Source organism: Cyanobium sp. PCC 7001, assembly GCF_000155635.1.
Taxonomy (GTDB): Bacteria; Cyanobacteriota; Cyanobacteriia; order PCC-6307; family Cyanobiaceae; genus NIES-981.
Genome location: NZ_DS990556.1, coordinates 1,346,503 through 1,397,946, shown reverse-complemented (window position 1 = coordinate 1,397,946; position 51,444 = coordinate 1,346,503). Strand labels below are relative to the sequence as shown.

The following is a 51,444-nucleotide window of genomic DNA, read 5'->3' as shown; positions in this document are numbered from 1 at the left end:
GGGCGCCCGCCACGCCACGGGCGATCTGCTCTGTTTCCTGCATGCCGACACCCTGATTCCCGACGATCTGGTGAGCGTGGCCGGGCGCACCTTCGCGGAGGCCTCGATTGCCGGCGCCGGCTTCATCTCCCTGATGGGGAACGGCGTCACCACCCGCTGGACGATCTCGATCCTGAATCTGCTCAAGACCCATCTGGCACCCCTGCTGTTCCGCCCCCATCTCTTTATTCGGGGATTGCGGCTGCTGTTCGGCGATCAGGTGATGCTCTGCCGCCGCAGCGATTTCCGGCGCTGCGGTGGGTTCGATCCGAGCCTGCCGATCATGGAGGATGGCGATCTGTGCCTGCGGCTGGTGCGGCTTGGACGCCTCGTGCTGATCAACCGCGTGGTGGAGAGTTCGGATCGGCGGGTGCAGCGCTGGGGCGCCGCCAAGGCCATCCTGATCTATGTCTGGATCGGCATTCTCTGGGGCCTCGGGGTGTCGCCGAGCCGCCTGAAGCGCTTCTACGGCGACATCCGCTGATTGAGGCGCCAGTCATCGGGAAGCAAGGCCAGCCGCAGTGGCTCCCGGGTGGGGCTGGCGCCCTGGAGATGGGGAAGGATGCCGGCCTCCGCATCGAGACGCACCGTGGCGGGGTTGTTCACGAAGCGGATCAGGTCGTGCTGGAGCTGCTGCTCCACCATCTGTTGCAGCCCGCCGGCACTCCGGCCTCAGCCTGGCAGCTGCGCTGCACGACGCCACCACCACGGCGGTTCAGGCTGTGGGCATCGGCAACCTGAGCGTTGCTGCCAGGATCCCACCATTCCCTCTTCGCTCCGCACCCTGTGATCCCTCTGCGCCGTTGTGTCCTGTGCCTGGGCACCCTGATCTGGGCCGGGGTTCTGCCTGGTGTTCCTGGCGGTGTCGCCGCCAGGGCCGATGTGGTGTTCGATGACTGCCATCCCACGGCCGGTGGAGGCGTCAGCTGCGACACCCGCCCCACCGGCGACACGCTGATGGACGATGAGGCTGCCCGCTTCGGACTGTTCGATGCCGCCAGCCCGGGCTGGAGTGAGTTCGAACCCTTCGAGGCCGATGACGACATGTTCGGGGGCAACGGCACCTGAGCCACGGCACGGTCGCCGCCTGTGGATGGTGCTCTGGCTTTTCCAGTGGACGAGGGATTTCCCGTTTCGAGGGTCACCAGGGGCCGATCGCATGGGCTGGGGGCGTGCCGAAGCTGTCAGGCATCTGCTCTGAGCAGAAAAAAGCTGGCCTCGGGATGGGTCGAGAAGGCTTCAATTGCCTCGCGATTGTTCACAGGCAGACCTGCGGTTGTGGCATTGCCGGCATTCCCGATGCCGAGGCAGAACATCTCCAACGCACCGCCGGATTGATGGTGATCTGGCCAAGGTGATCCATCGAAACCGCGGTGGAGCGGCCTACATGCGGCCGGAATCGATACCCTTTTTCACTTCTTCGATCGCCTCGTTGATCAACTGGATGGCCTTGACACGGTGGCCGCCTTTGTCATGGGTGGCCTGCTCCAGACTCTGCTTGGCCTGCTTGAGGTTCACCAATGCCGCCTTCATGTTGGGCTGATTGGCCTGGGCGGGTCGTGCCACCATCACACCCGCCGTGGAGGTGATGGTTGCGGCCATGAGGGTGACGATCGCGATCGGTTTCATGCTGTCTGTGCCTCGTTGACAACCAGGACTTTGAAGTTTGTCTCCGCAACGCTAGCAGGATTCAGCGATGGCACTCTTGCCCCTCGGCGGACCGTTTCATCCCGGAGAACGCAGGTAGAACACGAACTCAGGCCTCACCACCAGCCCACCGGCTGCTCTACACGGCTCTCCTCTGCCCAGATCTCCGGCAGTTGCGGCGATCAGCTTCCTGTCGTGATGAATGTCGGAGTCACCAGGCGACTCGATCACTGGCCAGCCAGTGGGCCAACGGTGCTCCCGCTCAGGCAGCGGCAACCCCGAACCCCGCGCCGTTTGGGGATGGCTCGTTGACCGTGGGGGATGGGACCGTGACCTGCCCCAACTGGCCGACACCACCATCCCCCTGCCGCTCAGTGGTCGCCTGACAGAGAGTCAGGCCGCCGCGAGGGTGGGGTAATCGGTGTACCCCACAGGGCCCGGGCTGTAGAACGTGGCCGGATCGGCGGCATTCAGCACGGCGCCGCGGCGGATGCGCTCCCGGGCCGTCGTGAGCACATCGCCGTGCATCAGGTGCAGGTAGGCCAGCGGCAGGTCATTGAGCTGCTGAACCAGCCAGGTGATCACACCGATCGGATCGCTGTCGGCGCTGTCGTTGAAGCTGTTGAGGGGGGAGAGGCGCAGCCCCACGAGCAGCAGCCGTGCGCGGTGGTGGAGCGGCCCGCCGTAGGGGTCGCTGCGGTGGTTCGTGCTGTCGCGCAGGACCTGATCCACCTGGTAGCCGTTGGCGCCGTGCACCTCCACACCGTCGAAGCCGGCGGCCATGGCGTTGCGGGCCTGCCGGCCGCCGTTCTGTTGGTGGTCTTCCTGCCCTCACAAATGCGTACCACCGGGGAAACGATCGGGGCCTCCGGATCTCAGGCCGGCGTGGCCACCTCGGCGCCGGCTCGTTGGTGCGCACCACTGCCGAACTGGTGGTGGGGCTGCTGCCGGAGTGGCGGTTCAGTCGGGAGCTCGATCCTTCCACCGGCCACCGCGAACTCAAGATCAGTCCTCAGCATCCGCAGGAACGGGCGGCAGCCGCCGCTCCACCAGCAGAAACACCAACCAGGCCAGCCCGGCACTGATGCCGCCGGTCCAGTGGTTGCGCAGCAGCTCCACGACCGACACCGTGCTGGCGCCAATGCGCAGGCCGCGCAGCAGAAAGCGGCCGAACGTCTCCAGCCGGGATGTGGGGGGCCTGGTCATCAGCGGCTCTTCAGGCAGAGGGCGCCGGAGCGGAACGTGGGCGGCATTGTGAGCCATCAACCCACCAGCCTGCACGGAAGGGAGCTGCTGGCTGTCATGAGATCGGTCTGGCCGCGGCGGTCTGGCTGGGTTCGTGCCAGAGCACGCCTTCGCGGTGGATCCAGGGGCACTGGCAGGGCACGGGTCAGGGGGCCGCGGCGCAGAAGCCTGTCGGTGTTCCGGAGATGACAGCGAATCCGATCACCTCGATGAAGGCAGGTCACAATGGGGCCATGACCATCGCACTGACTCCACAGCAACGTGAGGCCATCACAGAGGCATGCCGTCGCCATCATGTGGCGCGGCTGCATGCCTTCGGTTCTGTTGTGGGCTCCCAGTACCAACCAGGCGTGAGTGATATCGACCTGCTGGTGGAATTCCCGCCCTGTGATGCGGGAGCTCTCTACAAAGCCTACTTCAGTTTGCTGAATGAGCTTCGCCAGCAACTCCCAGCCCCGGTTGACCTTGTGATGGAAGACGCGGTTCGCAATCCCTACATCAAGGCTTCGATCGAAGCTGGCAAGTAGAGGCTCTATGCAGCGTGATCCAACTATGGTCAAAGCCGCCTGATCCGCTCGGCAGTGGAGCGGGAATTCATCATCATTGGAAAGGCGCTTAAGGTGATCTCCCGCAGGTTGCCAGATCTGTTCGCCTCCATACCGGAAGGGAGACAGATCATCGACTTTCGCAATCTGTTGACCCATGAATATCTGAACGTGAGTGATCGCCTTGTGTGGGGTTCGATTCAGGTTGATCTGCCTACTCTCAAGGCCCATTGCCGTGTGCTGCTGCAGGACCTGAACCCTTGCTGACGCCCCTCCTTCAAACCGCCATGGCCATGGGGGGCATCCGCGCCGCTGGGATTGGCCATTCCAGCCGCCAACGGATCGCCATCGGCCTCTCCCCCTCGTGGCTTTCGTCGGTGGCAAAGCCCAGGCACCGAAACAGCTCGGTGACACCGCCCTGCTTACGGTGTTCCCGCACGTAGCCGCAAGGTTTCTGCGCAGCAGTAGGCCGCTTCGATCTCGGCGCGGCTGTAGCGGCCCTGGACGCTCAGGGGCACCGGCAGGGCCCAGGGCACCGTGGCCTGTTCTTGGAAGCCTCGCGATGATGAGGCCCATGACCACCACGCCGACACCTCTGGCTCGTGGCGACGCGCTGGGATTCCGATGCCGACGTCCTGGTGGTGATGCCCTTCCAGGGTCGCCACCTGGCCACGATCCGTGAGATCTGCTGACTCTGCCAGGTGCGATTCCCCCTGGATCTCCTGGTCCGGCGGCCAGAGGAGATAGAAGTCCGCTATCGGGGTGGCGATCCGAGCGTGCGCGAGGCGAGTGACCATGGTGAGGTGCTCCATGGATGAACCCTGGTCGGCCGTTCCGGAGTGAGTGCCTAGGCGGAAGGTGATCTTTTTGCAGAATCACCTCATTCCAAGCTCTTGATCATTTGCCGAACCCAGTTGCTGAAGGCCTGGCGCCCAAGCGCTCCGGAGGCCACAGCCAGAATGGTGGCTTCCGCTGCTTCCGTCGAAGCGGTCAGTTCATACCCGTTCAGCATCAGCATGACTTCCATGGCGGCATGACCGATGCGTTTGTTGCCATCCAAAAAGGGATGGTTCCTGATCAGAGAAAACCCAAGGGCTGCTGCCTTATCGACGAGAGTGGGATAGAGATCAGTACCCGAGAATGTCTGGCGGGGCTGCGAGAGTGACGCCTCCAATAGGCCAAGGTCCCGCAATCCGGGCAATCCACCAGAGGTGGCGATCAGACGGCGATGCAGCTCCAGAACCTCGCTGAGGCTGAGAAAGCGGATCAAGCCAGGCGCCGGTAGAGCTCCTCATTCTTTGCCAGCACTTGGGAGGCGGCGACTTCAAAGTCGGCGGAGGGCCTGCTCAACAGATCGCGAACGGCGGCTGCCGCCAGGTCCTGCTGGGCCACATTGAGCCGTACAGCCACCTCGGCGAGGGCACGGGATTGCTCTTCATTGAGATTGATGGCGAGGGCCATGTCACTCCTCCAAGACTCTCACTTTAGGAGGGGTTGATGGGGGTTGCCCCCTCAAACCGCCAACGCCATGGCCGGCATCCACGCCGCCGGTATCGCCCGCTCCAACCGCCACCGAATCGCCATCGGCCTCTCCCCTTCGTGGCTCTCATACCGGGCAAACCCCAGACACCGAAACGGCTCGGTGACACCGCCCTGCCTGCGGTGTTCGCGCACAAACAGCAGCACCCTCGAGCCCCGCTCCTCGTGGTGGACATAGCGCTGACCGGTGGGGGAGGCGGCGGTGGTGGTGCTCTGGCTCTCCCAGTGGAACAGGGACGGGCCCAGGGCCAGGTCGCGGTAGCGGGTCGAGGGGGAGAAGAGGGCTTCGCTCTTGTTGAGGGTCACGAACAGCAGGTCGGTCTGGCTGGGTTCGTGCCAGAGCACGCCTTCGCGGTGGATCCAGGGGGCGTCGTCGTGGAGGATGCCGAACGCCGCTTCGATTTCGGCGCGGGTATAGCGGCCATGCACGCGCAACGGCGCCGGCAACGCCCAGGGCAACGGGTAGAGCCGGTGATCCGCCTGCTCGGCCAGCAGCTCCAGCAGCTGGACCAGCTCCACTCGCCAGGCACCCATCTGCCAGAGCACCGCCAGGGCTTCGGCCAGGGGCGTCCAGCGCTTGCCGGTGCCGAACAGTTGGGCGGTGAGCATCAGCCACTGGCGCTGCTCGCGATCGCCCAGACCGGTGACATCAGGAGGTGCGTCGGCCTGCAGCTGGGCAGCCAGCCAATGCAGGCGATCGGGGTCGTCCAGATGGAGCAGGCCGGCGCCGATGGCACGCGTGAGCCGCTCCTCCTCCGCGTGAGGCCCGACGCTGAGCCATCCCAGCTCGCGCCGCAGCGCGGTGAAGCTCACAGGAAACCGGGCGGTGGATATCCCGTAAAACTCCGCCGGCTCCATGCCCAGCGCGTCGAGCCAGTCGGCCAGGCCGGAGGCGGGGCCGATCACTCCCTCGGCCGCCAGGGCGCGCAGCTCCTCGATCAGTTGTGGTCGGCGGCTGGGCAGGCTCTGGCGCAGGTTGTCGAGCACCCGCTGAGACGCCACCCGGTCGAGCACCAGCCGGCAGCCGGGCGGCAGGAAGGGAAAGCCCTGTTCCAGCTGGGTTTCCAGCTGACGGCGGCTGCCTCCCAGCAGGGCGCGGTAGCGCAGATCGAAGCGGAAACGGCGGTGCTGCTGGCCAATGAAATCGAGCACGGTGAGGCAGCTCTTGCCGGTTTCGGGGGAGAGGCGCAGGCCCCGGCCCAGCTGCTGCAGAAACACCACGGCGCTCTCGGTGGGTCGCAGCAGCAGCACGGTGTCGATCGCGGGAATGTCGAGCCCCTCGTTGAAGAGGTCGACGGCGAAGAGGATCTGCAGCTCTCCGTTCTGGAGGCGGCGCAGGGCATCACGACGCACATCGGCGGGGCTGCTGGCATCGAGGGCTTCGGCATTGAGGCCGCGGGCGCGGAAGCGCTCGGCCATGAAGTGGGCGTGCTCCACGCTCACGCAGAAGCCCAGGGCCCGCATGCGGGATGGATCGGCAAGCTTCTTGTCGAGCTCGCTGAGGATCAGATCCACGCGGCGGTGGTCGCCGGTGTAGAGGGTGCTGAGCTCGGCCGGTACGTAGCCGCCGCGGCGCCATTCCAGGGCGGAGAGGTCGGTGGCGTCGGCTACGGCGAAGTAGTGGAAGGGGCTGAGCAGGCCCTGATCGAGGGCACTCCAGAGGCGCAGCTCGGCGGCGATGCGGCCGCCAAACCAGTGGAGGATGTCGAGCCCGTCGGCGCGCTCGGGGGTGGCGGTGAGGCCGAGCAGGAGTTTGGGGGTGATGTGGTCGAGCCAGCGCAGGTAGCTGGCTGCAGCGGCGTGGTGGAACTCATCCACGATCACCACGTCGAAGCGATCGGCGGGAATCTCAGCCGTGTCCTGCTGGCTGAGCGACTGCACGGAGGCGAACACATGGCGCCACTGGCTGGGCCGCTCGCCATCCACCCAGAGTTCGCCGAAAGAGGGATCGCGCAGCACCTGGCGAAAGGTGGCCAGGGCCTGCTGCAGGATTTCCTTGCGGTGGGCGATCAGCAGCAATGGCGGCGGATCGGGCGAGGGGAACCGCTCGGGAAAGTCGGCATGGAGCCGGGCCACATCGAAGGCGGCGAGGACGGTTTTGCCGGTGCCGGTGGCCGCCACCACGAGGTTGTGCCAGCGGTGGTGAAGCGAGCGTTCTGCCGCCAGCTGATCGAGCATCTCGCGCTGGTAGGCGTAGGGCCGCAGGTCGAACCACACCGGTGCGGCGGATCCAATAGCGGAGTCGTCGCCACGGGCCAGGGCCAGCTGATGGTCGATGCGGGCCTGCTGCTCGGCAGTGGCGCCGTAGGGCTCGAACTCACCCTCCTCCCAGTAGGCCTCGAACGTGTCTTGAAACTTGCGCAGCATCGCCGGCGTTTCCAGGGCTGCCAGGCGCACGTTCCATTCCACGCCATCCACCAGGGCGGCATGGGAGAGATTGGAGGAGCCGATGTAGGCGGTGCTGGTGCCGCTGGCGCGGTGAAACAGCCAGGCCTTTGCGTGCAGACGGGTGCGGCGCGTGTCGGTGCTGACGCGCACCTGGGCCCCGCGGGCCACCAGCCAGTCGAGCGCCTTGCGATCGGTGGCGCCCATGTACACGGTGGTGAGTACGCGCAGGGGGCGGCCGGCGTTGAGGTGGGCGCTCAGCTGCTCCTGCAGCAGCCGCAGGCCGCTCCACTTGATGAAGGCGCAGAGCAGGTCGATCCGATCAGCTGAAGGACACTCCGCTTGCAAAGCCAGGCCCACGCTGGGCTCGCTGGGAGCGTTAATCAGCAGGGTGCCATCGGCCAGGGGGATCAGGGGCCGGGTGATGGGGGCCTGGCCTGGGAGCAAGGGAGCATCGCGCAGCTCTCGCAGCAGCCGAGCGCTGGGGTGCAGCTGGTCGCCGGGGTGGACGGCGGCGGGTACCTTCTGGTGCAGCAGGGCCACGATCTGGTTCACCAGCGCCAGCTGCTGTTGCTGCCGCTGGGCTTCTGGTAACGAGGCCAGGGCTGCTTCGCTCAGCTCGCGCAGGTAGCGGGCCAGGCGTTGGGGGGCTTCGGCGGGGTCGAGTGGATCAAGGTGGTGCAGGCCCGCCGGTCCGCAAGCGAGGGCCTGGTGGATGGCTTCGCTGAAGGGGTGGTCGAAGAGGCCTGCAGGTAGCGCCTGGTCGGACATGAGTGGGTAGGCCTGTTACCGAAGGCCCTGCAGCCCAGTGGCGGGCAAAAGCCAGAACTGGGAATTTTATGCGGGTCCGCATAAACTGACCCAAGCCTGAAAGGACAGGGCCAGATGGGGTAGCTGGAAAGGGGGTCTGCTGTTGCCAGGCTGATGAGATTCGCCGCTTGCGCGGACGGGTCGAGGGCGTTTAGAGATTTAGGCGGATCCGCCCAATAACAATTTGGGCGTGCGACAATTATCCACACAATGCAGCGCTAAGCTGCACCTGTGACCAATTCAAATGGCAGTTCAGACTCCTCACCTTCTGAAGGCTGCGTCAAATGTACGACGCATGGAGCAAAATCTTGCGGGAATCCTTGACGATAACGGGCGCTCTGCTATTGCCCAAGAGGTTGGTAGAAATGCACTTGGCCTGCTCCGGCTATCGAATGAACACTATGCCTTCGCTAATGACTTAAGTCGTAGCCACTGGAGGCAGAAAATGTCAAGTCTATATTATGCTGCTTTTCACGCTCGACGAGCAATCCACTTGTTCGTTGAAGGCTCATACTCCACAGATGTAAGTGATCATAAGAATGTCGGAAGCTTTCCTGATGATTTTCCAAATCGAGATACTTACAAAACTCGGCTTGTCGATCTTCGATCAGATCGCAATCTTGCGGACTATGACCATGAAGCGACAGAGCTAGATCTCTTGATACCTGTTGTAGATGCGGTGCGTCTCGTGCATCAGCTTTTGGACGAAGCCAAGCACTACTTGTCCGCCAGAGGTCTTGCCTAAGCCATGAATTACCCTATTGAGTCAACCAATGAGTTTCTAAAAGAGTTTGAAAAACAATCCGGTCTAGCGAATGCTCCATATGAGATCCTAGAGCGAGCTGACGGGCCTTACCTGGTAATCTATGTTGTGCATCCTACAGAGCGAGTATTTAGTGCACTACAAGCAACCTACAAAAAATTGCCTCAAGGTGAGATATTTGAGAATAGAGCAACGATTAAGCGATTGAAGCCCACGCCTGGGGATCGCCTCGTGCTCCCTGAGTCACGACTTCTTCGGTCTAAGCTGGCTGAAAGTCTAACTGTTGACAGATATAGCTTTGAGGCTGGAGACTTCATCGACAGATACATACGCTCGGTCTTTGGCTTGGAAGAGCAAGTCACTGCGAATGGTAATCATGCACTATTTGGCCGAAGGGGTTCAGGCAAGAGCAGCTTGCTCGCCTATGCAATGTATCAGCGGACATTAGAAAAACGACCTTATGCTTGGCTTGCGATGCAAGCTTACGCAGGCAGAAATGACATACCTGTTATAATTGATACGTTCGTCGAAATACTACGTCAACTCAAGGGTTTTCACCGTCAGGTGTAGAACTGGATATTCTTCTTGAACGGCTTGATAACTTAGGGAATTCAAAGAAGATATCAGAACACGCCCTCGACGTACTTCTGCCTAAGATTCGGCGGGCTATTGAACCGATTAGTGATAAATATGGAAGCGTTACGGTTTTCCTTGATGATCTTCATGTCATCCACAGGACTCTCCAGCCGTTGCTTCTGTCAAAAATCTATTCCATAGCACGTGGAAATCGAATTTACATTAAACTTTCTGGAATTGAACAGTTTACGCATTTATGGGACCCTGATTCACGGCAAGGACTTGAGCCACCGCATGACATTCAAGTGCTCAGACTTGACTATAATCTAACTATGCCTGAGAAGTCACTGGAGCACATTCAAAGCATTTTGGATGCCTATGCGTTGTACTCAGCATTACCCGACATCAGTTTTCTTTGCGGCCCTGGCGTGCTTGGTCGTCTAGTATGGGTTGCTGCAGGAGTACCTAGAGATGCACTAAATCTTTTCTCCCAAGCCATGACACGTGCAACTGTCAAGGGTCAAAAGAAGGTGTCAATCACTAGCGTCAATGCAGCGGCATCTGAAATGGCAGAGGATAAGTTGCGTCACCTTGAGACAGATGCCTCTATAGACGTCAGTGGCATAAAGACTGTGTTGGCCAAGGTGCGCAACTTTTGTGTCAGAGAACATAAGACTAACGCGTTCCTAGTTGAAATAAGAAATGATAACGCTGAGTACTTGATGATTGAAAAGCTAGTTGCCCTACGCCTTCTTCATGTTCTCCACGAAGGTATTACACCACGCGAGGCCGGGAGGCGCTACAAGGGCTTGATGCTTGACTACGGCTTTTATGTGGGAATCCGAGCGGCTAAAAGTGTTGAACTCTTCAAGAAAATTCCTGAACCATTGACTGCTCAAGAACTCCGTGGGTTACCTGCTTTCCCTCTTGCGTGATAACTGCTAGCCAGGGACGCCCAACAAGCCCCTCGAGTGTACAGGCCTCCATCTACTCTCTGCTTCGCGAGCCAGGTTTCCTGCCTGCTACTCAGGGGCAGCGTTAGTACAGCAGTTGATTCCCCTCGAATCGGGCCTGCAGCAACTCCAGGCGATTCATAAGCTTCTCAAGCTTCTTCTCTTTCTGCTTACGCGTGCTGGGAGGCCCGTCAAAGTAACTCATCTCATTCCGCAGGAGATAGTCGATAAAGTCTTTCGGCTCACAGGGCTTGGCACCGATCCACTTGTGGAAGTTTTGATGGATACTTTGGCTAATCACAATGAGGTTGTCTTCGTAGGCAGCCAGATCTGGCCTAGAGCTCGCATCAAAGAGGTGATGGGCTTCCAACTCGATTGGCTGTTTATCTGATGGTGATGGCCTGCAGCCCGATACTGCACAACCAGAGCCACCCTTGCGCAATGCCCTCTGGCGAACACGATCTTTGGTTGCCTTCACCCTTGATTCATGGCTCTCGAGCAGCTTTCGCTGGGATTCAAAGCAGTCTTCAGCAACATCCGCGACTGCTTTTACCCAGGCTTTCCGTGCCTTCGTGATTCGCCCCTTTTCATTCATCGTCTTCGCTAGCCGCACGATACCGCGTTGGCTCCAATGGCGCTGGTCTTTCCCTTCAAAGTCATCAAAGTGAATGCCAATCTCAAGGCCCTCTGCACCCTCTAGGCCAGCACTCTCCTCTTGGATCCTGCGGATGGTTCCTGCCATTCCTTTACCATTCGTCCCCAACACACTCACAACTGAGCGCTGTTGTAGAAAGATCAGATTTCCTCGAATCTCAATGGCACTTCGATCTTGCGTAACTTGTATGATTCGCCGCTTGACGAGTGTTCGCGTCACGCGGGCTCGATGGTGGGTGAAGAACTCTCGGATCTTGGCAAGAATACTTCCGCCCTCTGTCTCTTCAAGATATTTGGCAATCGCCATCACGCCCTCTTCGTAAAAGCGACGGCTCTGAGCCTGTCCTGGCTCGTACTCGAAGAACTCGCCTTCGACCAATTCCCACTCATCGTCTGTATCGCCATCGAAAAACTGGCAAATGCTCTCCAGCTTTTTGGCGCTAATGCCAAGAATCTTGGCAGTCTCCTGAAACGAGAAAGCATCTCGGAGTTGCTTCGATGTTGCCATCATCCCTCGTTTTAGATAAAGGCAAGCAGTGAATCGCGCATCTTTTGAAGGCGCTCCATGACGCGAGGATCTCCACCGGCATCCGGATGGTGTTCCTTGGCGAGTTTTCGAAAGGCATCCTTGATGTCGTCAGCTGTGGCTGTCTTGGGGTCTAGGGAGAACACATGCCAGGGCCTGAAGTTCTCAAGCACATCAATGCCGTTGATGCAAGTGCTGCCTGATTTCCCGCGTTCGCTCTTCGGCACTCCGACCCACTCACGATAGAGCTTGAGCCAATCCGCTTTGGTCTTCAGGTTGAACTCTCGGCCTGCCATGGCGAGATTGAATTCATTGGACTTGCGCAGTTCGGTGGCATTCTTGCATCCGAATACCTTGCACACAGCTTCCTTCAGCTGTGTCACTGTTAAGACGGGCTCGGGAAACGGTTTCCCGTGGATAAATTCGGCAAATGCAAGAAGAACTTCTGCATTTGGTGTGCCGTTTTCAAGAATCTCTTCAATCCGTCTTTCAACGGTTGCGCGATCCAGTTTGATGCGTTTTGGCGACCGGGTTGCCACGGGTCAGTTCACGCTGGTCTCTTGATAGCTGCCAGAGCGAGCATGTGGGGAAACTTGTCACCAGTCTTTGCCTCCCTGCTCTGGGCCTGCGCACTGACTCCCCTCCATCATGTCGAAGCAGCACTTCATGGAGTTCTTGGGCTGCAGAAGCGCCCTATGACTTATGGACACGGATAAGTCAGAACTCTTCCACTCCGCCGGCTACCTGCTTCAGCCACCCGTTCAACTCCGGATCGCAGGCAAACACCCAGCACGCCTTCGTGCCCCGGCTCATCAGCGTCCGGTACGTATTGCGGATGATCGCGTCCGCCTTCAGCCGGATCGCCTGGGGGTCGCGCTTCAGGCCCACCTTGTACCCCTTCAGCGACTGATCCGTGCGCGCCCTTGCCGCCGGCACCGTCACCACCTGCCCATCCCGGAAGGCCAGATCCGGCCCGATGATCACGCCGATCGTTTCCAGCTCCAGGCCCTGGCAGGTGTGGATGCAGCCCACCTCCTCCACCGTGCCCGGCTTCATGATCCACACGCTGCCGTCCTTGCTGAGGTTCCAGCGGGCCCGGTAGCCCCAGGGCTCGATCGTGATGTCCCAGGCGTTGGGATGGTATTTGGACGCCCAGTTCCAGCAGTAGCCCGCCACCATCCGCGCCTGGTTGCTGTGGTTGGCCTGGCGGATCGCCTCGTGCAGCGCCACCGGATCGTCGAACACGCGGACGTCGTAGCTGCCCGGATCGAGCCGCTCATTCGACGTGGGGCGGATGCCCAGGGTCTGATCGAGCCAGGCCAGGTAGCCATCGGAGCCGCTGCAGCGGAACTGCGCCGGCAGCTCGGCCCGTTGCAGTTCCGCCTCGTGGAACTGGCTCCATGTCTCGATCTCGGCCGTGCTGCCGATGTCATCGAAGGTGACGCGCTGATCCTCATCCAGGAAGAACACCGCCAGCTTGCTGGCGTGGATGATCTCCTTGACCTGATTCTCCCCCTCCTTGTCGTAGATGGTCTTGGTCATCAGCCGGTGGCTCTCGTCCACGATCAGGGCGTCGTAGAAGCCTTCCGGGCAGCCCACGAAGCATGCCGAGCCGCAGAAGAGGTTGTCGTACTCGCCCTTCTGCAGGGAACCGGTGAGCTTGGCCCGGTACACCGCCCGTGGTGCTGCGTTCTTGCTCACGTAACGCGCGTTCAGGCCCAACCCCAGGAGCCTGGCCAGCAGGTTCACCGCCACCACCGACTTGCCGGTACCGGGCCCGCCCTGCACCAGCAGCACCGTGTGGCGCCCCTCACGGATCCGCCGCGCCAGGGCCAGGGCCTGCTCAAACACCACCTTCTGCTCGTCGATCAGCACGAACGCGGTGTTGCCCTTGAGCATCCGCTCCACCGCATCGGCCAGCTGCTGGCTGGGTTTGGCCTTGCCATCGCGGATCCGCTCGATCGTGCGGCCCCGGTCGCCCACCTCCAGGCAGCGGCGCAGGAAGGCCGCCATGGCGGCGTTGTCGTGGCGCAGGAACACCGGCGCCTGCGCCAGATAGGGCCCGTAGCGCGCGTCGCTGATACCGCTGCCATCGGTGCAGTTGTGCAGGTAGGCGCAGGGCTGCAGCGCGATCCCGTGCTCCATTACCGCCGTGTTGAAGTCCCGCAGCAGCGCCCCGTAGCTGATCGCCTGGTACGAGGGGTGCGTGGTCTCGCGCGGCCCCTTGCCCAGGAACGTGCGCACCACCCCATCCAGTTCGGTGGGCTCCACCGTTTCCCACTGCTTCAGTTCCACGATCACAGCCGCCGGTGCGCCGTTGGCGTTGCGGCCGGACAGCAGCAGATCGATCCGCTTGGCGGTGTTGTGAATTTTGTACTCGATCGCGACGCCCAGCTCGGGTGGGATCTCCTTGAACTGCAGCACGTTGCCCACGCATTGGAGTGAGTTCTGCCAGGCACGGAATTCGGTGGCGGCCACCTTGTGGCCCGTGATGGCGATGTAGCGCTCGCGCACCTCCTCCTCGATGCGCTGCTCGCGCACGTGCTGGAGGAACACCTCCCGGGTGGCGAGGTAGATGATCACGGCGGCAGTGGGGCGGACCGGGGGCGCCTGGGGGGATTCTGGCGAGGGGTGACGGGGGTGGCACTGGTGGAGGAGAAGCCCTGCGGCGATCCCCCGGCCTACGAATGCTCCCCCATGCAGACCACGCGGTTGTCGACAAGGCCAAGATCTGCGACTACCTGCTCTCGAGCGTGCATCCAGTCGCAAGGTTCAAGGCCAGGGTGTTCCTCTCCCTCGGCTACACCATCGAAGCCTGGACAAGACTTCGTGACGACCTGCTTCACCACGGGCGGACCGGAGTGGTTGCGCAGACCCTGAGAAGCATCTACGGGATGAGGGTTGTGATCAGTGCTAAGTTGATAGGCCCTAATGGAACTTCGAGGCAGTTCAGAACAGTCTGGCTGATTGCGGATCACTCCAATCAGCCAAGGCTCATCACCGCATTTCCGGAGTAAGTCATGTTTGCCTTGCACCAGACAGTCGCTCTCACCCAGGACATTTCCGAGGCTGGCCTTCAGTCGGGCGATCTTGGGGCTGTCGTTGCTATTCACGATCCTGAAACTTATGAAGTTGAGTTTGTCGCCGCTTCAGGACGCATGCAATCTCTCCTGACGCTTTCATCAGCCAGCCTTCGAGCGATCGGTGATCAGGATCTGATCGCTGTGCGTTCATTGGCTGCCTACGTTGAATCACCTCCAAGGGGTTGAGACTGTGCGCACCTTCTCCGCTGTGATCGAGCGCTGTCCCGACACGGGGCTGCTCGTGGGGTGCGTTCCTGGCTTCCCCGGCGCCCGCAGCCTGGGGCAGACCCTTGATGAACTGCAGTTCAACCTCCAGGAGATGATCGCCATGCTGCTGGAGGCCTGGTGATGGCTCGCATGACTGATCCCGGCGGCCTGCTTCGGCCTCACCCTGACGCCCTTCAACGCCGATGATCCACACGTTGCCGGCTTTCGCCGTGCTCGCGAGTGCCAGGGGCCCCAGCGGCGGCGTGGGGCCGGTGGGAGCGGTAGGTGGGGAAGCGGCTGTTGAGCGAGGCCGAGGCCGGACTGAGCACCAGCTGCCAGAGCTGACCCTGGCCTGAGCGGAAGAAGGCGGCACAGCACAGGAGGTAGTAGCGCCAGAAGCGGGGAAACTGCTCCACGGGGCAGGGGAGCCGATCCGCGTCGATCCCGGCTTTCAGCGTTGGCCAGGCTTCGGCAAAGTTGGCGTTCCAGCGCATCAAGGTGCGGTCGTAGTCGTGGCCGAAGTTGTGCCAGTCCTGCAGCAGGAAGTGTTCTTCGAAGGCGCTGGCCAGGTCCACCGAAGACGGCAACTGACCATGGGGAAACACGTGGGCATTGATCCAGGGGTCCGTGAATCCACTGCCGCCGCGCGAGCCGATGGTCTGCAGCAGCGCCAGACCCTGATCGCTCAGGGCCTCGCTCACACAGCGGAAAAAACCTCGGCCATTTCTGCGTCCCACATGCTCATACATGCCGACGGACACCACACGGTCAACCCGCCCGAGCTCCAGCGTTGGCAGGTGGCGGTAGTCACAGAGCTCGAAACGCAGACGACGCTCCTGCCAGTGCTCACGCGCAAAGACCAGCTGCTCGGAGGAGAGGGTGATGCCGACCACTTCCACGCCGTAGTGGCGTGCGGCAAAGGCCGCCAGCCCGCCCCAGCCGCAGCCGATGTCGAGCAGCCTCTGGCCGGGGCTGAGGTCAAGCTTGTCGCAGATCATCCGCAGCTTGTCGTCCTGGGCGGCCTCCAGGCTTTGGGCAAACTCCCAGTAGCCACAGCTGTACTGCAGCCATGGATCGAGCATGGCCTGGTACACCGCACTGGGGATGTCGTAGTGCTGGCGGGCGACCCGGGTGGACCGCTGGATCGACTGCAGGTTCAGGACCGCACCGACCAGCCGGTCCCAGAACCTCGGTCCCTGGCCACCATGGCTGTAGCGGCGATCGGCGCCAAGGAGGATCAGCCGGGTGAAGAATTCATCGAGGGCCTCACAATCCCAGGCGCCCTCCACATAGGCATCACCGAGAACCCGTGATCCCCCGGCCAGAACCTCCGCCAGCACACCGGGGCGGTGCAGCTGGATGTCCCAGGGGCGGGAGCCTCCGATTGCAATGTCAGCCTGCTGCAGCAACGCGTGGATCGGGCCGGCGCCATCACGTGCGGACTGCATGGGAAGTGATCGGTGCGACACCTCACGAGCACCCTAAGTGTGTCGTTTCAGGTGTGCCCAGGGAACCGGCCTGAAGCCGCTCGGATCGCCTATCCCACCCCTCCTGAGCCGAGCGAGCGCAGGATGGCCCAGAGGCTGCCGCCGGCTTCGGGTCGCTCGATGTTCCGGTTCACGAACCACATCGCGCCTGCCATGGCGTTGAGCGCCAGCACCGCCAGCCACACCGCCCATCCTTCCGGCAGCTTCATCGCGATCGGTTCAGGCAACGGCGCCCATCATCAGCCGCGCAGGTAACGGCTCCAGGAGGCCGGCGAGAAGCTGTGGCCCGCCTCGTGGGCAATCGCCACCACGGCGGCAGCATCGGCAGCCGCATCCACCCGCAGCTTGAGCGAGGGATCGGCGTCCACCTTGGCCATGAAGGCGTTGAGCTGGGCTTTGGACACGGGAGGATCCCTGGGGTCATCTCCATGCATAGTCGAGAGGCGCCCGGCCGTGCCAGCCGCTGCCCACCGCCTGAGACAATCCACAACCGCCCCACCCCAGGAACAACCATGGCCGTTCTCGGGAGAGAGGCGATCCTGCAGGCGATCGAGGAGGGCTCGATCACGGTCACGCCCTTCAACCCCGAGCGGCTCGGCCCCGCCTCCCTCGACCTCACCCTCGCCGCCTCCTTCCGGGTGTTCCGCAAGGTGCACGCCGTGATCGCGGTGGGGGAGCACACCGACTACCGCGAGCTCACCGAGAAGATCGAGGTGCCCCAGGGGCAGCACATCCTGATCATGCCCGGTGAAACGGTGCTGGGCATCACCCAGGAACGGCTGCGCCTGGGGCCCGGCCTGTGCGGCTGGCTGGAGGGCCGCAGCCGTTTCGCCCGGCTCGGCCTGATGGTGCACATCAGCGCCCCCTTCATGGGGCCGGGGATCGACAGCCAGCAGGTGCTGGAGATGAGCAACTTCGGCCCCGCCCCCCTGGCCGTGCATCCCGGCACCGCCATCTGCCAGTTCGTGTTCCAGCAGCTGCAGGGCAGCGAGAGCTACACCGGCCGCTTCGCCGGGCAGACGGAAGACAGCTTCTGAGCAGTACCAGGCTCTGCACCCCGCCGCCCCGTCACGGCGTGCAGGGCCCCTTGGCGCTGATCACCACCTCATCGCCCAGCTTCACCGTGTCGAGCAGCGTGCGCAGCACCGGCTCGGCCACGTTCACGCAGCCGCCCGTCACCTGCTGGCCGATGCGCGCATCGTTGTTGCTGCCGTGGATGGCGAAGCTGTACCAGCGGAAGCGGCCGTCGTAGGTGTTGAAGGCGAAGGGCTGCGGCACGCTGTCCACCGGAGCCAGGCTCACGTAGCCGATGCCGTATTCGCCGGTTTCCCCGTCGCCGTCGAAGTCGATCGCGTTCATGTTGCGGAACAGGCTGGCCTTCAGCTCGGCCTCGCTCTTGCCCGACCGGGCCACCAACGCCGGCTCCATCACGAAGCGGTCGTCGCTGAGGATCGCATTCACCTTGAACCGTCCCACCGGCGTGTAGCCCTCCTCGAAACGGCTGCCCGCACAGGTGATGCCGTTGCGACCGAACCCCACCTTGAACACGGTGCGCTCTTCCCCGCGGGGCAGCACGCCGAAACTCAGCGAGGGGTCGTTCGGGTGGAGTTCGATCTTGATCGGTCCCGTGATGGCGGCAGCCTGCCTCTGTGGCGCCTGGCTCTCGCCGCAGCCCGCCAGCGCCAGGGCGGCTCCAATCAGGGTGGCGGCACGGTGCATGACGGAGCTGCAGCTGCCGCCCCATGCTGCCCCGGCCGGCGCGGCTCAGCCCTCCCCGCCCAGACCAAGCAGCTTGGCCGCCGCCAGCAGCAGCACCAGGGCCAGCAGCCGCCGCAGCCAGCTCACCGGCCAGTGGCGGCTGCCCAGCCGCGAACCCGCCATGCCGGCCAGCAGCACCGCCAGCACCAGCACCCCCAGCTGGGGCGGCGCCGCGGGCAGCGCCGGGCCGCGAACCAGCGCCAGCCCCAGCAGGCCGCTGAGTGAATTGCCCAGGATGAACAGCGACGACACCGCCGCCGCCTGGCGGGTGGTGGCCCAGCCGCGCAGCAGCAGCAGCGGCGTGAGGAACACTCCGCCACCGGTGCCGGTGAGCCCCGCCAGCAGCCCCAGGCCGGCACCGCAGGCCACCAGCAGCGCCAGCGGCGGCCTGGTGAGCCGCTCCGGATCGCGTGGCTGACGCAGGAAGCGCACGGCCGAGCCCAGCAGCACCAGCGCCACCAGCCGCTGGAACCAGACCCCCGGCAGATCCAGCCAGCCCCCCAGGAAGGCCGCCGGCAGCCCGGCCAGCAGCACCGGCCAGAACAGCCGCCAGCGCAGGTGGCCCGCCCGCCAGAACTGCCAGCTGCCCTGGCTGGCCACAACCAGGTTGAGCAGCAGTGCCAAGGGCTTGATCGTGGCCGCCGGCAGCCCCGCCAGGGCCAGCACCGCGATGTAGCCCGAGGCGCCGGCGTGGCCCACCGTGGCGTAGAGAAAGGCCACCAGGGCCAGGGGGATCGCCAGCGCCGGGGCCCAGGGCATGGCCGCCGGGCTCAGGCCCCCACCTGGGCCTGGTTGTGGATACCCGGATCCCTCCAGATGTGGTTCGGCAGTTCCAGCGGCCCCACGCGGAGGGGCGAGCACAGGGTGGCCATCGAAGGGAAACGGCGCGTCGGCCTCGGCGAGGGGGGATTCTGGCGCGGTGGCTCGGGCTGATCCGTCTCGCCCCGGCCGGTCAAACCCCGGGGCCGTCCGCTTCCGGCGAGGGGCCGGGTTCGGACCACCGCAGCGGCAGCGCGGCCGGCAGCCACAGGCCCTGCTCCAGGTGAAAGCGCAGCAGACGCTCCGCGCCGGGGTGCCTGCGGATCTCCTCCCCGTCCCAGACCACCTCCGCCGTGCCGGTGAGGCTCAGCAGGTCGCCCCGCCGGAAATCCACGAACAGCAGCCCGGCGCGGGGGTTGAGCTCGAGGTTGCCCAGGGTGTTGAAGTGGTTGTTGCCGGCGAAGTCCGGAATCGTGAGGGTGCGGCCATCGTCCACCTGCACGAAGCCCGGCGGGCCGCCGCGGTGGGACACGTCCACTCCCAGAACGTCGTCGTCGCTTCGGGCCGCGTCCATCCCCGAGGCCGGAGGCGCCTCGACCGCCGTGGCGATGAAGAAGGTGTCGGCTGCTGCGATCAGGGCCGTCTCCGCCGCGCCGAGCCGATCCAGGGCCACCACCGGCGGCGGTGTGGCGGACGCGGGGGCCTGCCGCAGCTCCCGCACCTGGATGTGCTGCGGGCAGTTGCCGAAGGTCTGCTGCACCTGCACCGTGAAGCCCTCCGGCTTCAGCGCCGCCACCCGGCCGTTGATCCGGTTGCGGCGGCGCGTGGCCAGCTCGATGCCCAGCAGACCCACCGCCGCACCCAGCCGCAGGTTGGCGGCCAGGGGATCGCCCGCCGGTGGGCGGGCCGCCACCACCAGAGTGCGCTCGTCCGGTGTGGCCAGGAATCCCGGCGGGCCCGCCAGCACCGAGGCCCAGGGACGGCCCTGGCCGTCCACCGAGCCCACCAGCACGCAGGGGAGCGCGCCGTAGAACTCCCGGTGCTGCTCGGGAAGCACCGGTCGGATCACCCGCCGGCCCTGGCGGTCCAGCCTGTCCCGCACTCCCAGGCGCGCCTGGATGGCCAGCTCGCCGGCGTGGAAGGGCGAGGAGGTTCGGTTCCAGCCGGGGTCGGCCATGGTGCGCTCGCTCGGGGGAAAGGGGGGGGGGTCAGGCCATCGGCACGTAGCCCGGCAGCTGGCGGACCCGCTCCAGCCAGGCCAGCACGTGGGGGTAGGGGGCCAGGTCGATCATCCCGTCCGGGGCGAGGGCCACGTAGGGGAACACGGCCACATCGGCGATCGTGGGCCGCTCGAACTCCAGCCAGCGGCGGCTGTTCAGGTGCTGATCCAGCAGCCCGAGGATCTGGGCCGACTTCTGCTCGGCACGCTCGCGGTTGATCGCCTTGGCCCCGAACAGGTGATGCAGACGGGCGTTCTCGGGGCCCTGGCGCACCTCGCCGGCCGCGGTGGAGAGCCAGCGGATCACCTGCGCCATCGGCAGGGGCTCCAGGGGCAGCCAGCTCTCGCCGCCATGGCGACGGGCCAGGTACACGAGGATCGCCTGGGCATCGGCGATGCGCACGCCGGCACCGTCGGCGTCGTCTTCCAGCAGGGGCACCTGGGCGAAGGGGTTGAGGGCGCGGAAGGCGTCGGAGCGCTGCTCGCCCTTCATCAGGTCGATCCGCACCCAGGTGTAGGGGACGTCGAGCAGATGCAGCAGCAGCCGGGGCTTGTAGCTGTTGCCGGAGAGCTCGTGCCCGTAGAGCTTGATCATGGCGGGGCTGCCTGTGCAGTGGTGAGGAACGGGAGGACTGGCCGGGTCGCGTGTAGACAGACCGGTCTGCGCAGAAAGAGTAACAGACCGATCTGTCTGCTGGCTAGGTTGATGGCCCGCTCTGTCGCCGTGCCCCCGTCTCCCACCCGAGCCGCTGCCGCCACCGGCTCCGCTGCCACTGCCACTGCCACTGCCACGGCCACGTCGTCCCGGCGCGAGGCCCTGCTCCAGGCCGCCCTCGAGCTGTTCAATCGCGAGGGCTACCGCGCCGTGGGCATCGATGCCCTGCTGCAGCAGGCCGGGGTGGCCAAGATGACCCTCTACAAGCACTTCCGCTCCAAGGAGGAGCTGATCGCCGCCGTGCTGGAGCGCCGCGGCGAGACCCTCGCCGCGGAGATCGTCGCCCGGGTGGAGGCGGTGCCGGTCGAGGCGCCCGATCCGGCCCGGGCCCGTCTGCTGGCGGTGTTCGCCTGGCTGGAGGACTGGCTGCGCTCCCCCGGCTTCCAGGGCTGTCTGTTCGCCAAGGCCGCCGGGGAGTACCCCGACGACGATGACCTGCCGCGGCGGGCGGCCACGGCCTTCAAGGACCGCTGCCGCGAGCTGCTGGAGCAGCTCTGCGCCGATCTGGGTGGGCCTGATCCGCTGGCCCTGGCCCGCCAGCTGGAACTGCTGATCGAGGGCGCCGCAGCAGTGGGGTTCCTGCGGCGCGATCCCACCGCCGCCTCCAGCGCGGCCCGGGCCGCGGCGGTGCTGATCGACGCCGCCCGCCCGGTTCCGACGACTCCCTAGGAAAGAAGCCCTAGGGACGAAGCCCTAGAAGATTCCGAGCTCCTTCTTTTTGCAGTAGCCCGCCCCGATGTTCATCCATCCGGAGTCGCAGGGTTTGCCGTTGGTGGGCTTCACCTCGTAGTAAATGGGGGAATTGCAGTGCTGCTTGAGGTCGTTCACGTACCCCAGCGGGCACTCGTCGTAGCCCGGCAGTTTGGGAATCCGCTTCTGGGCCACCGCCTCGCCGGGGGTGAGCACGGGCAGGGCCAGCAGCCCTGCGGCCAGAACGAGGGTGGGCTTGGGCACTGGCTGAACAACCGACTGGTGCAACTCTAAGAGCGCTGTTGCTCGCCGTCTTGCGCCTGTCCGCCCTGCCACCGATCGCCGGCCGCGAAGCCGAACTCCACGCCCTGGTGCAGCGGCCAGGCCCCGTGGCCCTGCCGCACACCAATCTCGATCTGAACGAGATCCGCTCCGGCTTCGCCTGCGCGCTGCACATGCATCAGCCCACGATTCCGGCCGGCGCGAACGGGGAGCTGATCTCCCATCTGCAGTACATGTTCGAGCACCCGGGGGAGGGCGACAACCACAACGCCGAACCCTTCGCCCACTGCTACCGCCGCCTGGCCGACATCCTTCCCCAACTGCTCGCCGCAGGCTGCAACCCGCGCATCCAGCTCGATTACTCCGGCACCCTGCTCTGGGGTTTCGAGCAGATGGGCCGCTGCGACATCCTCGAGGCGCTGCGCTTCCTGGCCACCGATCCAGCCATGCAGCCCCATGTGGAGTGGCTGGGCACGTTCTGGGGCCACGCCGTGGCGCCCTCCACGCCCATTCCCGATCTGAAGCTGCAGATCCAGGCCTGGCAGCACCACGTCGCCGCCCTGTTCGGCATGGAGATGCTCCAGCGGGTGAAGGGCTTCTCGCTGCCGGAGATGGCCCTGCCCAACCACCCCGACACGCTCTTCGCCCTGGTGAGTGCCTTGCGGGAGTGCGGCTACCGCTGGCTGCTGGTGCAGGAGCACAGCGTGGAGAACCCCGATGGCTCGGCGCTGCGCCAGGACCAGCTGTTCATCCCCAACCGCCTGGTGGCCCGCAGCTCCTGCGGCGCGGAGGTGTCCATCACGGCGCTGATCAAGACCCAGGGCTCCGACACCAAGCTGGTGGGCCAGATGCAGCCCTGTTACCAGGCCCTGGGGCTGGAGCGGGTGGTGCTGGGCGGTATCTCCATTCCGCCGTTGGTGTCCCAGATCGCCGATGGCGAAAACGGCGGCGTGATGATGAATGAATTCCCGCCCGCCTTCGTTCAGGCCCACCAGCGCATCGCCGGCGAGGGGGCTAGCCATGGCGGTGACACCGCTCAGGGCACCGTGGCGCTCAACGGCACGGAGTATCTGGAGCTGCTGGAGGCCGCCGGCGTGCCGTCCGACGCGTTCCCCCCGATCCAGGCGGTGGGGCAGCACCGGCTCTGGCAGCAGGTGGGCGGTGCTTCAGGCCATGCCTCCACCTGCGGATCCAGTGAGGCCTCAACCGAAGCTGCCATCGCCGAGCTCCAGGCGCGTGATCCCTCCTTCTCCATGGCCGGCGCCTCCTGGACCAACGACCTCAGCTGGGTGGAGGGCTACGCCAACGTGCTCGAGCCGATGCAGCAGCTCAGCGCCCTCTTCCACCAGGTGTTCGACCCGCTGGTGGCCGCGGATCCCGCCGTCACGGGATCGCCTGCCTACCAGGAGGCCCTGCTGCATCTGCTGCTGCTGGAAACCAGCTGCTTCCGCTACTGGGGCCAGGGCACCTGGACCGATTACGCCCGCGCGATCCACTGCCGCGGGGTGGAAGCACTCGGCGGCATCACGTGACGGCGCTCCTGGCCGTCAGCCGCTCAGACAGCCGCCCAGCTCGGTGGTCCACTCTCCCTGCTCATCGCGGCGCTCCAGGAAGCCCTCCTCCCCCTTGCTCCACCACTGCCACAGCTGCTCGGTGCTGTAGCGGGCCCCCGACCCCGACACCAGCTGCGGCAGGGTGAGCAGCGTCTCGCCCGGGGGCTGCAGCCGCGCGAAAGAGAGGCTGCCGTCGCTGAGCTGCCCGTAGGTCACCACCAGCTCCGTTCCGCCGTCGCAGCGGTAGCGCACCGGTTCGCGCAGCTCCACCTGCAGGCTCTCCGCCGCCACGGGAGCGACGGCCGTGAGCAGCAGCACACCGGCGCTCAGCGGCGGCAGGGCCAGTCGGCGGATCAGGGCTGCCATCAGGGGACACGAAGACATCAGGGCAGGGGCGGCACTTCCGGGAAGTGCTTGGCCATGCAGGCCTCGCACACGCCGTGGGAGAACTCCACGTTGGCGTGGCTCTTGATGAACGCCTCCACCGTGCCCCAGTAGCCCTCGTCGTTGCGGATGCCCTTGCAGTAGGAGCAGATCGGGATCAGCTCCTCCATCACGTCGATGCGCTCGAGGGCGCCGGCGAGCTGATCGGACACCCGTTTCAGCTCCAGCTGCAGCACCACCTGCCGCGCCAGCGCCTCCAGGGCCTGGAGCTGGGTGGGGCTGAGCTCCCGCGGCCGGTGATCGATCACGCAGAGGGTGCCGATGCGGGCCCCCTCCGGAGTGCGGAGGGGCACCCCGGCATAGAACACGATGTTGGGCTCGCTGCACACCAGCGGGTTGTCCTGGAAGCGGTCGTCCTCCCGGGCGTCCCGCACCACGAGCGTTTCATCGCTGAGGATCGCGTGGGCGCAGAAGGACACATCCCGGCTCGTTTCCTCCACATCCACACCCACCCGGGACTTGAACCACTGGCGCTCGGCATCCACCAGGCTGATCAGGGCGATCGGCACGTCGCAGAGCTGCGCGGCCAGCAGGGTGATGTCGTCGTACGCCTGCTCGGCCTCGGTATCGAGGATGCGGTAGCCCTGCAGCGCCTCCAGGCGGGCCTGTTCGCGGGAAGCTGCAGACGGGCGCATGGTGTTGGACCGGGCGGGAATGCTGAAAGGCCGGGCCGGACCGCCCGATTCAACGTAGGCAATGCCCCTGGAGGCCCCGGAGGGGGTTCATATCTCCTCATGCCAAGGCGTGGCGCCCGAGTCCAGGCCAGGGGGGGCGCCAGAATCCCCCGATGCCAGAACGCCGGGCCTTCCGCATCGCCAGGGCCCGTCCCGCCCCCTGGCTGAGGTCCTGCGTGGCGGTGCTGCTGGCCATCGCCATGCCAGCCACTGCTGCAGCGCTGGAACCGGGTGGGCGGGCTGAGTCGGCCCTGCCGGTGTTGCGGGTGGGGGTGGTGGATGGCGCGCCTCCCTGCAGTGACCGCGAGGGCGGCGACTGGCGGGGCCTCGCGGTGGAGTTGTGGAGCCGGATCTCCACCCGCGAGCGGCTGCCCTACGTGCTCTCGGAGTGGCCGTCGGTGCAGGCGATGCTGGAGGCCAGCCGCAACGGCGATCTGGATGTGGCGGTGGGGTGCATCAACGTGTCCCCCGAGCGGCTGCAGCGCTACCGCTTCAGCCTGCCGTTTCAGGAGGACGGGCTGGCGGTGATGGTGCTGCAGAGCCGGCTGGATCTGGGCCGCTCCTTCCTGCTGGCCCTGTTCACCCCCACCCTGCTGCAGCTGCTGGGCGGTTACCTGGCGGCGATCGCCCTGCTGGCGCTGCTCATCTGGCGCCTGGAGCACTACGGCCAGCAGCCCCAGACCCTCAGCCGCGGCCGCACCCGCAGCTTCACGGCCGTGTTCCAGATGCTGGCCACCGGCCCTGGCAGCAACACCCTCGTGGCCACCAGCCGCGGCCAGGGCATCGTGCTGCTGGCCTACCTGGTGCGGATCGTGTCGGCCTCGCTGCTGGTGGGCTACCTCACCGTGAACGTGGCCCGCCAGGCCCAGGGATTGCCCAGTTCCCGTCTCCGCTCCGTGGCCGATCTGCGCGGCCTGCGGGTGGGGGTGCGTGACGGCACCGTGAGCGAGGCCCTGCTGCAGGAGCTCAACGCCGGAGGGACCCCGCCGAAGGTGGCGATCGTGCCCCTGCCCAGCCTCCGTTCCGGCATCGACCAGCTGGTGTCCCGACGGGTCGATGCCCTGCTGAGCGACAACCTGCAGCTGCGCTACGCGCTGATCCACGCGCCGCTCCAGGGCGCCCGGCCCATCCTGGCGCTGCAGGGCATCCGGCCCGAATCCCAGGCCTTCGTGCTCTCCCCCAGCCTGCCGGCGGCCACGGCGGAGCGGATCGACCGGGCGATCAGTGCCCTCAAGCGCAACGGCGTGGTGAGTGAGCTGCGGCAGCAGGCCACCGAGCCGGACGCCGGCCCTGGCCGCTGAAGACAGCGTTGCGCCGCCCTGTGGCCAGGCCCGTGGACCATGCCTAAAGAGGGAGAACCCCAAGATGCGCCGCCATCGCAGCAGGCCGGAACCCATGGACAGCCTCAACCAGGACAAAGCCCTGCGCATCGCGCTGATCGCGGTGGGGATCGTGTACACCGTGGGGCTCTACCCGCTCACGGTGCTCTGGCCCGACGGTTTCATGTGGATGCCGCGCCAGGCGGAATACGAGCAGATGATCCTGGCCACCTTCGCGGTGCTGGGGGTCTACCTGCTGCTGGCGGCCCGGGCCCCGGCGGAGCACCGCAGCCTGATCGGCTTCGCCGGCTGGTCGAGCCTGGTGCATGGGCTGGTGATGCTGGTGCAGGCCCTGCGCGATCCGATGGAGCAGGCCAACCTCTTCGGCGACATCCCGGCCCTGATCCTGGTGGGAGCCGTGCTCCTGGTGCTCAACCGGCCGGCCCCCAGGCTCGCGGCGAGCTAGACAACGCCGGCCCCACTGAACAAGGCCCGATACCGGGGGAGCACGTCATGACCGTGACCAACGCGGAGTCGGGCACCCAGGTGCAGGAAGTGGCGGAGGGGATCTACCGCATCAGCACGCCCGTGCAGATCGAAGGCGCCGGAGGCTTCTCCTTCAACCAGTACCTGATCCGGGACGACGAACCCCTGCTGTTCCACACCGGACCGCGCCGGATCTTTCCCCTGGTGCGGGAGGCCGTCGCCCATGTGCTGCCGGTGGACACCCTGCGCCACATCGCCTTCTCCCATGTGGAGGCCGACGAGTGCGGCTCCCTGAATGAATGGCTGGCGGTCGCGCCCCGCTCCAGGCCCCTCTGCGGCACGGTGGCGGCCATGGTCTCGATCGAGGATCTGGCCGATCGCGCGCCCCGGGCCCTGCAGGACGGGGAGGCCCTCTGCCTCGGGCAGCACACCGTGCGCTGGCTCGACGCCCCCCACCTGCCCCATGGCTGGGACTGCGGCTTCCTGAGCGAGGACCACACCGCGACCCTGTTCTGCGGTGATCTGTTCACCCAGGGAGGGGCCGATCTCCCGCCCGTCACCGAGGGCGACATCCTCGGGCCGAGCGAGGCCTTCCGCCAGGCCTTCGACTATTTCTCCCACACCACCGAGGCCCGTGCCCTGCTCGAGAAGCTCGCCGCCACCAAGCCGGCCCTGCTCGCCTGCATGCACGGCAGCGCCTGGCGCGGCGATGGGGCCGGACTGCTCGGGGCCCTGGCCGATCGGTTGACGACGGATCGGTTGACGGCATGAGCCCTGTCCGTCGCCCCGGCCCTGGCCCCTGGGGGCTCAGTCTGTTGCTCCTTGCCGTCGGGCTGCAGCCTCTGGCGGCCCGGGCCCAGGCAGCGGCCGAGGTGCCCCCGCCCTGGACGCCCCCGCCCGAGCCGGCGGCCTGGGTCCAGGTCCGCACCGCCCTGCTCGAGCAGGGCCCGCCCGAGGGCCTGGCGCGCCGGGAGTGGGTGTTTGTGCGGGCGCTCGATCGGGCCGATCTGCGCGCCGGTGAGTACCTGGCCGATCCTGTGCCCGCCGCCGATGGCCCCGAGCCGCTGGTGGCCTTCCGGGCGGTGGTGCTGCTGCAGCGCCCGGCAACGGGGCCGGCCTGGCAGGTGCGCGAACGCCGGATGCGGGCCCGCTGCGACGATCGCCGCCTGGAGGTTCAGGACCCGGATGGAGCCTGGGTCGCCTATGCCGGCACGCCGGATCCGCAGGCTCCGGCCAGGCTGGCCTGGATCTGCCGCCGGGCCGTCTCCCCATGAGGCCTGCACCGATCCCGGCAGTGCCGGGCCGCCACCGTCTTCAGGAGCTGCCGCCGTGCTGATCCCGCTGCCCGGCCTGCTCCTTCTCGCGCTGCTGGCAGCGGCGGGCCTGCTGGCCTGGGGCGCCTGGCGGCGCCGCCGACGCTTTGCGCTCCTGCGGCGGCTGCCGTCACCGCCGGGGGTTCCGCTGCTCGGTCACTTGCCGGCGGTGCTGGCCGCCGTACGCCGCAAGCAGTTTTTCCAGCTCCTCCATGACTGGAGCCGGGCGTGCGGCCCGGCCTATGTGTACTGGGCCGGCAAGCCGGTGCTCGTGCTCAGCCGCCCTGCCCTGATCGAGTCCGCGATCGTGCAGGGGATGCGTTCCGGCTGCCTGATCCGCTCGCCCGCCATGCGGCGGGCCTGGAATGACATGCGAGGCCCGATCCTGATCGGCGAGGAGGGGGCGGAATGGCAGTGGCGGCGCCGGGCCTGGAATCCAGGGTTCACCGCCGCCAGCACCGCCGCCCATCTGCCGCTGCTCCAGCAGGCCAGCGCCCTGGTTCTGGAGCGCATCGCGCATGCACCGGCCGGGCAGGCCATCGCCCTGGATCCCCTGTTCGTGGAGTTGGCGATGCGGGTCATCGCCACCCTGATGCTGGGCATCCCCCTGCAGGACGGGGCGGAGAGCCCGGAAGGCCCGCCCCTGGATGTGGCCCGCGCCTACCAGGCCATGGGAGTGCTCGGCCGCCGCTTCTTCCGGCTCGCCGCCGGTGAGAGCCCCTGGATGAAACATCTGCCCACCCGGACCTCCCGGGCTTACTGGGCCGCCCGCCGGGTGCTGGAGGATCTGCTCGCCCCCCGGGTGGCCCTCGCCCTGCGCCTGCGGGATGGGGGCGGCGGCGATGGGAGCGCCTGCACCGAGACAGGTCTCAGCCCCCTGTTCCGCCAGTCGCTGCTGGTGCGGATCGCGGCCAAGGAGCCCCGTTACGACCAGGACACCCTGCTGGCCGAGACCATTGAATTTCTGATCGCCGGCACCGACACCACGGCCCACACCCTCTCCTTCGCCACCGGATCGCTGGCACTCCACTCCGAGGTGCTGGCCCGGGTGAGGCAGGAGGTGGATCAGGCCTGGGAACGCCATGGCGGCCTGACACCGGCCTGCATCGGCGAACTGGATCTGGTGCGGGGGGTGATCCGCGAGACGCTGCGCCTGTTTTCGGTGGCCTCGGGATCCACGGCCCTGCAGGTGGTGAAGGAGACCCACCTGGAGGGGGTCGGCAGGGTGCCGGCGGGAACCACGGTGGTCTGGTCGATGCAGGGGGCCGGCCGGGATCCGCTGGCCTACCCCAGGCCCCTGGAGTTCCTGCCCGAACGCTGGCTGCCGGGCGGCCCGGAGGGGCTGGCGCCCCCGATGATCGACTTCGGCACAGGGCCCCACCGTTGCATCGGCGAACATCTGGCGATGCTGGAGGCCACGGTGATGCTGGCCCAGCTGCTGCGCCACTACACCTGGGAGCTGGTCAACGGCCCGGCGTCGCTGGAGAATCAGCGCCAGAACCTGCTGATCTTTCCCGCCGACGGCCTGCCCGTGCGCGTCCGGCGCCGGTCAACCGCTTAAGGATCACGGGCGGGGTCATGCGCTGGGGTAGGGGCGGAAGCTCACGGGCTCGTACTTGGCGATCGTCACAGTCCAGGCCTGGGACACCAGGGCCCTCAGCTCCTGCAGCACCGCCGCGGTGTCGCCCCCGGCGATCCAGGCGGCCTTGAGCCTGGGCAGCTGGGCGTTCATCGCCTCCATCGGCATCACCACGAGCAGCAGGCTGGTGTCGCCGGCGGCTCGCCCCAGGGCCCCCTGGTCGCTGCGTTGCCACACCCGCAGCAGCAGCTCGAGGGCCAGATCGCGGCCTGCCTCGCCGGGATCCTCGCTGGGATCCCCGTCGCCGGCGGTTGCGGCAGGCAGCGATCGACCCGCCAACGGCAGGGCCCGGCTGCCGTTCTGTTCAAGAAAAGCCAGGGCAATCAGATAGGGGGTATCCGCCATGGGGACAACAACTCAGGCACCATCACCCTGACGGATGCCGTGCATCCGCATCAGCGGACGGTGGCTCCTGGGGACCAGGGTGCGGACCAGGGTCCTGGCGTTCCGCTTCCTGCCGGTCGATGCAGGTGGAGCAGAACACGCGGCCTTTCTGCTGCATGTAGAGCCGCAGGGAACGCTCGATCTGCACGCCGCATCCGGCACAGGAGAACAGGGGGCTCATCGGTCCGGGCGATCCCCACGATCTTCGAGCCCGGCGCCGATTCGCGCTGTAACGGACAGGGGCGGACACCAGCGTTCCTTAACCAACAACTCACGTTGATTGGTCACGCTGGAGGTCTGTCCCTCGCCCGGTTCCGATGGCTGCCCACCACCCGGCCGCGGCTGTGCTGCCGCTTCTGGCGGCCCTGCTGGCCGCCTGCGGCCCCTCCCCGGAACCGCAGGTCACCCCCATCCGGATCACGGGCTCCAGCATCCGTGTCGCCGATCCTCGAGCGTGCCATCGCCGGCTACGGCAGCACCGCCCGGGGCCGCGGCGTGAAGCTGGAGCTCAGCGTGGTGGGCACCAGCGCCGGCCTGCGGGCCTTCTGTTCCGGCGAGGTCCCGATCGCCAACGCCTCGCGCCCGATCAGCAGCGAGGAGCTCCAGGTCTGCGCCGACGCGGGCATCACCTTCATCGAACTGCCCCTGGCCTTCGATGCCCTCACGGTGGCGGTGAACCCCGGCAACAGCTGGGCAACCGCGATCTCCACCGAGGAGCTGCAGCGCACCTGGTCGCGGTCTGCCCAGGGCAGGGTGAAGCGCTGGAACCAGATCAACGGCGCCTGGCCCGACAACCCCCTGCGTCTCTGCGCGCCGGGAGCGGATTCCGGCACCTTCGATTACTTCAACGAGGCGATCAATGGCGGCAAGGCCAACGCCCGCACCGATGTGGAGAGCAGCGAAGACGACACGGTGCTGGTGGCTTGCGTGGCCAGCGATCCCAACGCCATGGCCTATTTCGGCTTCGCCTACTACACCGCCAATGCTGAACGGATCAGGGCCCTGCCCATCGCTGCCCCGGGGGCCGAGCCGGTGCCGCCCTCGGTGAGCGCGGTGCAGAAGGGTCTCTACAAGCCGCTGGCACGGCCGCTGTTCATCTACGTCAATGACCGGCAGATGCTCGCCGATGACGAGATCCGCAGCTTCGTGGGCTACACCGTGGGCAATGGCCTGCGCTTCGTGGAACAGGCGGGCTCCATCCCGCTGCCGGCGGACACCTACAGGCTGGTGGAATCCAAGCTCTACCGGCACATCCTCGGCACCTCCTTCGGAGGGGATCTGCCGGTGGGCCTGGGGATCGAGGCGGCCCTGCGGCGCAGCTTCGACGACACCCGCAAGCCTGAATTCCGCTAGGCCGGCAACGCCTGGCGGGGCGGCGTGGGCAGCCGCGTGCTGGTCAGCGCGGCCAGGGCCACCAGCAGCGCCGAGCACCAGAGGCAGGCCTGCAGCCCACCCACCAGGAACAGGGCACCCGAGAGCAGGGTGCCCACCAGCCGGCCGGCGGCATTGGCCATGTAGTAGAAGCCCACGTTGAGGCTCACATCCTCGGCTTCGGTGTAGGCCAGGATCATGTAGCTGTGGATCGAGGAATTCATGGCGAACACCACCCCGAACACGGCCAGACCCAGCACCACGGCGATGCCGGCCTGACCCGTCTGGCGCCAGAGACTGATGGCGATCAGGGCCGGAATGGCGCTGAGCACGGCGCTCCAGAACTGCACGGCCGCCACCCCGGGCGGGGCCGTCTGCCCCCAGCTGCGGCGCAGGGCCGGCACCGCCCCCTGCACGATCCCGTAGCCGATCACCCACAGGCCCATGAAGCCGCCCACCTCCCAGTAACGCCAGCCCAGAGCCGCCTGCAGGAACACCGGCAGGGCCACCACGAACCACACATCCCGGGCGCCGAACAGGAAGAAGCGCGCCAGCGACAGCACGTTGATGCCCCGGGATTTCGAGAACAGGGCCGTGAAGGCGGGTTTCCGCTTCATGCGGCCGAGGTCGCCGGGCAGCACCAGCGTGATCAGAAAGGCCAGGGCCAGACCGGCGGCCATGGCGCCCACGGCGGCGTTGAAGCCGATCGTGGTGAGCAGCACGCCGCCCAGAAAGAACCCCACCCCCTTGAGGGCGTTCTTGGAACCGGTGAGGATCGCCACCCACTGGAACAGCTGGGTCTCGCCGCGGCTGTGGTCGTCGGGGGTCTCCGGCACCACGGTCTTGATGGCGCTCTTGGCGCTCATCTTGTTGAGGTCCTTGGCGATGCCGCTGATCGCCTGGGCCACCATCACGTAGGCCACGCTCCACCACTTCGGCCAGGTTTCGGCCACGGGGATCAGCATCAGCAGGGCCGCCACCTGCAGCAGGGTGCCGCTCCAGAGGGTGAGCCTCAGCCCGAAGCGGGCCCCCAGCCAGCCCCCGTAGAGGTTGGTCACCACCCCGAACACCTCGTAGAAGAGGAAGAGAAAGGCGATCTCCAGGGTGGAGTAGCCCAGCTGATGGAAGTGGAACACCACCAGCATCCGCAGGGCGCCGTCGGTGAGGGTAAAGGCCCAGTAGTTGGCGGTCACGATGGCGTACTGCTGCAGCGCGCTCAGGGGCTGCCGTGGGCTGAGGGCCCCCATCACTTGCCCTCCGCCGCAGCCACGTGACAGGCCAGATCGGCCATCCGGCAGCTGTAGCCCCACTCGTTGTCGTACCAGGCGACGACCTTGAGCTGGGTGCCGTTCACCACCAGCGTGGAGGGGGCATCGACGATGGCGCTGCGGCTGTCGTTGACGAAATCCACCGACACCAGGGGCCGGGTTTCGATGCCCAGGATTCCCTGCAGCGGGCCCCGCGCCGCCGCCGCGAAGGCGGCATTCACCGCCTCGGCGCTCACCGGCCGCTCCAGCTCGAACACCGCGTCGGTGAGGGAGGCGTTGAGCAGCGGCACCCGCACCGCATGGCCGTTGAGCCTGCCCTCCAGCTCCGGGAAGATCAGGCCGATCGCCCGGGCCGAACCGGTGCTGGTGGGGATCAGGCTGTGCAGGCAGGAGCGGGCCCGGCGCAGATCGGCCTTGAAGCCATCCACCACCACCTGGGTGTTGGTCACATCGTGAAGGGTGGTGATCGAGCCGTGACGGATGCCGAAGGTCTCGTGCACCACCTTCACCACCGGCGCCAGGCAGTTGGTGGTGCAGGAAGCCGCCGTGATCACCCGGTGGCGGCTCGGGTCATAGAGCCCGTGGTTGATGCCGAACACGATGTTCAGCACCGGCTCGCCGGCCACGCTGCCCTTCACCGGGCAGGCCACGATCACCCGCTCCACCCCGAGATCGGCGATGTAGGGCGCCAGGGTTTCGGGCGTCTTGAGCGTGCCGCTGCACTCCAGCACCAGCTCCACGCCCAGCTGGCGCCAGGGCACCTGCGCCGGATCGGCGGCCTGGGACCAGCCCACCGCCTGCGACTCCACCTGGAATCCCCCGGCGCCGGCGCTCACCGCGTGGCTCCAGCGGCCGTGCACCGAATCGAATTCCAGCAGGTGTGCGGCCGCGGCGGCATCCCCGGCCCTGTCGTTCACGTGCACCAGCTCGATGCCCGGCCGGCCCCAGAGGGCGCGGAACACGAGCCGCCCGATGCGGCCGAAGCCGTTGATGCCCACCTTCATGCCCAGCCCGCAGCTGCAGCCAGTGTCCCATCAAGAAGAGTTGATGGGTGTTAGGGCGGGGTTAAGGCGGTGGCGCTGTGAGAGCAGGGGCCGCCAGGGTATTGCCTCACCAGAGGGCAGTGCCTCACCAGGGCAGCACCTCGCCGTTGGCATGCCAGAAGGTGCCCGAGTTCTCCAGGGTGAGCCCGTCGATGCGCTGCAGCAGTCCCCGCACCGCCTGCTCCGGGCTGATGCCCTGCGGGGTGAAGCCGGTCATGCGGGTGCTCACCAGGCCGGGGTGCAGGATCGCCACGGCGATGCCGCGGGGCTTGAGATCGATCGCCAGCGACTTGCCGGCCATGCACAGCGCCACCTTCGACATCCGGTAGCCGTAGGAGCCGCCGGAGCTGTTGTCGGCGAGCGAACCCATGCGGCTGGTCATCAGCGCCAGCTTTGAGCCGGGATGCAGCAGGGGCAGCAGGGCGCGGCTGAGCTGCAGGGGCCCCAGGGCGTTCACGGCGAACTGGCGCCGGATGCTCTCCGCATCGAGGTCCTCCAGGCTGGTGCGCTCCAGGATGCCGGCGTTGTGGATCACCACATCGAGCGGCAGGCCGTCGAGACGCCGCACCAGAGCGGCGATGGCCTCGGGGGAGGTGATGTCCACCCCCGGTTCGATCCGCACCCCCAGGCTCTCCAGCTCCGGGGAGGGGGTGCGACACACGGCCACCACCGTGTCCCCCCGCCTCTGCAGCTGGCGGCAGTACTCGGTGCCGATGCCGCGGTTGGCGCCGGTGATCAGCGTTGTGGCCATGGCTGGGAATGTCGGGAGAGAAGGACGGCCCTCCGCACCTTCTCACCGGTCGGGGGCGGATGGATAGTCAAATCAGAAGCCCTTCATTCCAGGAGGTCAGCACCATGGCTCTCTTGAAACGTGAATCCCTCAGGGATGTGGAAGATCTCTTCGACCGCTACACCCTGTCGCTGCCGTGGCCCTTCGGCCGCAGCGGTTCAGCCCTGGCCGGCTCCGCCCTGCAGGACTGGCATCCCAGGGTGGACATCTCCGAATCCGACCATGGCTATGAGGTGCGGGCCGACATCCCCGGCGTCCGCAAGGACGACCTCAAGGTGACCCTGCAGGACGGGGTGCTCACCATCCAGGGCGAGCGCCATCAGGAGCAGAAGCACGAGAGTGAGCGCCTGCACCGGGTGGAGCGGAGCTACGGCAGCTTCAGCCGCAGCTTCCATCTCCCCGAGGATGCCGATGCCGCCGCGATGAGCGCCACCGCCTGCGATGGCCAGCTCACCGTGACGGTGCCGCGCAAAGGACCTGCCCCCGGCGCTGAGCCGGTGCAGATCCCTGTGCAGTAGCCGTCGTGATGCGGTCCGGCTTGGGCGGAGCTCAGTCCGTTGCGGGCTCCGCCTGGGCCGCCGCCGCGGCGTTGAGCAGCTGCTCGGCCAGGCCATCGGGATCGGCGATGGCGTCGATGCCGGGGCCCGCGTTGCCGAGCAGCTCCGGGTGAGCGCAGAGGTTGTCGAGCAGGTGGGCCAGAAAGCCGCTCTCGCCCTGCAGCAGCTCGCGGGCGACGCGACCCTGACGGCCGCCGATGCACCAGGCCAGGGCGCCATCGCGCTGGCGGATCAGCACCGCCGGCTTCTGGGGCATCTGGCGGTGGATCGTGCCGGGGTCATCACTGGCGAAGAAGCTCTCGGCTTCATCGGCGCTGCAGCGGATCAGCTGGGCGGCCTGGGCCAGCGGCCTGAACCGGCGCATCACCTCAGCCGTGGGCGGGGTGTTGTCAGGCAGACCCCACTGCTTGGGTTGCCAGTCCACCGCCAGGGCGATCGAAACGCCGGTGGGCAGAGCGCGGGTGAGCACCATCTGCAGCACCTGATTGCGGGTGGTGTCGGCCAGGGCATGGCTGGTCACCAGCAGCCAGAACGATCCGTTCACTTCCGGCAGCAGCCGTTCGGTGAGGCCAGCCGGGGTGGTTCCTGCGGCGTGGTTGCGGAACGCTTCAGCGAAATCCACCACGCCGCTGGCGGCGGTGCGGTTGCTGCTGTTGGTGGTCTCGGTGGTCATGGAAGGCATGGGGGTGCTGGGTGTCGGGATGGTCTCGATCGGGGAATCGCAGTCGGAACCGGCGATCGGGGCATGGCAGGCGTGCCAGTGCGGGATCGGGATTCAGCGCTGCTGCATCGCGAAGTCGTGGAATCGCTGGGCCAGGGTCTGGAACACGTCATCGCTCTTGCGCAGCAGCGATTCCCAGCTCTCCTGGGTGGCCTGCTGCAGCTGCTCCAGCTGGGCCTGGGCCTGATCGCGCGCCTGGGTGAGTTCGGCCAGACGGAGTTCGGTGGCCGTACGGACACTGTCAGCCGCTGAATCCAGGGCTTGCTGCACTTGATCGATCTGCTGCGACCAGGCTTCGATCTGGGCTTCCTTCTTGTTCAGGATCGCCTGGCGCAGCTGCTCATCGGCTTCGCGCAGCTTCATCGGCCGGTTGTCCTGCACAGCGCTGGCAGAGGACGGGGCGTTGGTGGGGGTGGTGGTGTTGCTCAGGGTGGTGGTGTTCATAACGTCGTTTTAGAGAATTTGATTAGGGTGATCAGCACGGATGCAGGCATTCGGGCCTTCGCTACAGGCCTCGATGCGGGCACGTGGTGGCCTCGGATTGGCTGAGATCCAAGCTCAGCGCTGCATACCAAGGGGATGGGCGCACATCTGCAGGGATCCGCCCGGCCCGGTTGAAGAATGGGCCAATTGAGGAAACACTGCAGCAAAAGAGCGCAATCAAAACGCGCTTCGCTGCGACATCCGTTGAAACAACAATACCATCTTGCCCTGTGATGTCAACCCTCGGCGCATCAATTCTTAGGCGCACCGTACTGCTTCATCGCTGTTATCCCGTGCCATCACTGCGGTTTCGGCGATTGATGTCCTGGGCATCATTCCTGCGCATTGCTGCGCTCTGATGCGGTGCTGTTGGCTGCGCTGCTGTTGACGGCCTGCTCCGCGCTCCGGTGGTTCCATCGCTGGTCTGGGAGCCGCATCACCAGGCCGTTGGGCTCACCGCGCAGCCGGATGACCTGCTCGGCATGCTCTGGTCCAGGGGCTCAGCGGCGTGCTCCGGCTTGACAGGACCGGGGCGTCCCTGTTCAGGCCTGCTGCTGAACCGAGAGAATGGTGGGCCATTGCCAACCGAACCAGCGCCCGGTGCCGCAGCAGATCACCCGCCGACCTCGCCATGTGTGAACTGCTGGGCCTCAACGCCAACACCCCCACCGACATGGGCTTCTCCTTCCGGGGGCTCAGCCGGCGGGGCGGCGGCACCAGCGAGCACGCCGACGGCTGGGGGCTGGCCAGCTTCACCCCGGATGGCCGCGGCCTCACCCTGCTGCGGGAGGAGGCTCCAGCCGCCTTCTCCGCCCTGGCGGAGCAGCTGGCCGAACGCTCGCCCCGGGCCCTGGTGAGCATCGCCCACATCCGCAAGGCCACCCGCGGTGTGGTGGCCCTGGAGAACTGCCACCCCTTTTCCCGCCGCTGGCGCGGCCAGACCTGGGCGTTTGCCCACAACGGCGATCTGGAGGGCACCATCCCTGTGGGCCCCCGGTACCGCCCCTTCGGCTCCACCGACAGCGAGGCCGCCTTCTGCTGGATCCTGGAGCAGCTGGATCAGGGGCCGCTCGATCCCCACGACCCCGAGGCCCTGCTGGAGCGGTTGCATGGCTGTGCCGCCGCACTGGCGGAGCGGGGCACCTTCAATGCCCTGATCAGCAATGGCCAGTGGCTTTTCGCCACCGCCACCAGTCGGATGCACTGGCTCACCCGCCGGGCCCCGTTCCGTCGGGCCACCCTCGCCGATGCCCCGTTGCAGGTGGATTTCGCCGCCCTCACCTCGGCCACGGATGTGGTGACGATCCTCAGCACCGAGCCCCTTACCTCCGATGAGCAGTGGCAGAGCGTTCTGCCTGGGGAGTCGCTGCTGTTCCGCGCCGGGGAGTTGGCGGGCCGGCGCCGGCACGCCGTGCGCCCCGCACCCGCCGTGCCGCCCCAGCCCCCGGCGCCCCTCAGCGCAGGAAGAACGCCGCCGCCACCAGCAGCCCCAGCAGCACCACCCCCGCCCGCAGCCGTTCGGGATTGATCCGGCTGGCCAGCCGGCCGCCGAGGGCTCCGCCGGCCGCCGATCCCGTCGCCATCACCACGGCCGCCGTGGCGTGCAGCTGACCCGAGCCCAGAAACAGCAGGGCGGCGGCCAGGTTCACGGCCAGGGCCAGGGCCTGCTTGAGACCGTTGAGCCGGGTGAGGCTGCCGGTGAGCATCACGGCCAGCACCGCCAGCAGGATCACGCTCAGCCCCGCGCCGAAATAGCCGCCGTAGATCGAGGCCAGGACCACCGGACCCACGGCCAGCCGCTCCAGCCGCCCCGGCCGGCTGGCGTGGGGATGGGCCAGCAGCCAGCGACGCAGCCGCTGCTGCAGGGCCAGCAGCACCGTGCCCAGCAGGATCAGCCAGGGCACCATGCTGCCGAACAGCGCGTCGCCGCCGAGCAGCAGCAGCATCCCGCCCAGCAGTCCGCCCAGGGCCGCCGCCGGCATCAGCAGCAGCAGGCGGGAGCGCTGGCCGAGCAGGTCGCTGCGCTGGGCCGCCGCGGCGCCGCCGTAGCCCGGCAGCAGGGCCACGGTGTTGGTCACGTTGGCCACCACCGGCGGCAGCCCCACGGCCGTGAGCACCGGAAAACTGATCAGGGAACCGCCGCCTGCGATCGCGTTCACCAGCCCGGCCAGCACCGCCGCCAGGGCGATCAGCACCAGCTCGAAGGCGCCGAGGCTGACGCTGGCGGTGGCGGTGGCGGCCAGGGCATCGGGCACGGTGGAAAGAGGCGCTGGCAGCGGAACGGTCGCCGCTCCAGAGCATGACGGCCAGCGCCTACCCCGACTGTGCCGGCGGGCACCCGGCTCTGGCGCCCTGCCCGATGAGGATGGCGGCCGCGTCCCACTGATCCGGATCCCCCGGCATGGCCCGTTCCGCGTCCACAGGCCTGGACTCCGCGCCGGGCCGCGCCGTCGCCGGGGTGAGCCTGGCGGAGGCGGCCCGTTTCTGGCTGCAGCTGGGGCTGGTGAGCTTCGGTGGGCCGGCGGGGCAGATCGCCCTGCTCCACCGCGAACTGGTGGAGCGGCGCCGCTGGCTGAGCGAGCGGCGCTACCTGCACGCCCTCAACTACTGCATGCTGCTGCCGGGGCCGGAGGCCACCCAGCTGGCCACCTACCTGGGCTGGCTGATGCACGGGGTGCCGGGCGGCCTGATCGCCGGGGGGCTGTTCCTGGCCCCGTCGGTGCTGGTGCTCACGGCCCTGGCCACGGCCTACGCCCTCTGGGGACAGCTGCCCCTGCTGGTGGCGGTGTTCGCGGCGCTCAAGCCCGCGGTGCTGGCGATCGTGCTGGTGGCGGCCTGGCGGCTGGGCCGGCGGATCCTGGCCACGCCGCTGTTGGTGGGGATTGCCGCGGCCGCCTTCCTGGCGCTGGCCGTCCTGCGGCTGCCCTATCCCGTGGTGGTGGGGGCGGCCGCACTCACCGGCCTGGTGGTGGGGCGATGGCGGCCTGTGCTCCTGCTGGGCCGGGGCGCCACAGCGGCGGCTCCCTCCGCGGCCGCCCCCGCCCCCGTGGCCGACCCCGGTCAACGGGGAACCGGAGGAGCCGCGAGAGCCGATCCATGGCGACCACACCCCCCACCCCCGCCCACGCCCGCTTCTCACGCCGGGGCCTGGCCGTGACGCTGCTGGCCTGGGGCCTGGCCCTGCTGGTGCCTTTGGCCCTGCTCACGGCGGCCACGGGCTGGGAGGGAACCCCGGCGCTGATGGCCCGTTTCTTCACGCGGGTGGCCCTGCTCAGCTTCGGCGGTGCCTACGCCGTGCTGCCCTACGTGGTGCAGGGGGCGGTGGAGCAGTTCGGCTGGCTCAGCCCGGCCCAGATGCTGGATGGCCTGGCCCTGGGGGAAACCACGCCCGGGCCGCTGATCATGGTGGTGGCCTTCGTGGGCTTCATGGGCGGCTGGAACGGCTCCCAGGGCAGTTGGCCCGCCGCGGTGGCCGCCACCCTGGTCACGGTGTGGTTCTCCTTCCTGCCGTCGTTCGGCTTCATCCTGGCCGGGGCACCGCTGGTGGAGGCCAGCCGCGGCGATCTGCGCCTGGGCCCGCCGCTCACGGCCATCACGGCGGCGGTGGTGGGGGTGATCGCCAGCCTGGCGGTGGTGTTCGCCGGGCCGGTGCTGTGGCCTGCGGGCCAGTTCGCGCTCCCCGCCGCCGTGGTGCTGGGGCTGGCCCTGGGGGCGCTGCTGGGGCTGCGCTGGGGCGTGCTGCAGCTGATCGGCGTGGCTGCCGCGGCGGGAGCGCTGGCGGCACGGGTGGGTCCGTGGCTGGCCGCTCTCCTCAGATGAGCCTGCCGGTCCAGTGCAGGCTCCCTCACTGGATTCGAAGCCACGACCCGCGGCTCGAGAGGTGCCCAGGTGATGCCCGCATCCACGCCCACTCCTGCAGTGATGGCCAGGCCCTGGGCTGGTCGGGGCCCTGCTCAGGGCGCCGCCGGAGACCGGCCCCGCAGCTGGCTGACCAGCAGCGCCAGCACGAAGACGGTGAACTGCACAATCACCACGCAGGGCCCCGACGGCAGGTTGGTGAGCCCCGATCCCAGCAGCCCCAGCAGGGCACAGCCCCCACCCATCGCCGCCGAGCTGGCCACGTAGACCGGGAAGCGGCGGCTCAGCAGCCGGCCGGCGCAGGCGGGGATCACCACAAAGGCGCTGATCAGCAGCACCCCCACCGCCTTGATCGACACCGCCACCACCACCGCCAGCAACACGATGAAGGCCAGGCGGTGCCAGCTGGGCCGGATGCCGAAGGCGCTGGCCAGGTCGTCGTTGAGGGTGAGCAGCACCTGAGCCCGCAGGCTCAGGGCCAGATAGACCAGAGCGCCCAGCAGCAGCGCGGTGATCACGGCCAGGTCGTGCCAGGCGATGCCGAGGATGTCGCCGAACAGCAGCTGCTGGATGCCGCCCTGGTAGGTCTCCACCAGGCTGAGCGCCACCACGGCCAGCGCCAGGGAGGTGGAATACACGATGTTGAGAAGAGCATCGGCGGGCAGGCGGCTGCGCTGCACCAGCTGGTTCACCAGCAGCGCCAGGGTCACCACGAACGGGATCAGCACCAGGGTGGGGTTGATCCCCAGCAGGATGCCGATGGTGATGCCGAGCAGGGCCGAGTGGCCGAGGGCATCGCTGAAGAACGAGAGCTGGCGCAGCACCGCGAAGCTGCCCAACAGTCCGCCGAGGCTGCCGGTGAGCAGGCCGCCCAGCAGGGCCCGCTGCATGAACGGCTGGGCCAGCACGGTGGAGAGCGCTGCAGGGTCAGCCACGCATGCCACCGCTGCCGGCGCTGTGGTGGTGGTGGTGGTAGGGCACCACGTTCGGCCCGTAGAGCTCGGCCAGACGGGCGGGGCTGAGGGCGTGGTCCGGGGCTCCGCAGCAGCGCAGGCGGCGGTTGAGGCACAGCACCTGATCACAGCTGCGCCGCACCATCTCCAGATCGTGGGAGATCTGCAGCACCGTCCAGCCCTCCTGGCGGCGAAGCTCCAGCAACAGCTGCTGAAACCGCTCGCTGGAGGGGGCGTCCAGACCGGCCTGGGCCTCGTCCAGCACCAGCAGCTGCCGGGGCCGCACCACGCAGAAGGCCAGCAGCACCCGCTTGAGCTGGCCGCCGGAGAGTTCGCTCAGCAGCCGCCCTCCCAGATCGGCGCAATCGGTGCGCTCCAACGCGCGCCGCACCGCCCCCTGGCGGCCGCGGCCACCGATCCAGGAGAGGCGCGGGCCCGGCGGATCGAACCCGAAGCCCACGAATTCCGCCACCGTGAGGGGAAAACGCCCCTGCAGGGCCAGAGTCTGGGGGAGGTAGGCGATCTGGGCGCGCACCGAGCGGGGCAGCTGCCCTGCCGGGCCCAGGGTGTGGCCGAGGATCCGCACCGTGCCGGCCTGCCGGGGCAACAGACCGAGCACGGCCGCCACCAGGGTGCTCTTCCCCGCGCCATTGGGGCCCACCAGGGCGGTGTCCGTTTCCGGAGCCAGCTGGAAGCTCACGCCATCCACGGCCAGCAGCCCACCGCGTTGCACGGTGAGGTCCTGCACCTCCAGAACGGCCGGGCCCCTGATGCCGCTCATCCGCCGAAGGCCTGACGCAGGTTGGCGGCATTGCTGCGCATCACCTGCAGATAGGTGGAAGGATCGCCGGAGGCCTGCTCGGAGCCGGTTTCGAGGGGGTCGAACACCACGATCGCCACGCCAAGGTCCCCAGCCAGCGTATTGAACGACCGGTTGCCTTCCTGGGGTTCGCTCAGCAAGGCCTTCAGTTCACTGCGCTTCACGATCTCGCTCACCCGGATCAGATCGGCGGGGGAGGGGTTGATTTCGGGCACGTCCACCACGAACTCGGCATCGAGGCCGAAGCGCTCGGCGAAGTAGGGAGCGAAGTCGTGGAACGCCACGAAGGACTGGCCGCGGAAGGGCCCGAGCTGCTCTGCGATCTCGCCGTTGAGCTGCCGCAGCTGGGCGGTGTAGGCGGCGGCGTTGCGGCGGTAGCCCTCGGCGCAGCCGGGATCGGCTTCCACCAGGCCATCGCGGATGGTCTCCACCTGTTGCACCGCCCGCAGCGGATCGAGCCAGATGTGGGGATTCACGGGCCCGTGGGCATGGCCGTGATCATGGCCGTCGCCGTGGCCGTGGTCTTCGGGGGTGTCGATGGTGGCGACGCCCTGGCTCGAATCCACCACCACCAGCGATGCGTTCTCGGCCGACGCCACCAGCTTGTCGAGGAAGCCCTCCAGCCCCAGGCCGTTCTTCACCAGCACCTGAGCCTCCCGCAGGGTGGCCACATCCCCTGGCTTGGCCTGGAAGTCGTGGGGGCCGCTGCCGGGGGGGATGAGAGCCGTCACCGTGGCGCAGTCGCCCGCCACCGCCCGGGTGAACAGGGTGATCGGCAGGAAGGTGGTCACCACCTTGAGGTCGCCGGCTTGGGTGTCGGCGCCTGGCCCGGGGAGCGGCCGCGGCGCACCGCAGGCCACCAGCGATGCCGCAACGGTGAGCAGGGCGGCACGGCTCAGCAGCGGCCGGAGCCAGGAGCCAGGATCAGCGACCACAGATAAAACGAGAACCGTTCTCACTCTATTGCGCCTGCCGATGGCGTCCACCCGTTGCCGGCAGGCGCCGCCAGCTCAGGGCGTTGAAACCCTGGCCATCTCCCTCCAGGGGCAGCAGGCGCACCTTGGCGGGAATGCCGCTGAACTGGCCAGGGGGTTCCGCGGTCGAGGGCATCTGCCGCGCCGCCATCAAGGCCTGATCGCCGCCCCGCTGCCAGGCGGAAATCCCCCCGACAGAACGCCCCCTGTTGGATTCGAACCAACGACCGGCTGCTTAGAAGGCTGAGCGTCCTAGCTGAGAGTCGTTGACACCACTGGCTCCAGACCTTGCCCGTCGGCCTCACGCGTGAAGGATGCGTGAGTTATCGGGGCTAAGCTGGGTCCATTGGGTCATTCGGGGGCCATTAGCTGGTGCAGTGCGGCGCGCCCTACGGCCTCCGTTTCGACTACGCGGCATGGCTGGCCGCGGGTGCTGAGGGCACCGATCGGCTCCCGTGGTCGGGGCCCTGCTGCGCTGAGCCGGACTGGCTCACTGGCCCGCAGCTGACGGCCGATGGCCTGGCGGCGCTGCTGAGCGTCTCCACCAGGTCGGTCCAGGTCATGGCCCGCAAGACGCTCAAGCACTTCGATGCCGAGCTGTGGGCAGAGCTGACGAGGCTCTCCACCCGCCCCCAGCAGCAGCAGGAAGCGGAGCTGCGCGAGGAGTTGGCCGGCATGCTTACAGCCGCCGAGCGGCTCGAGGCGCCCGCATCTCGAGCCGCGGCCTCTGAGGCGATCGCCAAGACCGTGGCCAAGCTGGAGCAGGTCAGCACGTCCCTACGCGAGCAGCAGGCCGCACCGCCAGCCCCAGCAGGTTGGGCTGGGATTCCACCCGCTCTCCCTGCTGACTGGGGTGAGCGCGTGATCCTGCTGGGCTTCTCCGCAAACCCCAACCCCGCAGACCTACGCCCGGCTGATCAGTGCCAGCCCGTCAGGGACCCAGCTGACCCACGGCTCGGCTTTGCCATCGTCTGCGCTGCTGGCCGGGGCCGGGGGAAGGGTTTGCGGTTCCGCCGCACCACCTTGGGGGGCTGGAACGCCGAGCCGCCGCCAGTGCTTCCCCGCTGGATGACGGTGATCGGGCCGGAGGGTTCCCCCGGCCCCTGACGGTGCGCCGATCAGGGCGCCACGGTGCTGGCGATGATCGTGCTCGGCTGCATGACCGCCACATCTGCCGCGTTCCATGTGATGAACCGGGTTCCGCCGCTGGTTGCCAGGGCGTAGGGGTCAGCCTGCGCCGTTGGAGCCCCCCAGAACACCTCCAGGATTCGGCTGGTGTCGATCAAGGCCACGGTGTTGGCGGTGACGCCAGCTGAGACCCCACAGGGAACCCCCAGGAGCCGCCAGCCGGGCGGGTTGGCGCTCTGGTCAACTTCCAGCACATACCTGCCCACATCCGGGGCACTGTCCTGCAGCAGCAGGTCAGCCACCAGGCTGGGGGAGACCAGGAACGCGGCGCTGCCGAGCCCGCCGCCTGCGCTGATGTAGCTCTCGATCATCGCCGCCAGCTCCGCGCGGGTTGGGAGCGCACCGGCCCAGTTGGTGGCAGCTGGTGCGTCGGGGTGGTTCAGGATCCCGATCGGTGCGCCGCCGGTGCCGTCACCTGCCAGGAACCCACTCTCGGCCGTGGTCCGGATGGCGGCGCTCATCTCGTTGCGGACGAAATCATCCATCACGAACGCCGTTTGATTCATCAGTCGCCGCGATACGTCCAGCGCCGCACCGATCAGGTGAGGCGTGCAGGTCTGATTTCGAACCGGCAGGGTGATCTCTGGGATCGTGCCCCCTTCGGCCACCCAGGCGGCGCTGGTGACACCACTATCAGCGCCCGGGAAGAAAACCTCTCCCTCCGCTTCGTCTGACTTCAGCTCCAGCCGGCGCACGCCGCACTCGACCAGGGCCGTGGCGGGCCGGAGCGCGTTGGCGACTGACCCGAGCACTGTGCTGGTGAGGGCACCACCTGCCTCGACCGTCCCGGTGCCCATCGCCCGACCTTCCCAGATCATCCCCTCGAACTGGCGCGCCGCGGCCATGGTTGCGGCTGGGACGCCCTTTCCCCGGCAGTTGCGGAACCCGAGCGCGCGCAGGATGTCCGAGACGTTCTCGATGTCCCGGTGACGCTTGTCTGCGGGATCGTTGGGGCGCAGCTCCAGCTGGAGGGCGTAGTCAAAAAGCAGTGCGCAGCTGTATGTGGAAGCTCGCAGTGTGGGCTGGTATCCCTCAGTAGATCGGGCCATGGTTGCGGTGGTTCGCAGTGTTTCAGCCACACAATCGCGGGCGCTAGGCTTCTTCCTAGGGACGTGGTTCAGGTTCGGTCGTTATGTTTCAGTTGCTCGATGCTGGCGGGTGGCAGTCGGATTGGCTGCCGCTCGGCGAGGCGCTCGAAAAGCTCGGCATGAGTCGCACCACCTTCTGGCGGCTCCGCCGTGAGGGGCTGATTTCTGCGGTGGCACTGTGTCGCGTCGGCCCCGGGCGGCGCTCACCTCTGCGGGTCAACGTTCCGGCCGTTCTGGCCCACCTGCACGGCCGCACCATCCGCCTGGAGTCGGTGGAGAGCTGAGCCCCAGGGTTGCAGCGGGTCGCATCGCCGAATGTTCGGGTTAGGCCGGCCTATTGCCTGTTAACTCGCGCTGCTGCTGGGGGTTAACTCGCCTGAGAATCATTCTCACTCGCCTGAGAATGGTTCTCAGGCGCGTCCCAGCTGTGTGGCCGGTGCTGGCTGCTAACCCTGAAAATCCCTGGCGCTAGAAAAAGCGAGCGGCACAGATCACCCGTAGGGTATACCCCCACCCAAAGGACCCGTAACATTTAGAGCGGCACAGTTGCCATAGCTAACTCCTGCTGACGGTCGGTTACACCAGGGGCGGGGCGATGTTCGATCGTTTCGTTTTCACTTTCTCTCCAGCGCTGGGCAGGGCTGCGCGGCCTGGCACTGGCTCGGCCACCTGCTGCTGCCGCTGGCGGTGCAGCCCCCACCGCCCCCGGCCTGCCGGGTCTGGCGACGGCTGGCGCCGATGGTCCCGGCGGCCGGGGGAGGGGGAGGGGGATCAACCGGCCAGGGCGGGCCCGGCATCGACGGGGAGGGGGCAGTTCCCAGGCCCCCCGGGGGGCATTTCGCAGGGGGGAGGGGGGTGCTTTCTGCCGGGGGTGCCAGCCGTTGCTGAGCAGCTGGGCAGATCGAGGGGGAGGGCTGGTCAGCGGCGGATGCGATCGGCCGGGGCTTTGACCAGCAGCAGCTCGCGCAAGGTGTAGGCGTTGGTGCCGCCACGCTTGCGGGGCTCGGCATTGAAGCGCCGGCGGTATCGGGAGGCGACCATGGCGGGGCTCAGCCTTCGGGCTGGATGATTGCCGCGGCTGAGCCAGCCGGCCAGGGTGCGCCGGTCTGCGTCTGGCGGGCATGGTTCGGCCCAGGGATCGGCCTCGGGGCGGTGCTGGTGCCGTGCTGCCGGCGCGTCGTAGGCCGCGGCGAGACGAGCCCGGGCAGCGGCCAGGGCGTCGGACTTGGCGGCGGACTTGGCGGGTGCCAGGGCTGGCGCTGGGTCGTGGGCGTCGGCGCCCAGCTCCGTGAGGCAGGGCCACCCGCTGCTGCTGGGCTGCCCGGGCGCTGGGGCGTGCCAGATGCGCGCGATCGATCCGCAGTGGACGCAGTGTAAACGCGTGAAGGTGGCTGCAGGTGCTGGGGTCAGCCGGGCCGGATAACCGCAGCTGGCGCAGTGCAGCAGATAGGAGCCTTCCCTATCGGGCTCTGGCAGTGGCCCGCTTACGTTCATCATCACCACCGGCCCCCAAGTTGCTGGCTTGATTGTAGGCGAAGTGTTCAGTATTGAGCGAGCCTCCGGACACCTTCTCCGCCGCGATGGCACGGGCTGCGCGTCTGGATTGCGCGGAATCGAGAGGACACAGATCAGGCCAGCCGGGCGGGTGCGGGGTGTCATCATCGGGCGGGCTGCTGTGGTGGCGTGCGCTGGGTCGGTGCATTGCCTGGCTTCATTCGTGCCGCTCAGGCTATCGCCAGGGTTCGGGATTGGCACCGGCCATAGGTAGGCGCTGGCTGATCTCCGCCATGATCCGCCGGGCCTCTGCTGGCGATGCGTCCGGTTCGGCCTCGAGTGTGTCGAGCTGCTCCAGCAGCAGGCCGGCCAGCTCGTGCAGGCTGGGGCGCTGGTCTGCTGTGGTGGTCTGGCTGGTGGGCATGTGTGGCTGATGCGGTGCCGCTCCATCCTGCGCGGCTGGGCCACACTCCGGGCGGCTTACTTCACCCGCGTTGATGGTCCTACTGCGCAGCAGATCAACAGCGGTTACGGCTTCGCAGTCGCGGCAGGGTCGGCCAGTAGCTCGAATGTCACGGCATCACCGGAGCGGGTGACTTGAACGGCGGGCCATCGTTGGCGGTGTCCGCTGGCGCGGCAGATCATCGACCATCGCGGGGTCTTGTCCACGATGCGTTCCACTACGCGTGCAGCGTCGGCCATGTGGAGCATGTAGAGCAGCCGATCTACAAAGGTGCAGCAGCATTCGGCCGTGGTCGGGATCTGCAGCACGCAGGCGTGTTGTACCTGCCTGGCCAGCTGGCGAGGTGTTGGGCGGGTGAGTGTGGCGGCGGCCATGAGGGCGGAAGCTGGGGCCACTGACAGGCTACCGGCGCTGGAATGTTCGGGGTTCCGGTTCAGTCTCTGCCCGGTAGATTGGGGGCGTATGTTGCAACCTGTCCGCCGTCATGTTCGCTCCGCTGCTCCACCTTCCGGCCTTGATGCACTCACCGCCGCGGCCTGCTGATCCGGCGCCGGTCGTCATCACCGAAGCTCCGCCGGTGGCATCGACGATCGGCCCAGCAGCAGGGCCAGGGCGGACTGCCCAGCCGCACCAGCTGCGGCGGCCTGCTGCGAAGCGGCCTGCAGACCGGCGGCCGGCGCATGAGTTCATCTCGGCCGCTGAGGCGTTCCGCGAGGTGCTCGAGCGGTTCGGTGATCGGGAAGCGCAGCGGGTGCTGGCGGAGCTGGAGAAGCGGGGCGCCTACGGGTCGCACGGCGTCCATGCGCCGACCCTGGACCTTGTGGCGGAGCAGGTGGAGCGCTCGCACTCCCATCGGGCATCGGAGCGGGCGCGGGTGGCGGATGCGCTGTTCCGCGCGCGCGACTTCACCCGCTGAGCGGGTCAGCGGTCGGGCCGTTGCTTGGCCCGACACTTGTCGCTGCCCTAATTCTCACCGCGAGAGGAGTTCTGACCGAATTAGGAGCGGCGACGGGTGGCCATTAGCTCCGCGTGAAGACTCGAAGCCGTAATACTTTTTGGAGGCTTTCTCCTGAGGGCTGCAACAGCGATCGCAATGTCTGCCAGCTCAATACCGAGTTCATCGACTTCGTAATTCGCCTGACCAGTGATTACAGCTCGTAGCTTTTTCCTACGTCCTGGATCCTTGGCTGGGTATGCAGCCAGCACTGCATCCAAGCCGCTTCGGATGCCAAGGCCAGTGGCACAAGCAAGATCATCAAGCATGGTGGCCAACCTCTCGCTTAGGTCGCGAGCCTCTGAGGGTGACAGGTTCAGGTCTCCGACGTATGGCAGCTGTAACAAACCAACCGCTAGCTCAGCCCAGTCCCCAAACCGTAGAGGTTCCTTGTGGCGTTCTGGGTGGTGTAGCCAAGTCGAGTCGTCTAGCCAGGCATCATCGATGCCAAATGGCTTGTGAGGGCCATAGAGCCTGTGGCACTCGCTAGCGCCTTCAACTTGCCACCTGTAGATAGCAACATTGATTTCGTAGAAGCTGTCGAGATTGGTAAGTCCTGGCTTCTTGATGTTGCCATTGCGAAGATGGCTTACCTGGCTATGAATAAGGATGCCGTCTTCGCCGCATGCCCAATCCGCAAGAGCGCTCAATCTGCGAATGCTAAGGCCGCTGCGGCCAAGCCACCAGTTTAAGACTGAAGCGAGGTGCTCCTTGCCCTTGGTGTGCCTTCTCGTGACGAGCAGTCTATTGCGGTAATCATTTGCTTTCCCGCCAGCCTGATCACTGCTTGATGGCTTGGTCATGGTTTTATCTGATTGAAACGTAGCGATTCGAGTGGCGAGTGCTTCGGAGAGAAGAATAGGCTTATTCATGAACTCCAGCCCAGGGCGATTCTGGCCCCTCTATTTCTTGTTTCCAGTCTCTTCATCGGCTCTGTGTATAGGGAAGGCCATGTACTTCGCCAAGCTAACCACAGCTTTTCGGTTTGCCGTTCATGCGGATACAAAACAGCCTTGCTGTTGGTGTGTCGTATCTCCCTGTGGCTCCAGCCCCCTTCGCGGCTTCGATCTTTCGAGTGCCACGCCTGACGCGAGGCAGTTGGGCGCGACAATCGCGAGCCTGTTCGCCTGTCCCGGCGACCCAACCGCCTCGCGTCAGCATTGGAAGCGTTCCGCTGCAGGCGATGGCTGGCAACCCAGGCTGGTGGCTGATCGATCCCGCCACCGGCTGGGCGCTGCGATTCCGCTGGCTGCGCACCGGCAACTGGCACCACCACCTCGAGGTGATCAAGGGGAAGGCGATGGGTCAGGAGCCGGCGCTGCTGGCATGGCGCCGTGAGCTGCCAGCCAGGGAAGCGCGGGAGCTCTGGCGAGAGCATCGCCGGCAGGGCTGGCAGCCAGGGCCGCCGCAGTGGTGACAGGCAGCCCGACCATGCCGGGAGCCGCGGGGCCGCCGCGGTGCCGGCCGGCATCACCCGATCGGGTGGTTCGGCATCCCCCGATGGGGTGACTGGGTGAGGGCGTGCTGTCACCTGATCGGGTGATGCCTTCTCCCCCGATGGGATGACCGGGTGCGGCCCAGGCATCCCCCGATCGGGTGAGCGGCGCAGCTCGCCAGCAGGGCCAGCGCGGCGGCTGCAGGGGGTTCTCCGCCCTTCAGATCTGGCCTTGGCCCCCGAAGGTCACCTGGCAGGCCGCGTTGATCAACTGGGCCTCCGCCGGGCTGGTGGGCACCTCTCCATTGAGGAGGCCCTCATTGCAGTCGGCTTGCATCTGGTAGGTGCCGCCGCCGTTGTAGACCGCGAAGGTCACCCCGGAGTCTTCGATCGGCTGCACGCTGCCGTAGTACAGCTGCCAGTTGCTTTGCGGCACCAGCACGGTGGGCTGGCGCTGCTGGATGGCCCGGTCAACGGCGTTGTTGATGATGGCCGCCGTGGCGAGGGTGGTGATGCCCCAAACCACCGACTGACCGAACCACCAGCCCCACGGTGGGGAACTGGAGCCCCAGCCGCCATACCAGCCTCCACCCCAGGGTCGGTTGTTGTACCAGCCGTTGTTACGGGCCCAGCCGGGATTGCCGTAGTAGCTGTTGACAACGGTCCGTCGGGTCCAGATGTTGCGGTTCCTGCGGTTGTTGTAGCTGCGCCAGCGGTTGCTGTCCCAGTCGTTCCAGCGGTCCGACCCCCTGCGATAGCCACTGTTGTAGCCCTTTTGGTAGCCGCGGTCGCGCCCCTTGTTGAGGCCCTCGCGGTAGCCGGAGCGCACCCCTTTGTCGTAGCCCTTCTCCTTGCCGTCTTTCACACCCCTGTCATAGATCCGATCCTTTTGCTTCTGGTTGAGCTCGCGTTGCTGTTGGGTAGACCGCTTGATGGAGTCGGTGTTGTTATTTCTGTTCTTATCCTTGTTCTTATTCTGTTGCTGTTTCTTATTCTGATCGGATTTCTTCCTGGGTTGCTCTTTCTCCTCTTTGTTCTTCTTTTTCTTCTTCTTGTCGTTGTCGTCTTCGTCCTTGGCCAGCAGAAGCTGCTGGGGAATGGGCGAGGCTGTCTGCTGCGCCACGGCAGCCAGGGCGGGGAGTGTGCCGCTGCAGGCCATGACCAAGGCCATGGCAGTGGCCGGGAAGGCCAGGCGGCGTAGGGGAGAAGGGCTGTGGATCGGAATCATGCCCATGGTGTTCAGAACGAACATGTCTTCAGTATGGTCACGTCACAGCGAAGCGGGCAGGGCGGTTGAGCTGGTGGGCGGAGCCGGCGTCACACCATCCACCCCCCGATGCCAGTGAAGGCAATTTCAACCGCACGGCTCAGGTCGTGTCCCTCCCCGTTGCGGGCCATTCCCCGGGTGGCGATGGCAAGCGCCGCCCGCATGGGACAGGCACCATCCGCTATCGCGCAGGGTTGACTCCAGCTGTTCCCAGCCCCCCGCCAGCAGGGAATCAGGCGCGGCGGGTCTGTCCCTGTAGGTGCGCCATGCCTGCCGGATACAGGCCGCGGCCTGCTCCGGTGTCATGCCAGGCGCCGGCCTGGCCCATTGCGGCCTGCTGGCTGCTGCGGCGGTTGTCATCGGTTCATGGTGCAGGGGGTTGGGGTGCGGCTCGGTCTGGGTCGGCTGCCTGCTGTGGGGGCTGGTGAGGGCAGCACCGCGGCGGATGCGATCGGGGCGGCATCACAGCCCCAGATCGGGCTGTTCGTCGTCGCGCTCCTCCTCGATCAGCGCATCGAGCGCGCGGCCGATCTGCTGGCGGGTGGCGCGGCCGGCCAGGCGCTCGGTTACCAGCTGCAGCGCTTGCGGGTGGGTGGGTGCCATGCGTGCAGCTCCCAGCGCCTCGGACACCAGCTGCTGGGTGGTGGTGGCGGTCCCCGGCGAGGCCGGGGCTGGAGCTGGTGCTACTGGAGGCGGTGCCGCTTCGCGCCGATCGGCGCTAACCGCCAGCTGCCGGTCGATATCGACCCGGATCTGCTCCAGGGTCAGGACCCCGCCAAGGTTCGCGAAGACCGCCTCGACCACGCCGGGGTCATCGGGGCCCAGCAGCTCGGCATCCATGGCGCCGACCACCAGCTCGGTATGGGTCGGCTGGGCTGGTGACGCCGGGGTGGCTGGTTGCGCTGGGGCTGGTTGTTGTGGGTGGGAGCCAGGGAACCCTGCTTTGTTCCCTCGCGCGGGGCTCTCGTTTTTTGGGTTCTCTG

64 protein-coding genes and 1 pseudogene (1 of these 65 only partly in view) are annotated in these 51,444 nt (G+C 66.8%); 26 read left to right on the top strand and 39 right to left on the bottom strand.

Translation table 11 applies throughout. The features are described 5' to 3' along the window. Nucleotides 1-523: the 3' portion of a TIGR04283 family arsenosugar biosynthesis glycosyltransferase gene (locus tag CPCC7001_RS06905; protein WP_006910385.1), read on the top strand. Its footprint begins 209 nt before the window's first position; the window shows 523 of its 732 coding nt (coding positions 210-732); its start codon lies off the left edge, out of view; its stop codon occupies nucleotides 521-523. Here the strand turns inward: CPCC7001_RS06905 and CPCC7001_RS06900 are convergent. Next, nucleotides 505-684: a hypothetical protein gene (locus CPCC7001_RS06900; RefSeq protein WP_006909631.1), complete on the bottom strand. Its 180-nt coding sequence runs from the start codon at nucleotides 682-684 to the stop codon at nucleotides 505-507. The two genes, CPCC7001_RS06905 and CPCC7001_RS06900, sit on opposite strands and share 19 nt — an antisense overlap. Before the next feature lie 141 nt (nucleotides 685-825). Here CPCC7001_RS06900 and CPCC7001_RS06895 point away from each other — a divergent pair, with 141 nt between their 5' ends. Next, complete coding sequence (locus CPCC7001_RS06895; protein ID WP_006911438.1) at nucleotides 826-1,107, top strand: hypothetical protein; 282 nt, start codon at nucleotides 826-828, stop codon at nucleotides 1,105-1,107. A gap of 315 nt (nucleotides 1,108-1,422) precedes the next feature. On the opposite strand, the gene CPCC7001_RS06890 is transcribed toward CPCC7001_RS06895, so the two are convergent. The 3 genes and pseudogenes from CPCC7001_RS06890 to CPCC7001_RS06880 form a co-directional block, all read right to left on the bottom strand. Further along, nucleotides 1,423-1,668 (bottom strand): hypothetical protein, encoded by a 246-nt coding sequence (locus CPCC7001_RS06890; protein WP_006910254.1) that lies wholly within the window; start codon nucleotides 1,666-1,668, stop codon nucleotides 1,423-1,425. Nucleotides 1,669-2,079: 411 nt separating this feature from the next. Continuing rightward, a pseudogene (locus tag CPCC7001_RS06885) lies at nucleotides 2,080-2,496 on the bottom strand (alkene reductase); the annotation flags it as partial. A 195-nt stretch (nucleotides 2,497-2,691) separates the two neighbouring features. Further along, complete coding sequence (locus CPCC7001_RS06880) at nucleotides 2,692-2,892, bottom strand: hypothetical protein (RefSeq protein WP_043368735.1); 201 nt, start codon at nucleotides 2,890-2,892, stop codon at nucleotides 2,692-2,694. A 272-nt stretch (nucleotides 2,893-3,164) separates the two neighbouring features. Between CPCC7001_RS06880 and CPCC7001_RS06875 the strand changes: the two genes are divergently transcribed. After that, nucleotides 3,165-3,458: a nucleotidyltransferase family protein gene (locus CPCC7001_RS06875; protein ID WP_043368733.1), complete on the top strand. Its 294-nt coding sequence runs from the start codon at nucleotides 3,165-3,167 to the stop codon at nucleotides 3,456-3,458. Between the two features lie 39 nt (nucleotides 3,459-3,497). Beyond that, the gene (locus tag CPCC7001_RS06870; RefSeq protein ID WP_071778285.1) at nucleotides 3,498-3,743 is read left to right on the top strand and encodes a HepT-like ribonuclease domain-containing protein; all 246 of its coding nucleotides are present in this window, start codon (nucleotides 3,498-3,500) and stop codon (nucleotides 3,741-3,743) included. A gap of 155 nt (nucleotides 3,744-3,898) precedes the next feature. Here CPCC7001_RS06870 and CPCC7001_RS06865 read toward each other — a convergent pair whose 3' ends face one another. From CPCC7001_RS06865 to CPCC7001_RS06850, 4 genes are all read right to left on the bottom strand, one after another. Next, nucleotides 3,899-4,288 carry a hypothetical protein gene (locus CPCC7001_RS06865; RefSeq protein WP_006909543.1) on the bottom strand — a complete coding sequence of 130 codons (390 nt, stop codon included), beginning with the start codon at nucleotides 4,286-4,288 and terminating at the stop codon, nucleotides 3,899-3,901. A gap of 68 nt (nucleotides 4,289-4,356) precedes the next feature. After that, on the bottom strand, nucleotides 4,357-4,746 hold the full coding sequence (locus CPCC7001_RS06860; RefSeq protein WP_006909744.1) for a type II toxin-antitoxin system death-on-curing family toxin: 390 nt from the start codon (nucleotides 4,744-4,746) through the stop codon (nucleotides 4,357-4,359). Continuing rightward, nucleotides 4,743-4,937, bottom strand: coding sequence for a hypothetical protein (locus CPCC7001_RS06855; RefSeq protein ID WP_006910830.1), 195 nt, complete (start codon nucleotides 4,935-4,937; stop codon nucleotides 4,743-4,745). Before CPCC7001_RS06855 ends, CPCC7001_RS06860 begins: the two co-directional genes overlap by 4 nt. Before the next feature lie 51 nt (nucleotides 4,938-4,988). Beyond that, nucleotides 4,989-8,171, bottom strand: coding sequence for a DUF3427 domain-containing protein (locus tag CPCC7001_RS06850; RefSeq protein ID WP_006911572.1), 3,183 nt, complete (start codon nucleotides 8,169-8,171; stop codon nucleotides 4,989-4,991). Between the two features lie 787 nt (nucleotides 8,172-8,958). Between CPCC7001_RS06850 and CPCC7001_RS15135 the strand changes: the two genes are divergently transcribed. Beyond that, nucleotides 8,959-9,543 (top strand): hypothetical protein, encoded by a 585-nt coding sequence (locus tag CPCC7001_RS15135; RefSeq protein ID WP_156796720.1) that lies wholly within the window; start codon nucleotides 8,959-8,961, stop codon nucleotides 9,541-9,543. Between the two features lie 179 nt (nucleotides 9,544-9,722). After that, on the top strand, nucleotides 9,723-10,484 hold the full coding sequence (locus tag CPCC7001_RS15130) for a hypothetical protein (RefSeq protein ID WP_156796719.1): 762 nt from the start codon (nucleotides 9,723-9,725) through the stop codon (nucleotides 10,482-10,484). A gap of 103 nt (nucleotides 10,485-10,587) precedes the next feature. Here CPCC7001_RS15130 and CPCC7001_RS15125 read toward each other — a convergent pair whose 3' ends face one another. The 3 genes from CPCC7001_RS15125 to CPCC7001_RS06835 form a co-directional block, all read right to left on the bottom strand. Continuing rightward, nucleotides 10,588-11,664 carry a hypothetical protein gene (locus CPCC7001_RS15125; protein WP_043369697.1) on the bottom strand — a complete coding sequence of 359 codons (1,077 nt, stop codon included), beginning with the start codon at nucleotides 11,662-11,664 and terminating at the stop codon, nucleotides 10,588-10,590. A gap of 11 nt (nucleotides 11,665-11,675) precedes the next feature. Beyond that, entirely contained in the window at nucleotides 11,676-12,221 is a 546-nt protein-coding gene (locus CPCC7001_RS06840) for a DnaJ domain-containing protein (RefSeq protein ID WP_043368731.1), read from the bottom strand. 178 nt (nucleotides 12,222-12,399) lie between these two features. Next, a complete protein-coding gene (locus tag CPCC7001_RS06835) occupies nucleotides 12,400-14,265 on the bottom strand; it encodes a DUF2075 domain-containing protein (protein ID WP_006911658.1) in 1,866 nt (621 codons plus the stop codon). A gap of 104 nt (nucleotides 14,266-14,369) precedes the next feature. On the opposite strand from CPCC7001_RS06835, the gene CPCC7001_RS06830 reads away from it, so the two are divergent. From CPCC7001_RS06830 to CPCC7001_RS14400, 3 genes are read left to right on the top strand one after another with little or no spacing between them, the layout of a single operon-like run. Then, nucleotides 14,370-14,699: a DUF6883 domain-containing protein gene (locus CPCC7001_RS06830; RefSeq protein WP_006911421.1), complete on the top strand. Its 330-nt coding sequence runs from the start codon at nucleotides 14,370-14,372 to the stop codon at nucleotides 14,697-14,699. Between the two features lie 3 nt (nucleotides 14,700-14,702). Beyond that, nucleotides 14,703-14,951 (top strand): DUF4926 domain-containing protein, encoded by a 249-nt coding sequence (locus tag CPCC7001_RS14405; protein ID WP_006911779.1) that lies wholly within the window; start codon nucleotides 14,703-14,705, stop codon nucleotides 14,949-14,951. A gap of 4 nt (nucleotides 14,952-14,955) precedes the next feature. Next, nucleotides 14,956-15,114, top strand: coding sequence for a type II toxin-antitoxin system HicB family antitoxin (locus tag CPCC7001_RS14400; protein WP_006909741.1), 159 nt, complete (start codon nucleotides 14,956-14,958; stop codon nucleotides 15,112-15,114). 52 nt (nucleotides 15,115-15,166) lie between these two features. On the opposite strand, the gene cfa is transcribed toward CPCC7001_RS14400, so the two are convergent. The 3 genes from cfa to CPCC7001_RS06820 form a co-directional block, all read right to left on the bottom strand. After that, the gene (gene cfa, locus CPCC7001_RS06825) at nucleotides 15,167-16,420 is read right to left on the bottom strand and encodes a cyclopropane fatty acyl phospholipid synthase (RefSeq protein ID WP_006909591.1); all 1,254 of its coding nucleotides are present in this window, start codon (nucleotides 16,418-16,420) and stop codon (nucleotides 15,167-15,169) included. 89 nt (nucleotides 16,421-16,509) lie between these two features. Continuing rightward, on the bottom strand, nucleotides 16,510-16,686 hold the full coding sequence (locus CPCC7001_RS15515; protein WP_006909881.1) for a hypothetical protein: 177 nt from the start codon (nucleotides 16,684-16,686) through the stop codon (nucleotides 16,510-16,512). A 12-nt stretch (nucleotides 16,687-16,698) separates the two neighbouring features. Next, entirely contained in the window at nucleotides 16,699-16,863 is a 165-nt protein-coding gene (locus CPCC7001_RS06820) for a Nif11-like leader peptide family RiPP precursor (protein WP_043368728.1), read from the bottom strand. 108 nt (nucleotides 16,864-16,971) lie between these two features. Here CPCC7001_RS06820 and dcd point away from each other — a divergent pair, with 108 nt between their 5' ends. Next, nucleotides 16,972-17,496 carry a dCTP deaminase gene (gene dcd / locus CPCC7001_RS06815; protein ID WP_006910038.1) on the top strand — a complete coding sequence of 175 codons (525 nt, stop codon included), beginning with the start codon at nucleotides 16,972-16,974 and terminating at the stop codon, nucleotides 17,494-17,496. A gap of 31 nt (nucleotides 17,497-17,527) precedes the next feature. Here the strand turns inward: dcd and CPCC7001_RS06810 are convergent, their stop codons facing one another. From CPCC7001_RS06810 to CPCC7001_RS06795, 4 genes are all read right to left on the bottom strand, one after another. Further along, entirely contained in the window at nucleotides 17,528-18,178 is a 651-nt protein-coding gene (locus CPCC7001_RS06810; RefSeq protein ID WP_006911240.1) for a L,D-transpeptidase, read from the bottom strand. Nucleotides 18,179-18,223: 45 nt separating this feature from the next. Beyond that, nucleotides 18,224-18,976 (bottom strand): sulfite exporter TauE/SafE family protein, encoded by a 753-nt coding sequence (locus tag CPCC7001_RS06805; RefSeq protein WP_006909098.1) that lies wholly within the window; start codon nucleotides 18,974-18,976, stop codon nucleotides 18,224-18,226. A gap of 193 nt (nucleotides 18,977-19,169) precedes the next feature. Then, nucleotides 19,170-20,153 (bottom strand): pyridoxamine 5'-phosphate oxidase family protein, encoded by a 984-nt coding sequence (locus CPCC7001_RS06800; protein WP_006910998.1) that lies wholly within the window; start codon nucleotides 20,151-20,153, stop codon nucleotides 19,170-19,172. Nucleotides 20,154-20,184: 31 nt separating this feature from the next. Next, nucleotides 20,185-20,790: a glutathione S-transferase family protein gene (locus tag CPCC7001_RS06795; protein WP_006911280.1), complete on the bottom strand. Its 606-nt coding sequence runs from the start codon at nucleotides 20,788-20,790 to the stop codon at nucleotides 20,185-20,187. A 111-nt stretch (nucleotides 20,791-20,901) separates the two neighbouring features. On the opposite strand from CPCC7001_RS06795, the gene CPCC7001_RS06790 reads away from it, so the two are divergent. Further along, complete coding sequence (locus tag CPCC7001_RS06790; RefSeq protein WP_006910196.1) at nucleotides 20,902-21,579, top strand: TetR/AcrR family transcriptional regulator; 678 nt, start codon at nucleotides 20,902-20,904, stop codon at nucleotides 21,577-21,579. Between the two features lie 24 nt (nucleotides 21,580-21,603). Here the strand turns inward: CPCC7001_RS06790 and CPCC7001_RS06785 are convergent, their stop codons facing one another. Beyond that, entirely contained in the window at nucleotides 21,604-21,864 is a 261-nt protein-coding gene (locus CPCC7001_RS06785) for a hypothetical protein (protein WP_006910654.1), read from the bottom strand. Between the two features lie 50 nt (nucleotides 21,865-21,914). On the opposite strand from CPCC7001_RS06785, the gene CPCC7001_RS06780 reads away from it, so the two are divergent. Beyond that, nucleotides 21,915-23,414 carry a hypothetical protein gene (locus CPCC7001_RS06780; RefSeq protein ID WP_006911472.1) on the top strand — a complete coding sequence of 500 codons (1,500 nt, stop codon included), beginning with the start codon at nucleotides 21,915-21,917 and terminating at the stop codon, nucleotides 23,412-23,414. A 15-nt stretch (nucleotides 23,415-23,429) separates the two neighbouring features. Here CPCC7001_RS06780 and CPCC7001_RS06775 read toward each other — a convergent pair whose 3' ends face one another. Further along, nucleotides 23,430-23,801, bottom strand: coding sequence for an MliC family protein (locus CPCC7001_RS06775; protein ID WP_006911214.1), 372 nt, complete (start codon nucleotides 23,799-23,801; stop codon nucleotides 23,430-23,432). A gap of 17 nt (nucleotides 23,802-23,818) precedes the next feature. Further along, nucleotides 23,819-24,514 (bottom strand): GAF domain-containing protein, encoded by a 696-nt coding sequence (locus CPCC7001_RS06770; protein WP_006909154.1) that lies wholly within the window; start codon nucleotides 24,512-24,514, stop codon nucleotides 23,819-23,821. Nucleotides 24,515-24,666: 152 nt separating this feature from the next. On the opposite strand from CPCC7001_RS06770, the gene CPCC7001_RS06765 reads away from it, so the two are divergent. The 5 genes from CPCC7001_RS06765 to CPCC7001_RS06745 all read left to right on the top strand — a co-directional run bounded on the left by CPCC7001_RS06765 (nucleotide 24,667) and on the right by CPCC7001_RS06745 (nucleotide 29,232). Continuing rightward, complete coding sequence (locus tag CPCC7001_RS06765) at nucleotides 24,667-25,854, top strand: ABC transporter substrate-binding protein (protein ID WP_006910000.1); 1,188 nt, start codon at nucleotides 24,667-24,669, stop codon at nucleotides 25,852-25,854. 94 nt (nucleotides 25,855-25,948) lie between these two features. Next, nucleotides 25,949-26,338, top strand: coding sequence for a DUF6632 domain-containing protein (locus tag CPCC7001_RS06760; RefSeq protein ID WP_006910112.1), 390 nt, complete (start codon nucleotides 25,949-25,951; stop codon nucleotides 26,336-26,338). 47 nt (nucleotides 26,339-26,385) lie between these two features. After that, nucleotides 26,386-27,129: an MBL fold metallo-hydrolase gene (locus tag CPCC7001_RS06755; protein ID WP_006910876.1), complete on the top strand. Its 744-nt coding sequence runs from the start codon at nucleotides 26,386-26,388 to the stop codon at nucleotides 27,127-27,129. 44 nt (nucleotides 27,130-27,173) lie between these two features. Then, on the top strand, nucleotides 27,174-27,632 hold the full coding sequence (locus CPCC7001_RS14030) for a hypothetical protein (protein WP_006909494.1): 459 nt from the start codon (nucleotides 27,174-27,176) through the stop codon (nucleotides 27,630-27,632). A gap of 55 nt (nucleotides 27,633-27,687) precedes the next feature. Then, nucleotides 27,688-29,232 (top strand): cytochrome P450, encoded by a 1,545-nt coding sequence (locus CPCC7001_RS06745; RefSeq protein ID WP_006909162.1) that lies wholly within the window; start codon nucleotides 27,688-27,690, stop codon nucleotides 29,230-29,232. A 15-nt stretch (nucleotides 29,233-29,247) separates the two neighbouring features. Here CPCC7001_RS06745 and CPCC7001_RS06740 read toward each other — a convergent pair whose 3' ends face one another. Beyond that, nucleotides 29,248-29,655 carry a hypothetical protein gene (locus CPCC7001_RS06740; protein WP_006910790.1) on the bottom strand — a complete coding sequence of 136 codons (408 nt, stop codon included), beginning with the start codon at nucleotides 29,653-29,655 and terminating at the stop codon, nucleotides 29,248-29,250. 474 nt (nucleotides 29,656-30,129) lie between these two features. On the opposite strand from CPCC7001_RS06740, the gene CPCC7001_RS06730 reads away from it, so the two are divergent. Then, nucleotides 30,130-31,047 (top strand): phosphate ABC transporter substrate-binding protein PstS family protein, encoded by a 918-nt coding sequence (locus tag CPCC7001_RS06730; RefSeq protein WP_006911276.1) that lies wholly within the window; start codon nucleotides 30,130-30,132, stop codon nucleotides 31,045-31,047. Here the strand turns inward: CPCC7001_RS06730 and arsJ are convergent. From arsJ to CPCC7001_RS06715, 3 genes are all read right to left on the bottom strand, one after another. After that, nucleotides 31,044-32,312 carry an organoarsenical effux MFS transporter ArsJ gene (gene arsJ, locus CPCC7001_RS06725; RefSeq protein WP_043368724.1) on the bottom strand — a complete coding sequence of 423 codons (1,269 nt, stop codon included), beginning with the start codon at nucleotides 32,310-32,312 and terminating at the stop codon, nucleotides 31,044-31,046. The two genes, CPCC7001_RS06730 and arsJ, sit on opposite strands and share 4 nt — an antisense overlap. Beyond that, complete coding sequence (locus CPCC7001_RS06720; protein ID WP_006910105.1) at nucleotides 32,312-33,337, bottom strand: ArsJ-associated glyceraldehyde-3-phosphate dehydrogenase; 1,026 nt, start codon at nucleotides 33,335-33,337, stop codon at nucleotides 32,312-32,314. Before CPCC7001_RS06720 ends, arsJ begins: the two co-directional genes overlap by 1 nt. Nucleotides 33,338-33,461: 124 nt before the next feature. After that, on the bottom strand, nucleotides 33,462-34,127 hold the full coding sequence (locus CPCC7001_RS06715; protein ID WP_006909244.1) for an SDR family oxidoreductase: 666 nt from the start codon (nucleotides 34,125-34,127) through the stop codon (nucleotides 33,462-33,464). Between the two features lie 104 nt (nucleotides 34,128-34,231). Here CPCC7001_RS06715 and CPCC7001_RS06710 point away from each other — a divergent pair, with 104 nt between their 5' ends. Then, nucleotides 34,232-34,684, top strand: coding sequence for an Hsp20/alpha crystallin family protein (locus CPCC7001_RS06710; protein WP_006911067.1), 453 nt, complete (start codon nucleotides 34,232-34,234; stop codon nucleotides 34,682-34,684). A gap of 31 nt (nucleotides 34,685-34,715) precedes the next feature. Here the strand turns inward: CPCC7001_RS06710 and CPCC7001_RS06705 are convergent, their stop codons facing one another. Both CPCC7001_RS06705 and CPCC7001_RS06700 read right to left on the bottom strand, forming a co-directional pair. After that, nucleotides 34,716-35,396 (bottom strand): hypothetical protein, encoded by a 681-nt coding sequence (locus CPCC7001_RS06705; protein WP_006910722.1) that lies wholly within the window; start codon nucleotides 35,394-35,396, stop codon nucleotides 34,716-34,718. A 102-nt stretch (nucleotides 35,397-35,498) separates the two neighbouring features. Beyond that, nucleotides 35,499-35,888 (bottom strand): hypothetical protein, encoded by a 390-nt coding sequence (locus CPCC7001_RS06700; RefSeq protein ID WP_006910633.1) that lies wholly within the window; start codon nucleotides 35,886-35,888, stop codon nucleotides 35,499-35,501. Between the two features lie 670 nt (nucleotides 35,889-36,558). On the opposite strand from CPCC7001_RS06700, the gene CPCC7001_RS06695 reads away from it, so the two are divergent. Further along, nucleotides 36,559-37,455, top strand: a complete 897-nt coding sequence (locus tag CPCC7001_RS06695) for a class II glutamine amidotransferase (RefSeq protein WP_050757086.1) — start codon at nucleotides 36,559-36,561, stop codon at nucleotides 37,453-37,455. On the opposite strand, the gene CPCC7001_RS06690 is transcribed toward CPCC7001_RS06695, so the two are convergent. Continuing rightward, a complete protein-coding gene (locus tag CPCC7001_RS06690) occupies nucleotides 37,382-38,182 on the bottom strand; it encodes a sulfite exporter TauE/SafE family protein (protein WP_006910231.1) in 801 nt (266 codons plus the stop codon). The two genes, CPCC7001_RS06695 and CPCC7001_RS06690, sit on opposite strands and share 74 nt — an antisense overlap. A 146-nt stretch (nucleotides 38,183-38,328) precedes the next feature. On the opposite strand from CPCC7001_RS06690, the gene CPCC7001_RS15510 reads away from it, so the two are divergent. Then, nucleotides 38,329-39,084 (top strand): chromate transporter, encoded by a 756-nt coding sequence (locus CPCC7001_RS15510; RefSeq protein WP_198006464.1) that lies wholly within the window; start codon nucleotides 38,329-38,331, stop codon nucleotides 39,082-39,084. Next, nucleotides 39,024-39,746: a chromate transporter gene (locus CPCC7001_RS15505; RefSeq protein WP_198006463.1), complete on the top strand. Its 723-nt coding sequence runs from the start codon at nucleotides 39,024-39,026 to the stop codon at nucleotides 39,744-39,746. Before CPCC7001_RS15510 ends, CPCC7001_RS15505 begins: the two co-directional genes overlap by 61 nt. A 134-nt stretch (nucleotides 39,747-39,880) precedes the next feature. Here CPCC7001_RS15505 and CPCC7001_RS06680 read toward each other — a convergent pair whose 3' ends face one another. Genes CPCC7001_RS06680 through CPCC7001_RS15120 form a run of 4 tightly spaced genes read right to left on the bottom strand, consistent with a single transcriptional unit; the run spans nucleotide 39,881 to nucleotide 42,668 of the window. Continuing rightward, entirely contained in the window at nucleotides 39,881-40,720 is an 840-nt protein-coding gene (locus tag CPCC7001_RS06680) for a metal ABC transporter permease (protein WP_006910711.1), read from the bottom strand. After that, nucleotides 40,713-41,519 carry a metal ABC transporter ATP-binding protein gene (locus CPCC7001_RS06675; protein WP_006909673.1) on the bottom strand — a complete coding sequence of 269 codons (807 nt, stop codon included), beginning with the start codon at nucleotides 41,517-41,519 and terminating at the stop codon, nucleotides 40,713-40,715. Before CPCC7001_RS06675 ends, CPCC7001_RS06680 begins: the two co-directional genes overlap by 8 nt. Beyond that, nucleotides 41,516-42,493, bottom strand: coding sequence for a metal ABC transporter solute-binding protein, Zn/Mn family (locus CPCC7001_RS06670; RefSeq protein ID WP_006910981.1), 978 nt, complete (start codon nucleotides 42,491-42,493; stop codon nucleotides 41,516-41,518). The genes CPCC7001_RS06675 and CPCC7001_RS06670 overlap by 4 nt, the downstream gene beginning before the upstream one ends. Before the next feature lie 25 nt (nucleotides 42,494-42,518). After that, on the bottom strand, nucleotides 42,519-42,668 hold the full coding sequence (locus tag CPCC7001_RS15120; protein ID WP_156796716.1) for a hypothetical protein: 150 nt from the start codon (nucleotides 42,666-42,668) through the stop codon (nucleotides 42,519-42,521). Between the two features lie 236 nt (nucleotides 42,669-42,904). Here CPCC7001_RS15120 and CPCC7001_RS06665 point away from each other — a divergent pair, with 236 nt between their 5' ends. Further along, nucleotides 42,905-43,639: a hypothetical protein gene (locus CPCC7001_RS06665; RefSeq protein WP_043368723.1), complete on the top strand. Its 735-nt coding sequence runs from the start codon at nucleotides 42,905-42,907 to the stop codon at nucleotides 43,637-43,639. An 11-nt stretch (nucleotides 43,640-43,650) separates the two neighbouring features. On the opposite strand, the gene CPCC7001_RS06660 is transcribed toward CPCC7001_RS06665, so the two are convergent. Beyond that, nucleotides 43,651-44,769 (bottom strand): phage major capsid protein, encoded by a 1,119-nt coding sequence (locus CPCC7001_RS06660; RefSeq protein WP_083782599.1) that lies wholly within the window; start codon nucleotides 44,767-44,769, stop codon nucleotides 43,651-43,653. A gap of 92 nt (nucleotides 44,770-44,861) precedes the next feature. On the opposite strand from CPCC7001_RS06660, the gene CPCC7001_RS06655 reads away from it, so the two are divergent. Next, nucleotides 44,862-45,092: a hypothetical protein gene (locus tag CPCC7001_RS06655; RefSeq protein WP_225867198.1), complete on the top strand. Its 231-nt coding sequence runs from the start codon at nucleotides 44,862-44,864 to the stop codon at nucleotides 45,090-45,092. Nucleotides 45,093-45,726: 634 nt separating this feature from the next. Here CPCC7001_RS06655 and CPCC7001_RS15900 read toward each other — a convergent pair. The 3 genes from CPCC7001_RS15900 to CPCC7001_RS06640 form a co-directional block, all read right to left on the bottom strand. Continuing rightward, nucleotides 45,727-45,849, bottom strand: a complete 123-nt coding sequence (locus tag CPCC7001_RS15900) for a hypothetical protein (RefSeq protein ID WP_255347428.1) — start codon at nucleotides 45,847-45,849, stop codon at nucleotides 45,727-45,729. A 688-nt stretch (nucleotides 45,850-46,537) separates the two neighbouring features. Next, entirely contained in the window at nucleotides 46,538-46,726 is a 189-nt protein-coding gene (locus CPCC7001_RS06645; RefSeq protein WP_006909409.1) for a hypothetical protein, read from the bottom strand. A gap of 104 nt (nucleotides 46,727-46,830) precedes the next feature. Continuing rightward, on the bottom strand, nucleotides 46,831-47,139 hold the full coding sequence (locus tag CPCC7001_RS06640; RefSeq protein WP_006909351.1) for a hypothetical protein: 309 nt from the start codon (nucleotides 47,137-47,139) through the stop codon (nucleotides 46,831-46,833). Between the two features lie 110 nt (nucleotides 47,140-47,249). On the opposite strand from CPCC7001_RS06640, the gene CPCC7001_RS15115 reads away from it, so the two are divergent. After that, a complete protein-coding gene (locus CPCC7001_RS15115) occupies nucleotides 47,250-47,681 on the top strand; it encodes a hypothetical protein (RefSeq protein ID WP_006909769.1) in 432 nt (143 codons plus the stop codon). A gap of 80 nt (nucleotides 47,682-47,761) precedes the next feature. Here CPCC7001_RS15115 and CPCC7001_RS15110 read toward each other — a convergent pair whose 3' ends face one another. Then, nucleotides 47,762-48,631: a hypothetical protein gene (locus CPCC7001_RS15110; protein ID WP_156796714.1), complete on the bottom strand. Its 870-nt coding sequence runs from the start codon at nucleotides 48,629-48,631 to the stop codon at nucleotides 47,762-47,764. 311 nt (nucleotides 48,632-48,942) lie between these two features. On the opposite strand from CPCC7001_RS15110, the gene CPCC7001_RS15500 reads away from it, so the two are divergent. Beyond that, nucleotides 48,943-49,176 carry a DUF1651 domain-containing protein gene (locus tag CPCC7001_RS15500; RefSeq protein WP_006910205.1) on the top strand — a complete coding sequence of 78 codons (234 nt, stop codon included), beginning with the start codon at nucleotides 48,943-48,945 and terminating at the stop codon, nucleotides 49,174-49,176. Between the two features lie 238 nt (nucleotides 49,177-49,414). Here the strand turns inward: CPCC7001_RS15500 and CPCC7001_RS14025 are convergent, their stop codons facing one another. Both CPCC7001_RS14025 and CPCC7001_RS15105 read right to left on the bottom strand, forming a co-directional pair. Continuing rightward, entirely contained in the window at nucleotides 49,415-50,446 is a 1,032-nt protein-coding gene (locus CPCC7001_RS14025) for a Yae1 family protein (protein ID WP_006910761.1), read from the bottom strand. Between the two features lie 477 nt (nucleotides 50,447-50,923). Next, a complete protein-coding gene (locus CPCC7001_RS15105) occupies nucleotides 50,924-51,301 on the bottom strand; it encodes a hypothetical protein (RefSeq protein WP_156796712.1) in 378 nt (125 codons plus the stop codon). Nucleotides 51,302-51,444: the final 143 nt, after the last annotated feature.

Coding starts and splice junctions, on each gene's coding strand:
- CPCC7001_RS06795 (WP_006911280.1), bottom strand. CDS start 20,790: ATGATCAAGCTCTACGGGCACGAGCTCTCCGGCAACAGCTACAAGCCC.
- CPCC7001_RS15120 (WP_156796716.1), bottom strand. CDS start 42,668: ATGCCCTCGACCGCGGAACCCCCTGGCCAGTTCAGCGGCATTCCCGCC.
- CPCC7001_RS06710 (WP_006911067.1), top strand. CDS start 34,232: ATGGCTCTCTTGAAACGTGAATCCCTCAGGGATGTGGAAGATCTCTTC.
- CPCC7001_RS15115 (WP_006909769.1), top strand. CDS start 47,250: ATGTTCGCTCCGCTGCTCCACCTTCCGGCCTTGATGCACTCACCGCCG.
- CPCC7001_RS06810 (WP_006911240.1), bottom strand. CDS start 18,178: ATGCACCGTGCCGCCACCCTGATTGGAGCCGCCCTGGCGCTGGCGGGC.
- CPCC7001_RS06880 (WP_043368735.1), bottom strand. CDS start 2,892: ATGACCAGGCCCCCCACATCCCGGCTGGAGACGTTCGGCCGCTTTCTG.
- CPCC7001_RS06645 (WP_006909409.1), bottom strand. CDS start 46,726: ATGCCCACCAGCCAGACCACCACAGCAGACCAGCGCCCCAGCCTGCAC.
- CPCC7001_RS15505 (WP_198006463.1), top strand. CDS start 39,024: ATGGCGACCACACCCCCCACCCCCGCCCACGCCCGCTTCTCACGCCGG.
- CPCC7001_RS06640 (WP_006909351.1), bottom strand. CDS start 47,139: ATGGCCGCCGCCACACTCACCCGCCCAACACCTCGCCAGCTGGCCAGG.
- CPCC7001_RS06660 (WP_083782599.1), bottom strand. CDS start 44,769: ATGGCCCGATCTACTGAGGGATACCAGCCCACACTGCGAGCTTCCACA.
- CPCC7001_RS06850 (WP_006911572.1), bottom strand. CDS start 8,171: ATGTCCGACCAGGCGCTACCTGCAGGCCTCTTCGACCACCCCTTCAGC.
- cfa (WP_006909591.1), bottom strand. CDS start 16,420: ATGCAGTCCGCACGTGATGGCGCCGGCCCGATCCACGCGTTGCTGCAG.
- CPCC7001_RS06705 (WP_006910722.1), bottom strand. CDS start 35,396: ATGACCACCGAGACCACCAACAGCAGCAACCGCACCGCCGCCAGCGGC.
- CPCC7001_RS06855 (WP_006910830.1), bottom strand. CDS start 4,937: ATGGCCCTCGCCATCAATCTCAATGAAGAGCAATCCCGTGCCCTCGCC.
- CPCC7001_RS06675 (WP_006909673.1), bottom strand. CDS start 41,519: ATGAGCGGCATCAGGGGCCCGGCCGTTCTGGAGGTGCAGGACCTCACC.
- CPCC7001_RS06805 (WP_006909098.1), bottom strand. CDS start 18,976: ATGCCCTGGGCCCCGGCGCTGGCGATCCCCCTGGCCCTGGTGGCCTTT.
- CPCC7001_RS15110 (WP_156796714.1), bottom strand. CDS start 48,631: ATGAATAAGCCTATTCTTCTCTCCGAAGCACTCGCCACTCGAATCGCT.
- dcd (WP_006910038.1), top strand. CDS start 16,972: ATGGCCGTTCTCGGGAGAGAGGCGATCCTGCAGGCGATCGAGGAGGGC.
- arsJ (WP_043368724.1), bottom strand. CDS start 32,312: ATGGGGGCCCTCAGCCCACGGCAGCCCCTGAGCGCGCTGCAGCAGTAC.
- CPCC7001_RS06700 (WP_006910633.1), bottom strand. CDS start 35,888: ATGAACACCACCACCCTGAGCAACACCACCACCCCCACCAACGCCCCG.
- CPCC7001_RS06695 (WP_050757086.1), top strand. CDS start 36,559: ATGTGTGAACTGCTGGGCCTCAACGCCAACACCCCCACCGACATGGGC.
- CPCC7001_RS06760 (WP_006910112.1), top strand. CDS start 25,949: ATGGACAGCCTCAACCAGGACAAAGCCCTGCGCATCGCGCTGATCGCG.
- CPCC7001_RS06775 (WP_006911214.1), bottom strand. CDS start 23,801: ATGGCAGCCCTGATCCGCCGACTGGCCCTGCCGCCGCTGAGCGCCGGT.
- CPCC7001_RS06755 (WP_006910876.1), top strand. CDS start 26,386: ATGACCGTGACCAACGCGGAGTCGGGCACCCAGGTGCAGGAAGTGGCG.
- CPCC7001_RS06715 (WP_006909244.1), bottom strand. CDS start 34,127: ATGGCCACAACGCTGATCACCGGCGCCAACCGCGGCATCGGCACCGAG.
- CPCC7001_RS06830 (WP_006911421.1), top strand. CDS start 14,370: ATGCTCCCCCATGCAGACCACGCGGTTGTCGACAAGGCCAAGATCTGC.
- CPCC7001_RS06900 (WP_006909631.1), bottom strand. CDS start 684: ATGGTGGAGCAGCAGCTCCAGCACGACCTGATCCGCTTCGTGAACAAC.
- CPCC7001_RS06770 (WP_006909154.1), bottom strand. CDS start 24,514: ATGCGCCCGTCTGCAGCTTCCCGCGAACAGGCCCGCCTGGAGGCGCTG.
- CPCC7001_RS06790 (WP_006910196.1), top strand. CDS start 20,902: ATGGCCCGCTCTGTCGCCGTGCCCCCGTCTCCCACCCGAGCCGCTGCC.
- CPCC7001_RS06720 (WP_006910105.1), bottom strand. CDS start 33,337: ATGAAGGTGGGCATCAACGGCTTCGGCCGCATCGGGCGGCTCGTGTTC.
- CPCC7001_RS15500 (WP_006910205.1), top strand. CDS start 48,943: ATGGCTGGCAACCCAGGCTGGTGGCTGATCGATCCCGCCACCGGCTGG.
- CPCC7001_RS06865 (WP_006909543.1), bottom strand. CDS start 4,288: ATGGAGCACCTCACCATGGTCACTCGCCTCGCGCACGCTCGGATCGCC.
- CPCC7001_RS14025 (WP_006910761.1), bottom strand. CDS start 50,446: ATGTTCGTTCTGAACACCATGGGCATGATTCCGATCCACAGCCCTTCT.
- CPCC7001_RS14405 (WP_006911779.1), top strand. CDS start 14,703: ATGTTTGCCTTGCACCAGACAGTCGCTCTCACCCAGGACATTTCCGAG.
- CPCC7001_RS06800 (WP_006910998.1), bottom strand. CDS start 20,153: ATGGCCGACCCCGGCTGGAACCGAACCTCCTCGCCCTTCCACGCCGGC.
- CPCC7001_RS06875 (WP_043368733.1), top strand. CDS start 3,165: ATGACCATCGCACTGACTCCACAGCAACGTGAGGCCATCACAGAGGCA.
- CPCC7001_RS06890 (WP_006910254.1), bottom strand. CDS start 1,668: ATGAAACCGATCGCGATCGTCACCCTCATGGCCGCAACCATCACCTCC.
- CPCC7001_RS15105 (WP_156796712.1), bottom strand. CDS start 51,301: ATGGATGCCGAGCTGCTGGGCCCCGATGACCCCGGCGTGGTCGAGGCG.
- CPCC7001_RS15125 (WP_043369697.1), bottom strand. CDS start 11,664: ATGGCAACATCGAAGCAACTCCGAGATGCTTTCTCGTTTCAGGAGACT.
- CPCC7001_RS15135 (WP_156796720.1), top strand. CDS start 8,959: ATGAATTACCCTATTGAGTCAACCAATGAGTTTCTAAAAGAGTTTGAA.
- CPCC7001_RS06765 (WP_006910000.1), top strand. CDS start 24,667: ATGCCAGAACGCCGGGCCTTCCGCATCGCCAGGGCCCGTCCCGCCCCC.
- CPCC7001_RS06740 (WP_006910790.1), bottom strand. CDS start 29,655: ATGGCGGATACCCCCTATCTGATTGCCCTGGCTTTTCTTGAACAGAAC.
- CPCC7001_RS15900 (WP_255347428.1), bottom strand. CDS start 45,849: ATGGTCGCCTCCCGATACCGCCGGCGCTTCAATGCCGAGCCCCGCAAG.
- CPCC7001_RS15510 (WP_198006464.1), top strand. CDS start 38,329: ATGGCCCGTTCCGCGTCCACAGGCCTGGACTCCGCGCCGGGCCGCGCC.